Genomic DNA, 49,140 nt, shown 5'->3' with positions numbered 1-49,140 from the left:
CACCATGGGTTTCCCCCTTTACCGGTGGGTTGTGCGGTGGCCCCCCCCCCCCAGTTGTGGGGGCCCCCCGGGCGCCCCCCCCCTCGTCTCGGACCTGGGCGGAGCGTCACACATGTCCTGGGTGGTCACCGCGTATCTGCTCGCCGAGACGGTCTCGACGGTCCTGGTCGGCAAGTTCGGTGACCTCTTCGGGCGGAAGCGGGTCTTCCAGATTTCGGCGATCGTCTTCATCACCGGCTCGTTCCTCTGCGGCCTGGCGACGGACATGCTGCTGCTGATCGCCTGGCGCGCGGTCCAGGGCATCGGCGCGGGCGGGCTGATGGTCACCTCGATGGCGCTGATCGCGGACGTCATCCCTCTGCGCGACCGGGGCAAGTACCAGGGCGCGATCGGGGCGGTCTTCGGGGTCTCCACCGTGATCGGCCCGCTGCTCGGCGGGGTGTTCACGGATCATCTGACCTGGCGCTGGGCGTTCTACGTCAATGTCCCGATCGCCGTCCTTGTGGTGATCGCGGCCGCCCGCAACATCCCCTCCGTCAGATCCGCCGGCCGGCCGGTCATCGACTATCCGGGCATCACCCTCGTCACGGTCGGGGCGAGCGCGCTGATCCTGGCCACCAGCTGGGGCGGCAACCAGTACGCCTGGGGCTCCGGCACCATCATCGGCCTGTTCGCGCTGGGGCTCGTCGCCCTCGCGCTGTTCTGCGCGGCCGAGACCCGCGCGGCCGAACCGATGCTGCCCATGCGGCTGTTCTCCAACCCGGTGTTCGCGGTCTGCTCCATTCTCAGCTTCATCGTGGGCTTCGCGATGCTCGGCGCGATGACCTTCCTGCCGACCTATCTGCAGTACGTCGACGGGGACTCGGCCACGATCTCCGGTGTACGGACGCTGCCGATGGTCATCGGGCTGCTCATCGCCTCCGTGTTCAGCGGGAACGTCGTCAGCAAGACGGGCAACTACCGGATCTTCCCCATCGCGGGAGCGCTGGTGATGGCGGCGGGGCTGTTCCTGATGTCGCGGATGGGTCCGCACTCGGGCGTGTGGCGCGAGTCGCTGTACATGTTCGTGCTCGGCCTCGGTATCGGTCTCTGCATGCAGGTGCTGACCATCGCGGTGCAGAACACCGTCGACTACTCCGACCTGGGCACCGCGACCTCCGGTGTGACGTTCTTCCGTACGCTCGGCAGCGCCTTCGGCACCGCGGTGTTCGGCACCATCTACGCCAACACCCTGAAGCCCAGGCTCGGTTCGGCCATCGGGCAGGCCGCGGCGGTCTCCGGCACCGCCCCGGCGAAGGTCGCACGGGCGGCCCAGGACCCGAAGTCGCTGCACCGGCTCCCCGGCGCCACGGCGGAGCCGGTCATCCAGGCGTACGCGCACACCATCCACACCGTCTTCCTGTGGACCGTGCCGGTCGCGCTCATCGGGTTCGTCGTGGCGCTCTTCCTGAAGCAGGTGCGGCTCCGCGACTCGGCCCGTGCCGGTTCGACCGACATGGGTGAGGGCTTCGCCGCTCCCGCGTCCGGGGACCCGGCGAAGATGCTGGAGTTCTCCGTCGCGAAGATCCTGCACAGCCAGACCCAGGATGCCGCCCGCCGGATCGTCGCGGAGTCCGACACCCGGCTCGATGTGGCGGGCGCCTGGGCCGTGATGCAGGTCGAGCTGCTCACCCGGCTGGTCGGGCACGCCGGTATCGGTCTGACCGCCGCCCGGTACCGGATCCCGCCCGAGGTGCTGGTGCCGGTCTTCGACCGGATGGTCGACGAGGGCTATCTGACCCGGGACGGCAGCCTCTTCTCACACACCGATGCGGGCTTCCGGGAGGCGCAGATCATCACGGCGGCGTGGGCGCAGTGGCTGAACAGCCGGCTGGAGGCGGACACCGGCAGACGGAGCAGCGCCGAGCTGCGGGCGGCGGCGGACGCCATCGCCAAGCGGCTGCTCGCCGAGGACCTGGCCACCGGCCTGCCACCGGCCCGCGGGACAGCCACCGCCACGCACTGACCCGGCCCCCGGGCGCCGGGCCCCCGGATACCGGCCCCCGCAGGGGATCCGCCCGGTGAAAGGCGGCGGTGCCGGGGGCTCGGGATCCGGATGCCGGGCGTTCTTTCATAATGGTGTGCGGAGCCCGCACACCAGCGGCCCCGGAGAACCACGGCGCCCCGGCCCGCCCGCCGGATCAGCGGTGCCCACCCTGGAGGAAGGCCCATGAGCGAGGAGCGCCCGGAACGGCGCCCGGCCGGCGAGCTGGAAGCGAGTGTGCTCGCCGTGCTGTGGGCGGCCGGGACGCCGCTGACCCCCGCCGATGTGCAGCGCGCCCTGGGCGACGGGCTCGCCAGGACCACCGTGACGACGATCCTGAGCCGGCTGCACGACAAGGAGTGGGTCACCAGGACCCGCGAGGGCCGCGGCTTCGCCTACACCCCGACCGAGGACTCGCCCGGTCTGACCGCCCGCCGGATGCACTCCGAACTGGAGAAGGAGCAGGACCGCTCCACGGTGCTCGCCCGGTTCGTCTCGCGGCTGAGCTCCGATGACGAGCGTCTGCTGCGCGAACTGCTGGAGAGCGAGGGCAAGTGATCTACGCGGTGTGGGTGCCCCTCCTCGTGCCCCTGGCCGTGGCGCCCGCCGCCCGGTGGCTCGCCGAGCTGCTGGCGCCCCGGCAGGCCGTCCGGCTGCTGACGGCGGCGGCGCTCGCGCTCGGCGGCTGCTCGGCCGCGGCCCTGGGGCTGCTCGTCCTGGCGGGTCTGCTGCGGCTGCCGCCGGTCGCCGCACTCGGCCGGCTGATCCGCCCGGTGAGCGGCGACGGGCCGCTCACCGCCGTCGCGGCCGTGGCAGCAGCCGTCGCGCTCGCCGTCTGCGCCACCGCCCTCGTACGGACCGTGCTGCGGCAGCGCGCCGAGCTGCACGAGGCCCGGCGGGCGGTCGGGCCCGGCGCCGGACTGGCCGTGGTGCGCGACACCGCCCCTGACGCGTACGCGCTGCCCGGCCGACCCGGCCGGATCGTCGTCACCACCGGCATGCTGCGGGCCCTGACACCGGCCGAGCGCGAGGCGCTGTTCGCGCACGAGCGCGCCCACCTCGCGGGCCGCCACCACCTCTTCGTCGCGGCAGCCGAGCTGGCCGCGCTCTGCCACCCGGCGCTGCGCGGGCTGCGGGCGCCCCTCGGTTACGCCCTGGAGCGCTGCGCCGACGAGTCGGCCGCCCGCGCCGTCGGCGACCGCTCTCTCGCGGCCCGCGCCATCGGCCGCGCGGCGCTGGCCGCCCACCGGACTCCCGTGGCGCGCCCCCGCTCCGTACTCGCCGCCACGGCCGGGCCTGTCCCGCGCCGGGTCGCCGCGCTGCTGGGCCACCGTCCGGCCGGAGCGCGGCACCACAGGTGGCAGGGGCGGGCCGCCCGGGTGGTCGCCGGAGGGCTGCTGGTGTGTCTCTCGCTGTCGGCGGCCGGTGCGCTCGACGCCGCGACAGATCTGCACGGCGGCATCGAGGCGGCCCAGGCCGGGGCCGGACACCGCTGACCCGTGGGGGCGGCGCACCGGGCTCCCCGAGGCCGGTGCGTTGCTGAAAGACCTGCTCAACACCCCTGTCTGTGCGGGCCGACCGACGATTACCATCCGCACATGTTGACGAACTGGGCGGGGAACATCGCCTTCACGGCACAGCACATCGACCGGCCCGCCACCCTGGACGAGCTCCGCACGCTCGTCGCCTCCTCCGCCCGGGTGCGCGTCCTGGGCAGCGGTCACTCGTTCAACACCCTCGCGGACACCGACGGCACCCTGGTCTCGGTGGCCGGGCTGCCCCCGGAGATCGAGGTGGACCGGGCCGCCTCGACCGTCCGGGTCGCGGCGGGCGTACGGTACGCCGAGCTGGCCCGCGCCGTACACGCACACGGACTCGCCCTGCCCAACATGGCGTCCCTGCCGCACATCTCCGTCGCCGGCTCGGTGGCCACCGGCACCCATGGGTCCGGGGTCGCCATCGGCGGGCTGGCGTGCGCGGTCAGGGAGCTGGAGCTGGTCACCGCCGACGGTGAGCTGCTGACGATCGGCCGCGACCGGGACGGTGAGCGCTTCGCGGGTTCCGTGGTCTCGCTGGGCGCGCTCGGCGCCGTCACCTCGCTCACGCTGGACCTGGTACCGGGTTTCGAGCTGGCCCAGCAGGTCCGCACCGGGCTGCCGCTCCCGGTCCTCGACGAGCACTTCGACGCGGTGATGTCGGCGGCGTACAGCGTCAGTCTCTTCACCGACTGGCGCGGCCCGCGCTTCGGCCAGGTGTGGCTCAAGTACGCCCCGGACCGTGCGCCCGCGTTCCCTTGGGCACCCGAGGCACCGGGCCCGCTGCATCCCGTTGCGGGTATGCCGCCCGTCCACTGCACCCGGCAGCAGGGGGTGCCCGGGCCGTGGCACGAGCGGCTGCCGCACTTCCGGGCGGAGTTCACCCCGAGTTCGGGCGAGGAGATCCAGTCGGAGTATCTGGTGGACCGGCGTCACGGGCTCGCCGCGCTGCACGCCGTCGCCGCGGTGCGCGACACGATCGCCCCGCTGCTGCAGGTCTGCGAGGTGCGGACGGTGGCCGCCGACGACCTGTGGCTGAGTCCGGCCCACGGCCGCGACACGGTCGGGCTGCACTTCACCTGGGTCAGGGACACCGCGGCCGTACTGCCGGTGCTCGGGCTGCTCGAAGAGCGTCTTGAGCCGTTCGCCGCGCGTCCGCACTGGGGGAAGCTGTCCACCGTGCCGGCCGGGCGGCTGCCCGCGCTGTACCCGAGACTGGCGGACTTCCGCGCCCTGGTGCGGGAGACCGATCCGCGGGGCAAGTTCACCAATGCCTTCCTCGAACCGGTACTCGAAGCCGTATGAGGGGCGAACGCACGCCGGGAGCGGGGGCGTTGGCCCCCGCCCCGTCCGGGAAGCCCAAGAGCGAGGAGATCCCGCACCGATGAGCACCCCGCACGTGAACACCCCCTACGTGAAGACCCCGCACGCGAACACCCCGTACTACGAAGACGTGTCCCCCGGCAGCGGCGCCCTCCCGGCGCGCGCCAGGTACGCGGAGTCCGACGCCATGACCCTTTCGCTGAACGGAAGGTGGCGCTTCCGGCTCTCCCCGACCGCCGACGCCGCCGACGCCTCCTTCGCCTCGCCGGAGTACGACGCGAGCGGCTGGGACGAGGTGGCGGTCCCCGGCCACTGGGTCCTCCAGGGGCACGGCGCACCGGTCTACACCAACCACCTGTACCCCTTCCCGGTCGACCCGCCCCGGGTGCCGACCGGCAATCCGACCGGTGACCATCTGTACACCTTCGGCCTGCCCGCACGGTGGCCGTCGTCCGGTGACGCCGTGCTGCGGTTCGACGGGGTCGAGTCGTGCGCCCGGGTCTGGCTGAACGGCGAGGAGCTGGGCGAGTTCAAGGGCAGCAGGCTGCCCCACGAGTTCGCCGTCGGCGCGCTGCTGCGGCCCGGGGGCAATGTCCTCGCGGTCCGCGTCCACCAGTGGTCGTCCGGGTCGTATCTGGAGGACCAGGACCAGTGGTGGCTGCCGGGCATCTTCCGCGACGTCACCCTGCTGCACCGTCCGGAGGGCGCCGCCGGTGACTTCTTCGTGCACGCCGGTTACGACCATCTCACCGGCCGGGGCACCCTGCGGGTGGACAGCGCGGTGCCGGGCCGGGTGACCGTACCGGAGCTGGGGGTCGGCCTCGCGGCGGGTGACGAGGTGTCGGTACCGGTCGAGCCGTGGACCGCCGAAACCCCGAGGCTGTACGAAGGTGAACTGGCCACGGCGGGTGAGCGGGTGGCGCTGCGGATCGGCTTCCGTACGGTCCGGGTCCAGGACGGCGTCATCGAGGTCAACGGGCGGCGGATCCTCTTCCGCGGGGTGAACCGCCACGAGTTCCACCCGGACACCGGCCGGACCCTGGACCTGGAGACCATGCGGGCCGATGTGACGCTGATGAAACAGCACAACATCAACGCCGTACGCACCAGCCACTACCCGCCCCACCCGGACTTCCTCGGCCTCTGCGACGAGCTGGGCCTCTGGGTCGTCGACGAGTGCGATCTGGAGACCCATGGCTTCACCGAGCAGGAGTGGCGGGACAATCCGGTCGACGACGAGCGCTGGACCCCTGCGCTGCTCGACCGGGCGGCCCGCATGGTGGAGCGCGACAAGAACCACCCCTCGGTCGTCGTCTGGTCGCTCGGCAACGAGTGCGGGACCGGACGCGGTCTCACCGCCATGGCCCGCTGGATCCGGGACCGCGACCCGGACCGGCTCATCCACTACGAGGGCGATCCGTCGTGCGCGGACACCGACATGTACTCGCGGATGTACGCCTCGCACGCCGAGGTGGCGGCCATCGGCCGCGGCGAGGACGGCGGGCCGCAGGAGCGGCGCCAACTCCCCTTCGTTCTCTGCGAGTACGGGCATGCCATGGGCAACGGTCCCGGCGGCCTCACCGAGTACCAGCAGCTCTTCGACGCGTACGGCCGCAACCAGGGCGGTTTCGTCTGGGAGTGGATCGACCACGGTCTGACCCACCCGGTGCTCGGCTACGCCTACGGCGGTGACTACGGCGAGGAGCTGCACGATGCCAACTTCGTCTGCGACGGGCTGCTCTTCCCGGACCGCACCCCCTCCCCCGGCCTCATCGAGTACAAGAAGGTCATCGAGCCGGTGACCATCGACGGGGGCGGAGCCGCCGGGACGGTACGGATCGCCAACCGCTACGACTTCACCGATCTGTCGCATCTCGTCTTCGCCTGGTCGTACGAGGCGGCGGGCGAGGCCCTGAGCGGGGGCGTGCTCGACGTACCGCCGCTGGCGCCCGGGGAGCGGGCCGATGTGCCGCTCCCGGCCCCGCCGGACTCCGGGCGGGACGCCGAGAGCCACTGGACGGTGCGGGCCCTGCTCGCCGACGGCACCGGCCACGAGGTGGCCTGGGCGCAGCTGCCCGCCGCACCTGGCCGGCCGGCTCCGGCCGTACCGGAGACCAGCGCTCCGCGCCGCGCCGGGGAACTGGTCACCCTCGGCCCCGCCTCCTTCGACGCCCGCACCGGGGAGCTGCGGCGGATCGGGCACACCGCTCTGCGGGACCTGCGGCTGGACGTCTGGCGTGCCCCGACGGACAACGACAACGGCACCGACCCGGTGACCGGCGCCCGCTACGGGCAGCTCTGGCGCGAGCTGGGGCTGCACCGGATGCAGCACCGGCTGGACGCCGTGGAGCTGTCCGGCGCCGCGCTGACGGTACGGACCAGGGTGGCGCCCGCGGCGCGGGGCACCGGCCTGGTGACCGTGTACCGCTGGACCAGTGACGGGACCCGGCTGCGGCTCACGGTGTCCGTCACGCCCGAGGGCGAGTGGACGGTGCCGCTCCCCCGGCTCGGCCTCCGCTTCGCGCTCCCGGACGGGGCCGGACCGGTCACCTGGTTCGGCGGCGGTCCCGGCGAGGCGTATCCCGACACCCGCGCGGCCTCGCGGCTCGGCCGCTGGGAGTCCTCGGTGGACGACCTGTGGACGCCGTACGTCCGCCCGCAGGAGAACGGCGCCAGGCCCGGCGTCCGGTGGGCGGCGCTCGGCGGTCTGCGGGTGGCGGGCGACCCGGAGTTCTGGTTCACGGCGCGCCGCTGGACCAGCGAGCAGCTGGACGCGGCGGAACACCGCACGGAGCTGCCCCCGCCCGGCCGGGAGGTCTGGGTGAACCTCGACCACGCCCAGCACGGCATCGGTTCGCAGTCCTGCGGGCCGGGGGTGCTGCCGGAGCACCAGCTCCGCGCGCGGCCCGCTACGTTCGGGTTCGTCTTCACCACGGAGCCGACGGACCCGGCGGACTCGACGGACCCGGCTGGCCCGGCGGACCCGACTGGCCCGGCTGGAACCACTGATTCGGCGGACTGAGCGCGTGGCTGAGCCCGCGGCCGGTTGCGACGGCCGCGGTCAGCCCGTGCGCGGTCAGCCCGTGGTCAGCCCGGCCGCAGCGGCGACGAGCGCGTCGAGCAGCGGCCGGAACAGCGGGTGGTGCTCGGCGCCGCTGCGTACGGCGGCGAACACCCGGCGGGTCGCGGCGGGGCCCTCCACGGGGCGGACCACGGTGTCCTTCAGCTCCATCCCGCGCAGCGCGGAGCGGGGCACCAGGGCCACTCCGGCGCCCGCACCGGCCAGCGCGACTACGGCTCTGAAGTCGTCCGACGAGTGCATGAGGCGGGGCTGGAACCCGGCGCGTTCGCAGGCCAGAAGCACCACGTCATGGCAGGGGTTGCCCGGATAGGGGCCGATCCACTCGCTGTCGGCCAGCTCGGCCAGGGTCACATGGGGCCCCTGGCCGAGCGGGTCGCCCGCGGGCAGTACGGCGTCGAACGGCTCGGCGTACAGGGGAACCCTGGCCAGCCTGCGGTCGTCCTCGCGGGGCGCACCGCGGTACTCGACGGCCAGTGCGAGATCGGCCTCCCCGTCCAGGACCAGGGTGAGGCTCTCGTCGCCCTCGGAGTCGCGGACCCGGACCCGGATGCCGGGGCTGTGCCCGGCCAGGTCCCGGACGGCCGGGGCGAGCACTTCGGCGATCCCGGTCGCGAAGGCGGCGACCGTGACCTCGCCGGACGCGCCGCCCGCGTAGGCCGCCAGTTCGGCCTCGGCGCGTTCCAGCTGGGCGAGGACCGCGTGGGCGTGGGTGAGCAGGATCTCACCGGCGGCGGTCAGACGTACCCCGCGGCCGCTGCGGGTGAGCAGCGCGTGCCCGGTCTCCTGCTCCAGCGCGGCGAGCTGCTGGGAGACGGCGGACGGGGTCAGATAGAGCGCTGCGGCCGCGGCGGTCACCGTACGGTGGTCCGCCACGGCCCGCAGAATGCGCAGGCGGCGGGGGTCGATCACCCTGCCATTGTCGCCCGTGCGTCGATGAACGCCGCCACGGCCCGCTCGACGTCGGCGGTGGAGTGCGCGGCCGAGAGCTGCACCCGGATGCGGGCCTTGCCCATCGGGACCACCGGGTAGGAGAAGCCGATCACATAGACGCCGCGCTCCAGGAGCAGCTCGGCCATCCGGCCAGCCTCCGCCGCGTCACCGATCATCACGGGGGCGATGGCGTGGTCGCCGGGCAGGATCTCGAAGCCCGCCTCGGTCATCCTCGTACGGAACAGCCGGGTGTTGGCGTCCAGGCGCTCCCGCAGCTCACCGGCGGACTCGATCAGGTCGAGGACCTTCAGCGAGGCGGCGGCGATCACCGGGGCCAGCGAGTTCGAGAAGAGGTACGGGCGGGAGCGCTGGCGCAGCAGGGCGACGATCTCGGCGCGGGCGGCGACATAACCGCCGGAGGCCCCGCCGAGCGCCTTGCCGAGGGTGCCGGTGATGATGTCGATCCGGTCCATCACCCCGTGCAGCTCGGGGGTGCCGCGGCCGCCCGCGCCGACGAAGCCGACGGCGTGCGAGTCGTCGACCATGACCATCGCCTCGTAGCGGTCGGCCAGATCGCAGATCTCGGCGAGCGGGGCGACGTACCCGTCCATCGAGAACACGCCGTCGGTCACGATGAGCCGGCGGCGTGCCCCGGCATCGGCCGCCGCCTTGAGCTGCTGCTCCAGGTCGGCGAGGTCGCGGTTGGCGTAGCGGAAGCGGCGGGCCTTGGAGAGGCGGATGCCGTCGATGATGGAAGCGTGGTTGAGGGCGTCGGAGATCACCGCGTCCTCGGGACCGAGCAGCGTCTCGAAGACTCCGCCGTTGGCGTCGAAGCAGGACGAGTAGAGGATCGTGTCCTCCTGGCCGAGGAAGGCCGAGAGGCGCTGTTCCAGCTGCTTGTGAACGTCCTGGGTGCCGCAGATGAAGCGTACGGACGCCATGCCGTAACCCCAGCGGTCCAGTGCGTCCTTGGCGGCGGCGACCACATCGGGGTGGTCGGCGAGGCCCAGGTAGTTGTTGGCGCAGAAGTTCAGCACCTCGCCGGACGCGACGCCGACGGCCGCGCTCTGCGGGGTGGTGATGACGCGCTCGGGCTTGAAGAGACCGGCTTCGGTGATCTCGTCGAGGGTGGCGCGCAGACCGTCGCGGACGGACTCGTACATCAGGGTGCTCCTCGTGGTGTTCGGGTCAGGAGGTTCTGGTCAGGCCGTCCAGTCGAGAATGATCTTGCCGCAGTTGCCGCCGGCCGCTTCGTCGAATGCCGCGTCGAAGTCCTGGTAGGCGTACTTGCCGGTGATCACCGGGGAGAGGTCGAGCCCGCCTTCGAGCAGCACCGTCATGGCGTACCAGGTCTCGAACATCTCCCGGCCGTAGATGCCCTTGACCGTGATCATCGAGGTGACGATCTTCGCCCAGTCGACCGCGAACTCCTCGGCGGGCAGCCCCAGCATCGCGATACGGCCGCCGTGCGTCATGTTGTCCACCATGTCGCGCATGGCCTCGGGCCGCCCGGACATCTCCAGGCCGATGTCGAAGCCCTCCCGCAGGCCCAGGCTGTGCTGCGCGTCGGCGATGCCGCTCTCGGCGACATTGAGCGCGAGGGTCGCCCCGGCCTTGCGGGCCAGGTCCAGGCGGTAGGGGCTGACATCGGTGATCACGACGTTGCGCGCACCGGCGTGCTTCGCCACGGCCGCCGCCATGATGCCGATCGGGCCCGCGCCGGTGATCAGCACGTCCTCACCCACCAGCGGGAAGGAGAGCGCGGTGTGGACCGCGTTGCCGAACGGGTCGAAGATCGCGGCGACATCGAGGTCGACCTTGGTGCGGTGCACCCAGACGTTGGACGCGGGGAGCACCACGTACTCGGCGAACGCGCCGTCGCGCCCCACGCCGAGGCCCACCGTGGAGCGGCACAGGTGCCGGCGGCCCGCGAGACAGTTGCGGCACTTGCCGCAGACGAGGTGGCCCTCGCCACTGACCAGGTCGCCGACGGCGATGTCGGAGACATCGGCGCCGACTTCGGCGACCTCACCGACGAACTCGTGGCCCAGGACCAGCGGTGTCGTGACGGCCTGCTGCGCCCAGCCGTCCCAGGAGCGGATGTGGAGGTCCGTACCGCAGATACCGGTACGCGCCACCTTGATCAGCACATCGCCGGGGCCGGGCTCGGGCTCGGGTACGTCCAGGAGCCAGAGGCCGGGCTCGGCATGCTGCTTGACAAGGGCCTTCATCGCGGCGGCTCCAGGCGTGACGGTGATGTGCGGTGGTCTGGGCACCAATCTGCCGAGCCGCGGCCTGCCAAGTCCATCGAGGATTTCTTAAGCGGGCCCACAGCGGAGCTTCACACGGCGCCCGGCGGTTCGCGGCCCGTCCGCTCGCCGCTGCCCCTGTCCCACCCTCCGCGCCGCTTCGCAGGACACACGGACTGCGCCGGGAATCACACGGCGCCCGGCCGGTGCGCGCGTATCGGGTGAAAGTTCAGTGGAGGTCAATTGCCTCCGGGTAAAGCGGAAGTGACGGTTCATCATGCCTCTTCCGCTGAGCTCAAGGCGCCCTCATCCTGGACCCATGCGAATCACTCTACGCGCGTTGCGCACTCGTGCTGCTGCCGTCGGCGTCGCCACCGCGATCGTCGTCACGCCTACCGTGTTCCTCGCGACCGAAGCCCACGCGTCCGTGAGCGGAACCATCTGTTACGGCGCCCTCCCCTCCCAGGCGCACGACACACTGGACCTCATCAAGACCAACGGCCCGTTCCCGTACTCCCAGGACGGGGTCGTCTTCCAGAACCGGGAAGGCGTCCTGCCGTCGCAGTCCACCGGCTACTACCACGAGTACACGGTGAAGACACCGGGCAGCTCGACCCGTGGGGCCCGCCGCATCATCACCGGCGAGAAGAGCGCCGAGGACTACTACACGGCCGACCACTACGTCACGTTCAAGCAGGTCGACTTCGGCTGCTGACCCCCGCGGCGGACGTCCCGCGCACCCCGCCGGACCGCCGGATCACTCCTCCGTGTCCCCGTCCACGTACACCCAGGCACCCTCGTACCGCTCGAACCTGCTGTGCTCGCGCAGTTCGCCGGGCTCTCCCCGGACGGTGCAGTGGGCGCGGAAGGTGACCGTGCCGGTGGTGTGGAAGGCGGTGCCCCCGGTGGCCGCCAGGATCTCCAGGCGCTGCCACCGCTGCCCCGCGTCGAAGTCGACGCGGGGCGGCCTCGTCCCCGGGTGCCAGCTGCGCAGCAGATACGCGGCGTCCTCGACGGCGAACGCGCTGAACCGGGACCGCATCAGCGCCTCGGCCGTGGGGGCGGCGGACTGCCCGCTGTGGAAGCGGCCGCAGCACTCGCCGTACGGGGCGGGCAGACCGCAGGGGCAGGGTGCATCCGCGGCCGGCCGGCTCCGCGGCGACCGCTGGATGCGCTGGGGCGGCTGCGGCCTCTGCGAGCGGGGGGTACGTCGGGACATACCCTGCATTCTGCCCGCAGCCGGCACCCGGCGGCGCCGGGGCTCCGTGTACCCGGCTCGTCGGCGACTCCTCCGTGAGTCCCCTGGGCGCGGCGAGTCCCCGGGGCCTTCGACACGGCGCCCTGTTCACGCATCCCCCCCGGGGAGTCGTACCGCGGCCGTCCCCACATCCCCGTACCGGCACGCTCCCGTACCGGGTGGATAACCGCTTGCCGAGGAGCAGGGCGGTGACTAGGTTCACCGGGCCCGTCGAACCGCCCGCCCCGCCCTGGAGTTGCCGTGTCCGTCCGTATCACTCCGCTGTCCGATCCGGCGAGTGGCCCGTCGAACCGCCGCCTGGTCTGGCTGGCGTCCGACGCGGACGGCAACCCCGTCGGCTCGTTGTTCCTGCGGCTGTTCACCAGGCCCGGCCAGGACCATCTCGCCGAGCTGGAACTCCAGGTGCACCCGGCCGAGCGGCGCAGGGGCACCGGGTCGCGGCTGCTCGAAACGGCGGTGGACGCCGTACGCGATGACGGCCGCAGCACCGTCATCGCCCAGGCGGCAGCCGGTTCCGACGGCGCGGTCTTCCTCGCGGGCCGGGGCTTCCGCCGGGTCCTTGGCCTCACCTACGCACGGCTCCCGCTCGCCGGCGCGAACCTCCCCGCCCTGGCGGGCATCGTGGCGCAGGACCGGCCCGGCTACCATTTGCTGTCCTGGGCCGGGACGGTCCCGGGCGAGCTGGCCGACACGTTCGCGGCGGCGCACCGCGCGATGGACGACATGCCGATGGGCGAGACGGACTACGGCACCGTGGTCTGGGACGCGGACCGCGTCCGGGAGGCCGCCGCTGTCGTACGCGAGCGGGGCGATCTGCTGTACACGGTGGCGGTGCTGGACGAGTCGGACGGCACGATCGCCGGATTCAGCGAACTGGTCGTCCCGGGCAGCGGGACGGGCGACGCCCAGCACTACGGCACCGGCGTCCTGCCCGAGCACCGGGGGCGCGGACTGGCGTACTGGATGAAGGCCGAGGCGATCCGCCGCACCCGCGAACGCCACCCGGGGCTCGGCGCGCTGCTCACCGACACCGCCGACGACAATCCGGCCATGCGGGCCGTCAACGACGCCCTGGGCTATCTGCCGACGCACCGGACGGCCGAGTACCAGCTCGACCTGGGCCGGAGCGGGGGCGGCGACCGTACCGCCGACCCTTCGGGGGAGCGGCGTAGCCTGCTGATCATGTTCGTACTGGAATTGACCTACACCGGCCCCATCGAGCGCGTGGACGCACTCCTCGACCAGCATGTCGCCTGGCTGGACGCCGCGTACGCCTCGGGCGTCTTCATCGCGTCGGGGCGGAAGAACCCGCGGGACGGCGGGATCATCCTCGCCGTGGGAGCGGACCGTGCGTCGGTGGAGAAGCTCACCGCGGAGGACCCGTTCGTGACCGGGGGTGTCTGCACCTACCGGATCACCGAGTTCATCGCGACGAAGACCGCACCGGAACTCGCCGCTTTCCGGCAGCAGTTGTAGAGCCCGGACCGGTCAGGCGGGAGGGCGGCCTCCCTCGCCGCCCGGAGCCGGCCGCTGTGCGGTCCTGGCTCCGGGCGGAGGAGCGCGCCGCCCCCGTCCCCACGGTGCGGCGCAGGCGGTCCGCCGTCATCCGCTCGGCGACGGCCGCCAGTCTTCGGGACCCGGAGTCCTCAGCCCCCGGGCCTCCTTGTGTGCATCAGACCGGGCTCGCGGGGTCGGGCACCTTCGGGATCTCCCGGTCCGCGGAGCCCGCCGGCCCCAGCGCCGGGAGCACCGCACCCTCGATGAAGCGGACGAGGTACTCGGCATCACCGTAGTGGCCCGTCAGCATCGGCCGGATCCGCATCGCCCCCATGAGCTGGGGTGCGACGAACTCAAGGGCGGGGTTGTCCGCCGCGACCTCGCCCCTGGTCACCGCGCGGGCGACCATCGCGTCGATCGCCGCAGCGGCCGGCTCGACGAGCCCTTCGCGCAGCGCCTCCAGGAGCTCCGGGTTCTGCAGGGCCGCGTGGCTGAGCGCGTGCATCAGCGGGGTGTCACGACCCGAATGCGCCCCCAGCAACCGCGCGGCCTCCCGCAGGTCCCCGGCGAGCGTGCCGGTGTCGATGCTGGTGAGGTTTCCGCCACGGGTGCCGCGGAGCGCGCAGGCCACCAGCTGCGGCTTGCTCCCCCACTGCCGGTAGAGCGTGGACTTCCCGCAGCGCGACCGGGATGCGACGCCCTCCATCGTCAGCGCGTCGTAGCCACCCTCGCGGAGCAGTTCCAGCACCGCCTCGAAGAACTCCTGCTCACGCTCCGGTGTGATCTTGGAGCGCGAGGACGGTGTCGCGGAGTCCTGGGGCGGCATGAGCTCTCCCTCTCGGTGTGACGAGCAGCATCGGTCCTTCAGCGTACCGATACGCCAGTGTACCGATACGCTGGTGTACCGATACGTCTCCGTATCGGTACACTGTCGTTTCGGTACACTGTCGTTTCGATGAGTGTGATCCGGGTCCACCGGATCCCGCATCGGTTGCCGCTACGCGGTTCCGGTACGCGGTCCGGTGACGCAGTCCAGTTACGCAGTCCTGCTGCACAGTTCCGTTGCACAGTTCCGTTGCCCACTGGGAAGGGGTCGGGGTGATGAGTGCCCTCACGGCGTTCCACGACGTGGACCGCGTCCGCAGCTCCTCCTCAGGGCCCGCCCGTGCGCTCGCCACCCCTGGAGCGTGCCCGTGAACGCCACCCTGGCCGCTGTCGCCCTCTCCCTGCTGTCCGCCGTCGGCTATGCCACGGCGGCGGTCGCGCAGGAACGCCTCGCGTCCCGCACCCGGCCGGGCTCCGGTCTGCTGCGGCTGCTCGGCCACGGTGCCTGGTGGTGGGCGGTCGGCCTCAACGCGGCGGGGGCCTTGCTGCATGTGGCGGCGCTGAAGTACGGGTCGCTCACCCTCGTACAGCCGCTCGGCGCGCTGACCCTCGTCGCGGCCGTTCCGCTGGGCGCCCACCTCGCCGGGCGCCGGGTCGCCAGGACCGAGTGGCGTGGCACCGTACTCACCCTGCTCGGTCTGGCCGCACTGCTCCTTGCTGCCGGGGGCACACCTCCGCACGAGACGCTCTCGCTCCCCGAGGTGCTGGGGATCGCGGCAGTGGCGCTCGTCCTGGTCGCAGCTCTCGTGCGGCGCGCCGGCAGGCCCGGGGCCCGCTCCGGCCTGCGGTTCGCCACCGCGTCCGGGATCGTATCGGGCGTCGCCTCGGCGCTCACCCAGACCGTGACGGTCTCGGTCACCGAGCACGCGCACGGTCCGGCGGTCGGCTGGCGTACGGCCGTCGTGGCGCTGCTCGTCGCGGCCTTCGCCGTGGGCGGGCTGCTGCTCTCGCAGACCGCGTACCGGGGCGGACTCGGTGCCCCGCTCGCCATGGTCACGCTCGCCAACCCGGTCGCCGCATCGGTGATCGGCCTGGCCCTGCTGGGTGAGCGCCTCCAGGGCGGCGCGGTCGGGATCCTGCTGGCCGCGGTGGGGGCGGCGGCCGCCGCCCGGGGCGTGGTCCTCCTGACCCGGGAGGCCGCGGCGGTGCAGTCCGCGGACCGCCCACCGGCCGCACCGCCGTCACCGGAACCGGCCGCACTCGCGCCGGCCGCTCCGTCCGAGCCGTCCTCCACGCCGGGCGCATCCCGGTCGGCCGCATCCTCGTCGGCGCCGTCCCGGTCAGCCGCATCCCCGTCGGCCGTACCCCCTTCGGCTGCACCCCCGTCAGCCGCTCCGGCCGAGCCGCTGCGCCTGCTGCCGTCGCCCGCCCTGCCCGAACTGCCGATCACCGTCACCCGCCTGCCGCAGACCGCTACGGCGCCGTCCGCCGTACCTCGATCAGCAGCGCCTGCCCCGGATCGAGCACCGGCATCGGCACCCCTGCCGCACTGAGTACCGGGCCCGGCAGCGTCACCCAGCCGTCCAGGGCCGCCGCGACCCACGCGGGCGCCGCCACCTCACGGAACGAGGGCAGCCCGGCCTCCTTCCTGACGCGGACCCGATAGCTGCCCGTACGGTCCAGGCCGGGCAGCGCGACCCGGCCCGGCTGAGCCTCAGGCGATGTGGCCGACTGCGCCCAGCAGTAGACGGCCGCGTTTCCGTCCGGGGCCACCACCCCGTGCAGCAGCGCGGCGCCGCCGCCGAGATCGGCGCGGACCACCCGCCCGCCGTGCAGCAGCGGCCGCAGCTCCTTGTAGAGAGCGCCCCAGGCCCTCAGCTCCGCCAGCTCATCCGGTGAGCAGGCGCCGAGGTCGCGCTCGATCCCGGCGTGTGCGAACAGCGCGGTGAGCAGCCGGAAGGAGGAGTCCGTGAGGCGCCCGGTGGTGTGGCTGCGGGCCTCGCCCACATGGGAGCCGATCAGCTCGGGCGGCAGCAGCTGGCCGGTCCAGCGCTGGATGGCCTGGCGCTCGACGGGGTCGTTGCAGTCCGACGCCCACACCCGGTCCGTATGAGCCAGGACCCCCAGGTCGGCACGGGCCCCGCCGCTGGAGCAGCTCTCGATCTCCAGGCCGGGGTGGCGTTCCCTGAGCGCGTCGAGCAGCCGGTACAGCGCCTCGGTCTGGGCATGCACACCCGGCCGGTCGCGGCCGTCCGCCGCCCGGTGGACCGCCTCGTGCAGATCGCGGTTGTGGTCCCACTTCAGGTAGTCGACGCGGTAGCGCGTGATGAGGGTGTCGAGCGACTCCAGCAGATAGGCCCAGGCCCCGGGGTGCCCGACATTGAGCGCGTACTGGTGGCGGGAGGACGGGCCGAGTCCGGCGCCCGGCCCGAGGATCCAGCCGGGGTGGGCGCGGGCCAGCTCCGAGTCCAGGCTGACCATCTCGGGCTCCACCCAGAGGCCGAACTGCATACCGCGCGCATGCACCCGGTCGGCCAGCGGAGTCAGCCCGTCGGGCCACACCGAAGGGTCGACGGTCCAGTCCCCGAGCCCCGCGGTGTCGTCCCGCCGGCCGAGGAACCAGCCGTCGTCCAGCACGAACCGCTCCACTCCGATGTCGGCCGCCGTGTCGGCCAGGGCGATGAGGCGCTCGGGCCGGTGGTCGAAGTACACCGCCTCCCAGCTGTTCAGGGTCAGCGGCCGCGGAGTCCCCGGATGCGAGGGCCGGGCCCTGAGCAGCGTATGGAAGCGGTCGGCGAGCCCGTCGAGCCCGGACCCGGACCAGCCGAACCAGCAGACCGGCGAGGTGTACGTCTCCCCCGGCGCCAGCCGTATCTCACCGGGCGCGAGCAGTTCGCCGCCGCCGAGCACGGAGGCGTGGGCCCCGGCGCCCTCGGGCAGCCGCTCGGCCAGCCAGCGCTGGTTCCCGCTCCAGCCGATGTGGACGCCCCATACCTCGCCGGTGCGGAACCCGAAGCCGGGCACCCCGACCGTCAGGAGATGCGGGGCGTCGTGGCCGGTCCTTCCCCGGCGCTGTTCCCTGACATGGCTGCCGTGCCCGAGCGGCCTGCGCTGCGGGGACCTCTCGCGGCACCACCGGCCGGTGAAGTCGAGGATCTCGGCGGCCCTGCGCGGCAGCGGCAGCAGCGTGGTGACGGCACCGAGGTCGTACGGCGCGGGGTCCGTGTCCGGGCGCCGGGCGACCGTGGTCCGTACCGCCAGGACCCCGGAGGGATCGAGCCGGTAGACCAGGGTGAGATCGAGGCCGGCGCCGTCGTCGGCGAGCCGGACGACCAGTTCGCCGTCGCTCTCGTCGGCGGCGACGAGGCGGGGCTTGGGTGTGGTGGCGGTCCCGGCCAGATGGCCCTGGTGGGCGGGGGTGCCGGACCAGCCGTCGGCCTCGGTGGGCCAGACGGTGAACTGCCTTGGTCCGTCGAGCGAGTTGTGGAGTACCGCGCCGTCGGCGGTGAGCGCGAGGGCGGCACACTCCTCGTCGGTGAGCCCGCCCAGATCCTCACCCCAGTGCAGGATGCGGGGCAGCGGAGCGGACAGCTCGACAACGAGTCCGACGCCGGCTGCGCGCAGTTGGACGGTCCTGGGTGCGGTACGGGTCATACGGGAGCATCCTCTCCGCTCTTCCCGGGCCCGTCCCGGGAAGGTCATCGGTGCCCCGGACCCGGTCCCCGTACGCGTCCCCCGCCCCACCGACCCCTTGTCGCGCGTCGCGCGGTGTGCCATATATGTCTAGACCATTCCCGTCGGACGGAGACCGGACACCGTGCACCGTCACTCAGGCCCCGCCCCGTTCGCCGCCGCCGTCATCACCGGCTGCCTCCTGCTCGGCGGGTGCGGCGGGAGCGGTGGCACGGCGGCGCACACCCCAAGTCCGTCAGCGCCGGGCGGTGTGTCGGTGCAGGCGAGCAGTGCCGATTCCGCCCATGTGATGTGGCAGCCGGACCCGGCCGCCGAGAAGATCACGGCCTATGAGATCTTCAGCGCCGACAGCATGGCCAAGAGCGTCCCGGCCACCACGACCATGGTGGACATCAGCGGCCTGAAGCCCTCCACCGCCTATGAGTTCAGGGTCCGGGCCAGGAACTCGGCGGGCCGCCTCTCGCCCCTCAGCCGGGCGGTCCGCGTGACGCTTCCCGCCCGGGTCCCCGACGACCACCGCGCGCCGTCCCGGCCGGGACATCTGCGGGCCGTCGCGGAAGGCGCCCATGCCGCCACGCTCTCCTGGTCCCGCTCCCGCGACAACGTCCGTGTGACGTCGTACGACATCTACCAGGGCCAGTCGAAGATCCACACCGTGTCCGGCGGCCTCACCACGGCACGGATCACCGGACTACGGCCGGCCACGGTCTACACCTTCACCGTGCGAGCACGGGACGGCGCCGACAACTCGTCCGCGCCCAGCGGCGGCGCCGATCTGACGACGGCTTCGGCACCCGGCCGGCCCCCCGCCACCGCACCGACCGGCTTCCACGCAACACCCCGGGTACGGAAAGGCGTTCGCAGCGTCCGGCTCTCCTGGACCGTGCCGGACACGGGCGGCGAGGTCACGGAGTACCAGATGTATCTCGGATCCCGGCTCACCACCACGATCGCCTGGGGCGCGGACGCGCCGCGGCACACGGCCACGTACACCTTCGCGGCACCCGAGAAGCCGGGCACGGTCTACCGGGTGCGGATCCGTGCCAAGCTCCCCGACGGCGACTGGGGCACGTTCTCGGCCGAGCGAGTGGTCACTTTCTGACCGGGCCCGCACACACAGCGGGCCGCGGAGTGTCGACCGCGGAACACACCTGCGCTAGATTCGAATCAAGACAATTATTGATCAATTGAGGTCACTGGCCTGCTAGTTGTATGGTAAACAACGATCGGGCGTGGGCGCTTACGCTCCAGCGCACAGTCAGGCATTCCGCACTTGGAGGCTGATCATGACCATCGCCCCGCACCAACGGCTGGTTCAACAGCTCCCAGCAGCGCCTTTCTACTGCCCGGTGCCGCCCGACACCCACCCCGCGAAGGCGTCGCTCAATGAGGCGACCGTACGGTGGATGCTGCAGCAGAACCTGGACACCGACGAGCAGCAGCGCCGCCGGCTGACCCTCTGCGACTTCGGCGGTCTCACCGCGTCGACCATGCCGTACGGACGGATCGAGCCACTCACCCTGATGGCCCGGCTGCACGCCGTGCTGTTCTCGCTCGACGACGGACTGTGCGACGAGTCCTACGCCACCGCCGGCCTGCTCGCCCAGGAGACCGGCCGCATCATGCGCGCCGTCGAGGCCCCGTACGCGACGCCGTCACCCGGCGAGTCGGCGCGCACGGCCGCACTGCGGTCCATCAGGCTCGACCTCGCCCGGCACGCGACCCCCGTCCAGCTGCGCCGCTGGACCGACGCCATGCGCGTCTACACCTCCGGGCTCGTCTGGGAGGCGTCCTGGCGCAGCAGCCCCGGCCTGCCGCCCCTGGACGACTACGTCACCCTCTGGATGCGGGCCATAGGGATGGCACCCTCCACCGCGATGATCGAGATCGCCGGAGGGCTGACCCTCACCGACGAGGAGCTGGAGGACCCCCGGATACGTGCGCTGACCGAGATCACCTGGACCCTGGTCAGCTGGGACAACGACCTCTACTCCCGTAACAAGGAACTCCTGCGGGCCGACGACGATCTGAACCTGATCGACGTACTGGCCCAGGAGTACGGCATCGATGCCCTGCGCGCCCAGCAGGAGGCCGTGGTGATGCGCGACCGGGTGATGGTGCTCTTCATGCGGCTGCGGGAGCGGGCACTGCGGGACGCCGGTCCCCAACTGAGCCGCTATGTCGACGGGTTGGGCCAGTTCGTGCGCGGCCATCTGGACTGGGCCTCGGTCTGCCCCCGGTACACCGTGCCGGGCGCCCCCGCCACCGGGCCGGACTCCTGGTGGAAGCGGCTCCCGGCCGTGGTGGACCAGGACCCGCTTCCGCTGGCGTCCGTCTCCTGGTGGTGGGACCAGCTCGACGACGGTCAGTAGCCGCGCCACCAGCTCGTCAGCGCGCGCCAGAGCCGCTGTGGTGCCGGTCCGCGCTGGGCCGGTACCGCCGCACCGGGCGGCGGCTCCTGAACCGGCGTCGTACCAGCCGGATTTGCCCCGGCCGGCGTCGCCTGGACCGGCGGCGGCGCCTGCTGCGGCACGACCGGCGGTGTGGTCGGCGGCTGTGAGGTGACCTCCCAGTCGGTACGGGGCGGCGGCATCGCCGCTGGCGACGGCGCCACCATGATGTCCTGGGGCGGGCGCGGCGCGAACGTCACGGGCAGCTGGTCCAGGTGACGGGACATCAGCGAGCCGGTCCAGCTCAGCTCGTGCTCGTCCAGGGCCAGTTCCACATCGGGGAGCCGCATCAGCAGCGCGTCGACCCCGACATCCGCGATGGCCCGCCCGATGTCCTGCCCGGGGCACTCGTGCGCACCGCCGCTGAAGGCGAGATGGGCCCGGTTGCCCTGCATGGAGGCGGCCGGGTCGGGGCGTACGACCGGATCGATGTTGGCGGCGGCGATCCCCACGACCAGGGCGTCCCCCGCCCTGATCCGCTGGCCGCCCAGCTCCGTGTCACCGACCGCCCAGCGGCCGAAGATCGTGGTGAAGGGCGGCTCGTCCCAGAGCGTCTGCTCGACCGCCTCGGGCACCGTCATATGGCCGCCGCTCAACTGGGCCCTGAACCGGGGGTCGGTGAGGACCATGCGCAGCACATTGGCGATCAGGTTCGCGGTGGTCTCGTAGGCGGCGATGAGCACCAGCCGCATGTGCTGGCTCACCTCGTCGTCGGTGAGCCCCGCCGGGTGGGCGATGAGCCGGCTGGCGAAGTCCTCCTGCGGGGCGGAACGGCGTTGGGCCACCAGCCGGTTGAGCGCCGCCATCACATAGGCGTTGCTCACGATGGCGGTCTCGGTGCCCTTGATCATGTCGCGGGCGGCCTCCACCAGCCGTTCGCTGTACTCCTCGGGCATACCGAGGATCTGACACATCACCATCATCGGCAGGTGTTCGGCGAACCGGCTGACGAGATCGGCCTTGCCGTCCTGGCAGAAGTCGTTCACCAGCCGGTTGCTGTAGCGGTTGATGAAGCGGCGGGTGCTGCGGGTGTCGATGTGCGCCATCGCGTCGGTGACCGCGCCGCGCAGCCGCTCGTGTTCGGCGCCGTCCGCGAAGACACAGATCGGCTGCCAGGTGAAGATCGGCGCGAGCGGGTGGTCGGGGGCCGCCGTGCCGTCCTGGATGGCGCGCCAGCGGCGTGAGTCACGGGAGAAGAGCGAGGGCGTACGGGTCATGTACAGGTTCTCGCTGTGGCCGAGCACCAGCCAGGCGGGGACGTCGCCGTGCAGGAGTACGGGCGCCACCGGGCCGTGCTCGGCACGCAGCTTCTCGTACAGGCCCATCGGGTCCTGCTCTGCCTCGGTCCCGTACAGCCGGCGCAGCCCGCCGGGCCCGAGCCCGTGGGCCGGACACTGCGGCGGCGGGACTGCCGCGCCGGTGCCGGGCTGTTGGTCGAAGGGGGTTGTCACGGTCACTCCAATACGTACGGACGGGGGACGGTGGGGGCGTCCGGGGTCATCGGCCGGACGGCTGCTGGGCGCGTCGCATGGCGAGGGAGTGCAGATAGCGCATGAGGGCCATCAGGGTGTCGCGGCTGGATCCGCGCTGACGTGCGTCGCAGTCCACGATGGGGATCTCGTCGGGCAGGTCGAGTGCGGCCCGCAGCGCCTCCAGTCGGTGGCGCGGGGCGTCCGGGAAGGTGTTGATGGCGACGATGAACGGCACACCGCGCTCCTCAAGCCTGCCGATCACGTCGAAGCTGACCTCCAGCCTGCGGGTGTCGACCAGGACGACGGCGCCGAGCGCGCCCTCGAAGAGGCCGTTCCACAGGAACCAGAAGCGTTCCTGGCCGGGTGTGCCGAAGAGGTAGAGCACGAGTTGTTCGCTGATGCTGATCCGGCCGAAGTCCATCGCTACGGTGGTGGCGGTCTTGCTCTCCACACCGGAGTTGTCGTCGACGCCGACCCCGGCCTGGGTCATCGTCTCCTCGGTGGTCAGCGGGCGGATCTCGCTCACCGATCGCACCATCGTCGTCTTGCCGACCCCGAACCCGCCGACGATCACGATCTTGACCGCGGCCGTCGCCGTGTCGGGCAGTACGTCTTCCCTCCTGGGGCCTGCGATCGTGTCAGAGCTTCTGGAGTCCATGCATCACCGCTTCGAGAAGGGCCCGGTCCGGCAGCGCGGCCCGGACGATGGGCGCGCGCGACTCGACCAGTTCGGCCGCGAGGAGATCGGTCAGCAGCGCGGTCACCACGCTGAACGGCAGGCGCAGATAGGCGGAGATCTCGGCCACGGACAACGGCGACGTGCACAGCCGTACGATCGCGGCCTGTTCCGGCTGGACGGTCGGGGACGGCTCGGCACGGGACACCACGATGGTGACCAGGTCGAGCGCGGCCCGTTCGCCGCCGTCCGGCCCGCCGGTGATGACGTAGAGCCGTTCCGGGTCCCCCGTGTCCGGTTCTGCCTTCCGGCGTTCTCTGCGGGGCGGCGAATTCATCCGGCCTTCCCGTCGTGGCGCGGCGGGCTGGCCAGATGGGCGCCGATCCGTACCACCATGTCGCGCATCTGCGCGCCGACCAGGCCGGCCTCGACCCGTTCATCGGTGAGGACGGCGAGATAGGAGCCGGTGCCCGCGGCCATCAGATAGAAGAACCCGCCGGTGATCTCGATGACGACGAGCCGCATTCTGCCGTCGCTGTCCGGGATCTCGGTGGCGACAGCGGCGGCCAGGCTCTGCAATCCGGCGCAGGCCGCGGCGAGCCGGTCGGCGCCGTCCGGGTCACCGCCGTGGCGGGCGATCCGCAGGCCGTCCGCCGAGAGCACCACGATCTGCTGAATCCCGGGGACCCCGTCGGCCAGCTCCTTGAGCATCCAGTCCATGCTGCCCAGTTGCTGAATCACGCCAGGTCCCCCTTGTCCCACTGATCGCCGGTCTCTCCGACAGGCGACGGTTCCTGCGGCACTCCGTTGGCCGCCTTGGTGAAGGCCTCCAGCCAGATTCCCGGCTGGGGCTCCTCCTTCTCCGCTTGCTGCTCCTGCTCGGGCGCCCGGGGCGTGTACGGGTCGGGCTCGGGCGCCGGGGCGGGCACCGGCGCCTGCTCGGAGCCGAAGGACGTACGCAGCCGGCTACGGCGCTGCGGCAGCCCGTTCGGGGTCCACTCGGTCACCACCGGTACGTCGTCCTCCATCGACAGCGCCGCCGGGGCGGGGCGCTTCGGCGCGGTGGCCTTGCGCGGCGCCCTGGAGGGGACCCGGTCGGCGAACGCGCCGATGTCCGTGTCCGCTCCGGTGCGGGGCTGTCCGGCCGCACCGATTCCGTGTGCGATCCCGGGTGCCGGGCCTGTGGTGATCATCTCGCGGGGCACGATCAGTACCGCACGGACGCCGCCGTAGGCCGACTGCCGCAGTGCGACCTTGAGGTTGTACATCTGGCTGAGCCGGCCGACGACGGCCATGCCGAGCCGGGGCGACTCGCCCAGGTTGTTCAGGTCGGCTCCGGCCTGCGCCTTGATCAGCATGCCCTCGGCACGCTTGCGGGCCTCCTCGCTGAGGCTGACCCCGCCGTCCTCGATCTCGACGGCGATCCCGGTCTGCACCTCGACCGCGGTGACATGGACGCGGGTCTGCGGGGGCGAGTAGCGGGTCGCGTTGTCGAGGAGTTCGGCGACCGCGTGGATCAGCGGCTCGACGGCCGGGCCGACGATGGCGACCTTGGCGATGGAGTGCAGATCGACCCGCGGGTACTCCAGGATGCGGGACATCGCCCCGCGCAACACGCTGAACAGCGGTACGGGCTTGGGCCACTGGCGCCCCGGCCGGGCGCCGCCCAGTACCGAGATGCTGTCGGCGAGACGCCCGATGAGCGCGTTGCCGTGGTCGAGCCTGAGCAGGTCGTCGAAGACCTCGGGCTGGCGGCCGTGGTCCTCCTCCATCTCCCGCAGCTCGGCGGCCTGCTGGTGGACGATGGCCTGGACGCGGCGGGCGATGCCGACGAACGCGAACTGCGCACCCTCACGCTGCGACTCCTCGTCGTCGACGATCTTCAGCAGGGAGGCGAGGATCTCGCGCTGCGCGGCGGGGAGGTCGCGGTACATCTCGCTGTTGTCGACGAGGATGCGCATGACCTCCTGGGGCGACTCACCGTGCTTGAGCCGGTGGATCGCGGCGGGCATCAGCTCCTTGGCGAGCCGTACGGTCTCCGCGTCGTGCGCGGCGAGCCGCTGCTCCAGGAACGCCAGCCGTTCGCCGTAGGCCCGGTGGAGCGCGCGGGTCGCCGATGCGCGGCGGACGAGTGCGGTGACGAGTACGGCGATGACGACGGTGGCCAGTACGCCGGCCCAGACAAGGGGTATCCGGGCGGCCCGGTCGGCCGCGAGCGCGCCGACGGCCGTGGCTGCCGACGTCGTGACGACGGAGAGCAGCAGCGCACGGACCAGTGGCGCTGTCCGATCGGTTGGAGGCGCCTCAACGCGAACCATGTGATCCCTCTGGCAGTTGACGGTGGGGAGAATCGAACTATCAAGACATGTGGGAACAAGTGCATGAATACATGTCATCTCAACTCACAATGAGCGAGCGTAGCCCGATCAGAACACCGCGGCGGCATATTCTTCCAACCTTGTGCGGTGACGGTTCCAGAGGAATAGACTCGCCGGTTTTACACGGTCAGCTTCCGTTCACACACGCGGAGTGACCGAACATGCGTCCCAACTGCCCCCGAAAGAGGGCAGCTTGGTATCAGCGCAGGTGCAGGGCGGCCCTGGCCCGGTCGGCCAGACCGTCGGCGCCGCAGGACTCGGCGAGGGCGAGCCCGCGCACGAGGTCGGTCTCCGAGCGGGCCGCGATGCCGAACTCCACCCGCGCCTGGGCGTGTTCATACGCGCAGGGTGACGCTTCGAGATAGGCGACCGCGCCGCCGAGCAGCTCCACGGCGCGTCCGCCGCTCTCCAGGACGGCAGCGATCCGCAGCGACTCACCGATGGCGGTGTCCGTACCGAACCGCTCCGCCCGGTGGCGGACATACGTCACCAGCTCAGCCGCGCGGGCCGGATCCTCGGTGGCGAGCGCCCGCACCAGATCGCCCGCCCAGGGCGCCATGACACTGTTGTGCCTTCCGCGCCCACGCAACGCCTCGCCGGCGGCCTCCAGTTCGGCGACGGCCTCCTTGGTGCGGCCGCACGCGAGCAGCAGCCTGCCGCGCACCGAAGGCGCGTCGGGGATGACGACCGATGAGGGGTAAGGGGGCGCGAAGCCGTACCGTTCCGCGGCCTCGCGGGCGGCCGCGACATGGCCGCGGGCCAGCAGGGTGTCGATCAGCATGCAGGCGGCGTCCCAGTTCATCGGGAGGCCGTTGCCGACCCGCTCCGCCAGGCGCAGGCTCTCGCGCAGATAGGTCTCGGCCTCGGCCAGCCGGCCGCGCCTGCGCTGGAGATAGCCGACGAGCGCGTTGGCGAAGGAGAGATGCCCGCCGCTCCAGCCGGACACCTCGAACGAGCGGAGCGCCTCCGAGAAGAGACTCTCGGCCCGGTCGAGCCGGTCGGCGTAGGCGTACGAGAGGCCGAGCAGCGCGGCGGGCTCGAACCCCCAGGAGGTGCCGGTCCAGCCGATGCCCGGTGGCAGCCGTCCGTTGACCAGGGCCCGGTCGCAGATCTCGACGATCTCCTCGGCGCTCTCGCCGCGGGCGGTGCCGTCGAACGCGCGCAGTATGAGCAGGATCCGTTCGGAGTTGTCCTGGCCGCCCAGGCCGTCGGTCATCGCGGCGAGGCGGCGGGAGCGCGCGGGACCGTCGTCCTCGACCGCCTGGACGCCCTCCCAGAGGAAGTGCGCGGTCTGCAGCCGCCGCCTGGCGGGGCCCGGCTCGGTCACCTCCGCCTCGGCCGCCACCACTTCGGCGGCCTCACGGGTCTGGTTGTTGTGCGTCAGTGCCTGGGCCAGCCGGAAGACCGCGTCCACCCGCAGCTCGTCGTCGAGCCCGGGCTGGGCGAGCGCGGCCCGCAGATGACCGACCGTGGTGGCCGGTGAGGTCAGCAGCGTGGCGCAGCCCAGCTCGTACAGGACGCTGGCCCGCACCGCGGGCAGCGGTGGCTCCTCAAGCGCCCGCTCAAGACAGCGCCTGGCCGCGTCCGGAGCACCCACCGCGAGGTGTTCGGCGGCGGCCTCCCTGAGCTGTGCGACCAGCTCGGGGTCGTCGTCCGGGTGGACCTGGAGCAGATGCGGCGCGGCGGCTGCCGCGCCCCGGCCCGCCCTGGTCACGGCCCAGGCGGCCTGGCCGTGCATCGCGGTACGGGTGGCGGGCGGTACGGCGCGGTAGACGGCGCCCGCGATCAGCGGATGGACGAACTCCATCGGGTCGCCGCCGGTGAGGATGCGGGCGGCCCGCAGCCGCTCGGCGCACTCGGCCGCCTCGCTCTCGCTCATGCCCGCGAGCCGCCCGGCCAGGCCCAGCGAGATGCCGGTGCCGAGGATCCCGGCGGCCCAGGCGAACCGGGTGGCCCCGGTGCCCAGTTCCTCCAGGCGGGCGATCAGCCCCGAGCCGCGGGCCGACGCACCCATCGCGCGCAGGGCTCCCGCCGAGTCCTCCACCGGGTCGATGGCGTCGTCCCGCACCCGGGCGAGGAGTTCGACGGTCTCGTACGCGTTCCCACCGGTCACCGCCCAGACCTCGCGGCAGAACGGGTCGTCGGCATGCTCCCCGAGCGCGCTGCGGGAGAGCTGGGCGATGGCATCGGGGGTGAGCGCGCGCAGTTGGACGGACTTCTCGGCCGCCGCCTCCAGCACGCGCAGATACTCCGCGGCGTCGCCGTCCGCCTCGCCCGTGCGGTACGCGAGGACCACCAGCATCGGCGGTCCGCCCTCGCGCCCGGTGAAGGAGGCCAGCCACGCGAGCGTCTCCAGATCGCACCACTGGGCGTCGTCCACGATGAACACCAGCGGGCGGAACAGCCCGGCGAGCCGCACCGCCACGGCCTCCAGACCGTCACGGACACCCTGCGGGTCGGCCTGCTGCGCGCCGGGCGGCGCGACACCGAGTGCGGGCCCGACGATCTCGTACCGGTCACCGAGCAGATCGCGGGCGTCCCGGATCCCGGGCATCGTCAGTGCAGGCTGCAGGAGTTGGCGTACGACGTGGAAGGGTACGGAGGTGAGCGTCTCGCCGCCGCGGGCCGACCACACCGTGCAGCGTCCGGCCGCCTGGGCACTGACCGCCTTGAGCAGCGCGGTCTTCCCGAGGCCGGCCTCGCCGCTGTAGATGAGGAGGCCCCCGGCGGACTCCCCCGCGCACAGCGCCTCGACGGCGTGCGTCCCCGCGGCGATCTCGTTCTCCCGCTCCAGCAGCGGTACGGCGGCCGGGCGTTCCTTCCGGGACCCCATCGTTCCTCCCCTGCCTGCAAACGGATCTCGAGAGTATCCCGGCAGGCCGGGGCCGCGGGCCGGTCCGGATGGACCTCTTCACGAGTGGGCAGAAGTTCCCATGCCCTGCGGGCGTGGGCAGTAATCTTGGGAACCGCCCCTGCCCCGACCCCGGCGGCCGGTGCCCACGGCGGTGCCTCTCATCCGCACCGGTACCCCTCATCCCATCCGCATCCGCGGTCCTCGTCCGCGATGACCGCCGCCCTGTCTGTCGGGGCCCTGTCATCCGGCGCCCGCCGGCGTCCTGCTACGGTCCGCGCTGGGCCGGTCCGGCCGCCACGCGGCCGCCGCCGGCAACATCAGAAGCCGACCATCGGCCGACCGTCACGGGGAAGACAGCATGAAGATCGACTGGAACCGGCGCACCTGCGCACGGCGCGGACATGTGACGTACGCCCCGCGGGAACCGGAACTCGCGGCGCGGCTGCGCGCCGACACCGGATTCGGCGAGGCATGGCGCTGTCTGCGCTGCGGGGACTTCGCCCTGGGGGATCCGCACGGATCGGGCCCCGCGCGGGACGCCCCGCTGGTGCCGCGCGGCAAGGTACTGCGCGATCTGTTCATCCTGCGCTTCCTCGCCGTGGAGCGGGCGGTGCGCGGGGTGTTCATCGTGCTGGTGGCCGTGGCCGTGTGGAAGTTCAGCAACAGCAAGGACGCAGTGCGGCGGCTCTTCGACGAGAACCTGGACGTGCTGCGCCCGGTGTTCCGTCACTTCCACTACGACCTGGACCACTCGCCGGTGGTCGGCACCATCCAGAAGACCTTCGGTTACAAGCACTCCACACTGGTGCTGGTCGCCGCGCTGCTGGTCGTCTACGCGCTGATCGAGATCGTCGAGGGCGTCGGACTGTGGCGCGCCAAGCGCTGGGCCGAGTATCTGACGGTCGTCGCCACGGCGGTGTTCCTGCCGCTGGAGGTCTACGAGCTCACCGAGAAGGTCAGCTGGCTGAAGATCGCCACCCTGACGGTCAACATCCTGGCGGTGCTCTACATCCTGCTCGGCAAGCGCCTGTTCGGCCTGCGGGGCGGGCACACGGCCTTCGAAGCGGAGCGCCAGAGCGCCTCACTGCTGGAAGTCGAGACGACCGCGGGGGCGGCGCACGTCAACGGCTGAGGCCCGTCACCGCTGCGGCACCGGCCGGCCCCACCCCCAGCCACCCGTCACCCGTCACCCGTCACCCGTCACCCGTCACCCGCTGAGCGGCACCTGATTCCACACGGCGAGGGCGGGTCGGCCGTGTTCGGTGCCGATCCGGCTCACGGACGCGGTGTCCAGCCGGAACAGCGCCCCGGCCGACGCGGGCAGTCCGAGCCGGCGCGCGGTCAGCACCCGCAGGAAGTGGGCGTGCCCGACGAGGACGACGTCTCCGCCCTCGCCGTCCAGATCGGCGTCGCGCAGCGCCACGTCGACCCGCCGCAGGACGCGGTCGGCGCGCTCGCCAACCTGCTGCGGGGACTCGCCGGGGTGCTCGGGCGGGCCCTCGGCCACCCCGTCGGTCCACAGGTCCCAGTCGGGCCGGTCCTGGTGGATCTCCGCGCTGGTGATGCCCTCGTACGCCCCGTAGTCCCACTCGTGCAGGTCGGCGTCGGCGCGTGCGGGTTCGAGGCCCGCCAGCTCGGCCGTCCGCCTGGCCCTGGTCAGCGTGCTGGTGAGGGTCAGTGCGATGCGCCGCTGGGCCAGCAGCGGTGCGACCTTGCGGGCCTGCTCCTCGCCGGCCGCCGTCAGCGGCAGATCCGTCCAGCTGGTGTGTTTCCCGGTGCGGCTCCAGCTGGTCTCACCGTGCCGTACGAGAATCAGCTCTCCCATGACCGCCCTGCCTTTTCGCGTCTGTCACCGGGCCGCCGATGTGCTGTCGGAGCCACCCGTGACGTCTGTGTTGATGTTGTACAAGGGCTTCAGCCTGTCACGACCAGCGAAGATTCCCGCAGAGGCGGCTCACGGGGTGTGATTCCGGGCGCACTGCCACGCCCTCTCCAGCGGAGCGCACCCGCCGCCGGGGCGCACCCCTGGTCACGGCTCCGGCGACCGTCCGGTGCGCGGGTTCCACCGTCCGGCCCTGCCGCCCAGCCCGGTCGGCGTCAGCGGCGCGACGTCCAGCCGCCGGAACGCCTCGTCCGGCGGCCCCGCGTCGTCGATACGGACCTCGCACAGAGCCGGACCCCGCTCCGCGAGGTGAGACCGACATCATCCGTACTGCATCATCCGTACTGCATCACCCGTACCGTCATCGCCCTCACCGTCCCGCCGTCCACCCGTCCACCCGTCCGGCCGGGCAAGCAGAACACGTGCGTCCGGGGTACCGGGCGCGGGGTGTGACGGGCCGTTCTGCCGGACCGGCACCGTAGCGAAGCCGGTCGGGCAGACGGTACGGTCCACGTGAACATGACGAAGGCGTAATGGAAGTCCGGTGAGAATCCGGCACGGTCGCGCCACTGTGAACCCGTCCTACGGGAAGTCAGACCCAGCACCTTCGTCTCAGGCACCACGACCGGGACGCGTGTTCCCCAGGAGGTTCTGCCATGGCAAACTCCCTTGCCCCCACTCCGAGCGCCCCCGCCACTCCGGCGATCGCTCCGCTCTCGGCCAAGGCCATCGCCCCCTGGGCGGTCTTCTTCGGGATCCTCATGCTCGTCCTGCTGTACTTCGTCGGCGCCGAGCAGGGCGCCACCTCGGTCGTCTCGGGGACCGACGTGCACGAGTGGGTCCACGACGGACGTCATCTCCTCGGCTTCCCCTGCCACTGACCTACTGACGTCCAACTGACCTACTGACGTCCAGGGGACCTCTCTCATGAACTCCATATCGATACGCGTCCTGCTCGTCCGCGGCATGCTGGCCGGCCTCGCCGCCGGTGTACTGGCCCTGGTGGTCGCCTATCTGCTCGGTGAGCCGCGGGTCGACTCGGCCATCGCCTTCGAGGACGCGCACAGCCATGAGCACGAGATGGAGGTGGTCAGCCGCTCCCTCCAGTCGACGGCGGGACTCGCCACCGGTGTGCTCGTCTTCGGCGTCGCGGTCGGCGGTATCGCCGCTCTCGCGTTCTGCTTCGCACTCGGCCGTACCGGCGGCTTCGGCCCGCGGGCGACAGCCATGCTGGTCTCGGCCGGCGCCCTGATCACCGTGTACGTCGTGCCGTTCCTCAAGTACCCGGCCAACCCGCCGTCCGTCGGCGACCCCGGCACCATCGGCAAACGCACCGCCCTGTACTTCCTGATGATGGTCCTCAGCGTGCTGCTCTCGGTGGCCGCCGTGCTCCTCGGCAAACGGCTCGCGCCACGGCTGGGCAACTGGAACGCGACCGTAGCGGCCGGGGCCGCCTTCCTCGTACTGGTCGGACTCGCCTATGCGCTCCTGCCCGCCGTCAACGAGGTGCCCAAGGACTTCCCGGCCACCCTGCTCTGGCAGTTCCGGCTCTCGGCGCTCGCCATCCAGCTCACGCTGTGGACCGCGTTCGGCCTGCTCTTCGGCCACCTCGCCGAGCGTCATCTCCTCCCACGGACGGCTGCGTCACACCACACGGACGGCACCGTGGCGCCAACGGCCGCCCCCACCAACTGAGCTCTCCCACAAGGGGCTTCACGGCTACTCACGGATCCCGTCCGGACCTTTGTCCGGGCGGGATCCCGGCTGTGCGAACACCAGGTTCTGGCTTGGCCAAGCCCTTGCCGCTCATTGGCCACCTGTTCATCGTCCGACTCCTCCCCTCTTCACCGGGCTCCCGAGAGAGTTCCGGAGGGGCCTCAGAACGGGCCCGTCCGAGCGTGAGAAGGGGATGTTCATGGCCGAGTTGACGCGACGCAGACTCCTTGGCTCAGCGGCAGGCGCCGTGGGCGGCGCTGCGGCGCTCTCGCTGCTGCCGCCCAGCGTGCAGAAGGCGGTCGCGGCCGGGCCGCCGCGCCACGGTTCCCTGCGCGACATCGAACACGTCGTCATGCTGATGCAGGAGAACCGCTCGTTCGACCACTACTTCGGCACGCTGTCCGGCGTACGCGGCTTCAGCGACCCGCACGCGCAGAAGCTGCCGAACGGCAAGCCGGTCTTCTACCAGCCCGACACAGTGAACCCGAAGGGCTATCTGCTCCCGTTCCATCTGGACACCCACACATCGAGCGCCCAGGCCATCCCGTCCACCAGCCACGCCTGGTCCGTACAGCACGAGGCGTGGAACGGCGGCCGGATGGACCAGTGGCTGCCCGCGCACCGCAAGGCCGACGGGGTCAACGGCCCTTATGTCATGGGCTATTACACCCGGGAGGACATCCCGTTCCAGTTCGCGCTGGCGGAGACCTTCACCATCTGCGACAACTACTTCTGCTCGGTGTTCGGTCCCACCTGGCCGAACCGGCTGTACTGGATGACGGGCACCCTCGACCCGAACGGCACCCAGGGCGGGCCGATCCTGAGCAACACCGCCGCCACGCCGTACCGCTGGACGACCTACGCCGAACGGCTCCAAGCGGCGGGCGTCAGCTGGAAGGTCTATCAGCAGGACGACGACTACGGCTGCAACATGCTGAAGAACTTCCGGACGTTCAAGGACGCCAAGCCCGGTGACGAGCTGTACGAGCGCGGTGTACGCCCCCAGCCGGAGGGCACGTTCGAGGACGACGCACGCAACGACCGGTTGCCCGCCGTCTCCTGGATCATGCCGACCAGCTACCAGTCCGAGCACCCGGACTACCTTCCGGCGGCAGGCGCGGACTTCGTGGCCCAGAAGATCGAGGCCATCGCCTCCAACCCGAAGGTGTGGGCGAAGACCGCCTTCATCCTCAACTACGACGAGAACGACGGCCTGTTCGACCATGTGGCACCCCCCACCCCGAAGCCCGGCACGACGGACGAGTTCGTCGACGGCCTACCGATCGGCGGCGGCTTCCGGGTCCCCGCGATCATCGTGTCACCGTGGACCGTGGGCGGCTGGGTCGCGGGCGAGCGGTTCGACCACACCTCGGCGCTCCAGTTCCTGGAGCGGTTCACGGGCGTACGGGAGCCCAACATCACCCAGTGGCGCCGCCGCACCTTCGGCGACCTGACCTCGGCCTTCCGCTTCTCCGACACCCACCGCCGGCCGCCGCACCTGCCGGAGGACACGGCCGAGCAGCTGGAACAGGCGAAGAAGGAGGTCGCCACCCTCCCGAAGCCGCACCTGCCGGGGGCCGACCAGAGCTTCCCACGGCAGGAACGGGGGCGCCGGCCGCGCACCTAGGATCCTGCCCACGCGACTATGTTTTCGGCTGGACGGCGAGAAGAGAGCCATACGCCGGTGGGGTGAAGCCGGCGTCCGAGAGAGCCTTCCTTCCCTTGCGGAGCCGACCGGCAAGGGATAGGGAGGCTGTTTCCTGCTCCGGGTGGGCAGGACACCTCCACGGCGGAGCGGGACTCGCCTGGTCAGGTCTGTCGGCCCGGAACGATTCCCAGCCCTGCCTGCGGCTGACCGCCGTCGACAGGGATATGCGCGCCGTTAACAGCGCCGGCCGCAGGCGAGAGAAGGAAGCCGATGACCCTGGCCACTTCGTCGGCCTCCAACAGGCGGCCACTGGGGTTGCGTTCCGCATATGCCGCGTAGGTTTCCGGGTCACGTCGGCTCAGGCGGTCCCAGCTCTTTCCCGGCAGGAGAATGGAGCCCGGGCTGACGGTGTTGACGCGCACACCGTACGGGGCCAGCTCTTGGCACAGGGCGCCCGCCAGGTAGATCTCCGATGCCTTGGCGGCCCCGTACTGGGCGGGAAAGCGAGGCTTCCAGCCGGAGATGGAGGCAACCATCACCACGGAGCTGCCGGGCCGCAGGCAGCCCAGTGCTGCCCGGACAGTACGCACCGCATGCCCCCCGTTCAGTTCCCAGGTGTCCTGCCAGTCCTCCCGGGTCGAGTCGAGGACGCCGCCGCCGCGTTTGCCTCCGATGTTGGCGACCAGGCCGTCGAGTCCGCCGAGTTCGCTGCCGGCCCGCCGGGTGAAGTCCTCCAGTTCACCGTGTGCCAGGACATCCACGCATCCCGTCACCACCGGGGCCCCGAAATCCCGGTCCAGCTCGGATGACACCTGGTCCAAGGTGCCGGGGTCCCGGCCGCAGATCGCGAGGGAAGCCCCTTCTGCCGCAAGGAGGCGCGCGATCGCATATCCCAGTCCTCTGCTGCCACCGGTCACCAGAATCGACCTACCACTCAGTCCGTACGTGACAGCGGGCACAGCTGCCGCGTTCCCTGCCGGCTCTTCTCGCTCTTCCATGGACGGCACTCTGCCACCCGTCCATCCAGGGGCGGTCAACGCACCAGTTTGCGGATGACTATGCCCACAATGAGGGTGGTGAACAGCATGCCCGCAACGGTGAACGCGACGGCGAGCGCTGTCCATCCGGCAGTATTCAGCCCCGACGGCGTGCCGGTGCCGACGTTCAGCCAGAGAGCGAGAGCGAGTACGAAGCTCCTGCCCGCGGCTGCCGTGTCTGTCAGGCCGCGGCCGGATTCGCGGACAGCGCCCGCCAGATGAAGCACCGCACCTGTCAGCAGGACGCCGGCCATCAGCACACGGGCCGGGTTGCGTGCCCGGACTCCCCAGCCGAGGATGCCACCGAGGAAGCCCTGCGCGATGGCGCGCCGCAGCGGCGGGAGGGCTGTCGCCTCGCGCTGACGCGCGAGGTAGTAAAGCTCGTCGACCTCACGGTTCCGGTTCCTCTTGGCCAGCGCCGAGCGTACGGATTCCAGGGCCACGGCCGTCACCTCGGTGAAGGACCGGTCCAGAAAAGAGAGCACCTGTGCGCCGTTGCGGAAGACCTGCCCGGCCAGCTCCATGTCGCCGACGCTGGAGGAGTTGTCGAGGCTGTAGCGGGAGCTGCCGGAGGGGAGCCCCAGGGTGCCTGTGACGGAGGAGCCGTGCAGGCTGATCACCGAGGACACCACAGAGGCCGAGGTGAGCGACACGACCGTCGTGTTGTGAAGAGCCAGCCGGGCGGTCGCACCCTCCCTGCTGCCGCCCGGGTTGTCGCAGAGCCCGAGGTTGCGAACTTCCACAGAGCCTCTGACCGTGCTGTTCGTGATCGTACTGATCTCGGCGGGAACGACCAGCCCGTTCACGCGTATGGTCTCACTGCAACGAAGTTCGCTCGCCCGCAGCGGCTCGTCCAACCGCACCCGCCTCAGCGTAAGTTCACACGTCTCGACGTCGGCGAGTTCCATGGTGGAGAGCCAGAGGTCGTCGAACGTGACGTCCTCCCGGGTTTTGAGTCCTCTCACGATCACACTCGGCCGGCCGAGACGGCCGCCCGCGGCCTGGCTGCGGACCGTCAGCGAGGACACCCGCGTGTCTCTGATGTGGAGCGTCCCGCGCAGAGCGTTGACCTGGACGAGCTCCTCGACCCGGAGGCGCTCCAGCCGGACGGTCCCGCACGAGTGCAGAGCGAGGAAGTCCAGGGCTGAGTCGATGACCGTGACCTCGCATCCGATCGACGCATTGCGGACCGTCAGGCGGCCGATGCGGGAGTTCACGACCATCAGTGCGTCCATCTCCACATGGTCGATGACCAGTTCATCGATACGGCAGGACCGTACGGTCAGCGCGCCGTCGATACTCATATGGTCGAGAGAGACCCGGTCGGCCGACACCGTGTCCAGCAGAAGGTCCGCCGTGACCTCGTCCTGGTGCAGATGCACGCTCCGGTCCTGCACGGTGCGCTGCCGACCGATTCGTGCCAAGTCCTCTAACGTCCGGACGACTCCCATCGGCGCTCCCCCGTTGTGTGTGACCGTAGATGTCGTGACGGGCCCGCCCCGACGTACTCATGTATGGCGCGGTGTCGTGCCCCGTGGAGCCGGTTCCGTGTCCGGGCTGAGCCTGAGCGTGGTGAACAGTTCATCCGTGCACACGGTGTCCGGCGCCGTCGAGCGCGTAGGTGATCTGCTTGGCAGCGACCGTCGGCTCGATCCGGTCCGTACGGATCACGAGGTCGAACAGGTCTCGCACATCGGATGTGCCCACATCCCGAGCCGTCTCGTCCCAGGCGGTGAGCCGCTTCGCGGTGTCAGTGTCTCCGCGCGCGCGGGACCGCCGCTCGCACTCGCTCCTCGGCACCCACAGAAGGACCCGTAACCAGGAGACCGACGCGGTCCGGTCCAACAACGTGCGGAGGTCCGCGACGTTGCCGATGTGGGTGACCGGGACCCGGCCGCGCCGCTGGGGTTCCATGAGGGAGAGCTCGTCGACCGCGTACACGTTGCCGTAACGCCGGGTCTCCACGACGATCCTGCCCTGATCGCGCAAGTCCCCGAGCTCCGCGGCGGTGACGAACCGGTAGCCGGCCGACCGGCCCGTCCCCTGCTTGAGCTTGGCGACCAGTTCGAAGCGCTGGTCCGCCGAGCGCAGGGCTGCCGTCACGGTGTCCTTGCCCGCAGCCGGAGGTCCGTACAGGACGACGGCACTCATGCTCCCTCCAGCAGCCGCTGAGCGATCGACTCGACCTGCTCGGCCAGGGGGCGTGACCCGCTGATGCGGTTGTCAATGACGTGGTGAGGCGCCACCGGCCGGAGGCCGACGTCGAGACCGTTGGTGTATGAGGGCCAGTGCGTCAGCTTCCAGGTGTCCCGTGAGGCGTTGCGCGAGATCAGCCGGTCCCGCATCGACTCAAGGTCGCTGTCCACCCAGAGTGTCTCGAAGCGGGCTCCGGTCCTACGGCACCGCCGGGTCACCCGGGATGTCCACTGCGCATCGGCGCTCTCGGCGAGAAACGGTGCCACCGCTACTACCGAAGTGCCGCACTCCAGGTTTTCCCAGACGGCCTTCATCAGGCACTCGTACTCCAGGGGCCTGGCCTGCTCCAGATACGTGGCACTGTGGCGATCGTCCGGATCGCCGCCCAGGGCAGCCAGCAGTCGCTCGGTCATCGGACGACTGAGAGTGTCCTTGTCGAGCATGGCCCAACCCGTTGCCGCTGCCAGGAGCTTGCCGGCCTCGGACTTGCCCGAACCGGCGTACCCGGCAACAAGCGCGAGTGTGATGGTGCTGGTGCCTGACGCAGTGGTCACACTGTCCGCCCCCCGAGACGTCTCGATACAACTCGGCCCAGTTTAGGGGCGGATGGGAGCAAAGGCCGTCACACTTCGGGGATGGCCTGGATCTTTCCGAGGAGGCCCTCCAGCTTCGGTACGGCACCCGGACCGACGCCAGGCCGTCCCTTTCGGAGCCCCTACGTATATGTGGGGTCTCCGCCCCCCGGAAGCCCCAACAGCTGCCGCATCCGCGCGTACTTGGCCGTGAGCCGGTCCCTGGTCGGCCTGTCCAGGACGGCCAGCCGCCGTGGGTCGGCGTTGTGGGCGATATCGGATTCCTTGATCAGCAGCGCGCCCGGAACCGCGAGGATCCGGGCCGCGTACTTTTCCGGGCTCTCCCCCGTACGTCTGGTCATGGCGAGCACCATGTCCTTGACCCCGCGCGAAAGCGGCGCCCCCTCCAGCCAGGACTCGCTCAGCGCACCGTCCTCGACCGCGTCGTGCAGCCAGGCGGCGGCGATCTGTTCTTCGGTGCCGCCGCGTGCGGCGACTCCTTCGGCGACCGCCGCCAGGTGGATGGTGTACGGCTGCCCCGCCTTGTCGGTCTGGGTGGCGTGCACGCGGCGGGCGAGCGCCTCGACCTCGCGCAGGGCCAGACGGCCGTCCGGCCTTCCAGGAGCGCCGGGGAGGCCGGGAGAGCCAGGGAGGCCCGGAGCGCCGGAAGTGCCGGGAGCGCCGGGAGCGCCGGGAGCGCCGGAAAAGAACGTGGCGGCCAGGCCGTCCAGCAGATAGCCGAGGCGGCGGTCGAAGGTCCGGGGCGAGTCCGCCGGATCTGCCGTCTCGCGCAGGGCCCGGGAGGTGAGCGGGTAGGCGCCCGGCTCCGCGGCCCCTTCGACGGCGGAGAGCCCCGAGGGCCCGGCCTGACCTGTGTCACCGGTCCGCCCGGCCCGCTCGACCGGCTGGGTCTGCCCGGCCGGACCAACCTGCTCGGCCTGCCCGGTGGGCCGCGCGGCGCCGCGCTTCCGCGCCTCCAGCCGTCGCGCCTCCGCATATGTGTGGCCCTGCACAAAGGCCAGCACGGTCCGCAGGATGTCGAGCATCTGGCCGGTGTCGAAGCCGTAGCCGTCCAGCAGAGACAGATGGGACTCCGTCATGGCCAGCATCCGCGGTCCGAACGATTCGGCGGGGATGGAGTGTCCGGCCAGCCAGGGGTGGCGCAGGCCCAGTTCCCGGGTGAGGTGCGCCACCGCGGTCAGGTCGGCACGCCAGTCGCCGGTTCTCGGCGGGGCGAACGCTTCCGCGCTGACCCGGTCGACCATGAGGCTGATCAGATCGTCCCGGCTGTCGACATAGCGGTACAGCGACATTGCCCCCGCACCGACGCGCTCGGCGACCTTGCGCATCGTCACCGCGTCCAGGCCGTCGGCATCCGCCAGCTCGATCCCCCCAGCGGCGATGACGTCACCGGACAGGGCGGCCCGTGCTGCTCTGGCCGGCTGCCCGGCCTTCTCCCAGTTCACCATGTGCGCTCATGGTAGACGCTGCGTACGTTGTACGCTGGCGTACAACGTACGCATCCATCCCACCCCTGCCACCCGCTCCCTGTGAGGTCCGCCGATGAACGAATCACCCACCCCGCCCACCGATACCGATGTCCTGATCGTGGGCGCGGGTCCGACCGGCCTGACGGCCGCCTGCGAGCTGGCCAGGCGAGGGGTCGGGGTGCGCGTGCTCGACCGGGCCGGCGGACCGGGCACCGGCTCCAGGGGCAAGGGACTCCAGCCCCGGACCCTGGAGGTGCTGGACAACCTGGGCGTAGCCGGCCGGCTGGTCTCCTGTGGCCGCTTCCGGCTCCCGGTGCGCTTCCACGAGTCCGACGGCAGCCACCAGGACCTGGATATGAGCGCCGGTTCGGAGCCGACTCCCGACAGCCCGTACGCCCGCACCCTCCTCGTCCCGCAGTGGCGGGTGGAGGAGGTGCTCCGCGACCGCCTGGCGGGCTTCGGGGCCGAGCCCGAGTGGGGCAGGACAGTGACCGGGCTGGTCCAGCACCCCGGGCACGCGGAGGCCGAGCTGGCCGACGGCTCGACCGTCACGGCCCGCTGTGTGATCGGCGCGGACGGCGGCTCCAGCACCGTCCGCCGGGTCCTGGGCTTCTCCTTCCTCGGTACCACCGACGAGGACGAGCGGATGCTCCTGGGCGATGTCCGCCTGGACGGTCTGGACCGCGACCACTGGCACATCTTCAAGGGCCGCGACGGAGCGTCCGTCGCACTGTGCCCGCTGCCCGCACAGGACTCCTTCCAGATCCAGGCGCCGGTCCCGCCCGGGGACACCGGTGGCTCCGCCGACCCCACGGTGGAGTCCCTCCAGGACATCGTGGACGCCGTCGTCGGACCCGGCCAGGTCCGGCTGCACGAGGCCGGCTGGCTCTCGCGCTGGCGGCTGAACGTCCGGATGGTCGACCGCTACCGCGAGGGCCGGGTCCTCCTCGCGGGCGACGCGGCGCATGTGCACTCCCCCGCGGGCGGCCAGGGCATGAACACCGGCATCCAGGACGCCGTCAACCTGGGCTGGAAGCGCCGCGGTCCTGCACGGCGCCCCCGACGCCCTGCTCGACACCTACCAGGCCGAAAGGCTGCCGGTCGCCGCCGCCGTCCTCGGGCTCTCCAGCCGCCTGATGCAGCAGGGCGCCGGGCGGCAACAGGACGCGGACAGCGAGGAGTTGCTGCAACTGGGCCACACCTACCGCGGCGGTCCCCTGGCCCCCGCCACCGGCCGGGACACCCCGGGGCCCAAGCCCGGCGACCGCGCCCCCGACGCACCCTGCCACCTCCCGGACGGGCGGCCCGTCCGCCTCTTCGACCTCCAGCGAGGCGGCCACTGGACCCTGTACGGATTCGGTTCCGGCGCCCTTCCCCGTACCCACGCGGGCGTGCGCACCGTGGAGTTCGGCACCGATGTGACCGACACCCACGGCCACGCCGGGAGGGCCTACGCCGCCGAGAGCGGCGAGTTGGTCCTCGTCCGCCCCGACGGGCATGTGGCCGCACGCGGTTGCGACCCCGGCGCCGTCACCGCCTATCTCGACAAGCACACCGGCGGCCGTACCGGAGGCCCCGCGCCTGTCCCTGCCTGAGACGAACCGGCCTGTACCGCATGTGCGTCGGGGAGGGCTCTGCGGTAACCCGTTTGCACCGGGGCCAGTCGGCGGCGCAGGCTTACGCGGTGATGACGGACCTGGCACCCGCTTTTCTGACCTGGGACGATGTGGACCCCGCCCGCCATCCCTTCGACCCCGCGACAGCGGGACAGGTGGTGCAGTCCCTCGGGCCCGCCCATGGGATTACCGGCCTCCCCGGCCTTCCGGACGGGGCCCCGGCGACGAGTGACCGAAGCTGGAGCAAGGGCGAGCCCTGGGCAGATGCCATGGCGTACGCACTCGCCGAGGGCTACGGCCGCTGGACCCTGGGCTGGCGCTGGGCGCACGACGAAGGCGACTTCGACGGGGGGCCGGTCGGGAACTGGTGCTGCCCGAGGCACTCGATCACCACCCCGGAGGAGACGCTCGCCCGCGTCGCGGCGGCGCTGTGCGAGTGGCGCGGCTGGCTGGAGAGCCTCGCCGGCTGGTTCGACACGTACCCGTTGGTCCTGGCCGACGTGGCCGACCAGCGGATCCTGTGGGAGCGCGCCGCTCGGAACCTGATCCTCCAGGTGACCGACCGTACGGGCTGTGGCAGCAGCTGGTACGGCCACTGCCGGCAGGTGCTCACCTGGTTCCTCAGCCGGTGGGGCGTCGCGCCGGACCTCGCGGAGGGCCTGGTCGACGAGGCGATCGGCGGGCGGTTCAAGAGCTGGACCGGGCCCGGCACAGCGCTGGTCGACGATGTCGCGGAACGGCTGGCGCGCTCGCTCCGGCCGGCCGCCGGCACACGGCCCACCGGACCCGGACCCGATCACCTGGAGCGCTGGCTCGCGGTGCGCGAGACCGTGCCGTGGCAGGAAGCACCGGACGGCGGAGGTGAGGGGCCGGTGGTCCCTGCCCGCGACGGCGCTGCGGAGGACATCCGCGCCTTCGACGGCGCCCTGGACCCGGGCCGGGCCCAGGGCCTGCTCGCCGCCCTGGAACTCCTGCGCACCGAAGCGGCACAGGGAGCCTCCCTGCAGTTCGGACTACTCCAGCGCTGGCAGCAGCACGTCCTGGGCGCACCGCGGCTGCCGCCGTTCCGCGACGTGCCTGCCTTCGCCAAGGCAGGGCGGGAACGCTACGGCATCGGTCCGGACACCCGGGCCCGCCTCGATGCCTGCCTGGCCGAGAGCGCGAAGGACGGCGGGAAGGCTGTTCCGCTCACCGCTCGCGCCGCCCGTGCCTATCTCGACGTCTGCTTCTTCCACCCCTTCGCCGACGGGAACGCCAGGTGCGCCTTCCTCACCCTCGTCTTCGTACTCGCCCGTGAGGGTGTCGCGCTCGACGGAGTCGGCCTGCTCCGCCGTGTCACGTTCCAGGCCGGCGAACCCGCGGACGCGCTGATCCTCGCCCGACACATCGGCATGCACCTGGCGGAGACCCGGCGCCGAGCGGCGGTTCCGGGCCCCCGGCCAGTGGGCTGAGCAGACCTCTGCGGGGCCTGCGGCCCGGCGGGCGGATCAGCGCAGCCCGGCGAAGAGATCGTTCTCGGGTACGGCCGCGCCGGTGGTGTCCTTGACCCGTACGAAGGTCTCCATGCCCATCAGCTCACCGAACTTCTCCTTGCCCATCTTGAGGAAGAAGATGTTCTCGCCCTGGCTGGCGTGCGCGGCCAGGGCATCGAACTTCTGACCGCTGAACGGGGTGGTCTCCACCCACGTGGTGATCTCGTCGTCGGGGAGACCGATCTCGGCCAGCGCGGCGGCCTCGGCGGGGTCCGGCTCCGGCATGTCCTCCTGGAACTCGCGCATGGTCTCTCCGAACCGCTGCATCGCCGAGCGGGGCATCGTCGTCCAGTACACCTTCGGTGTCAGCGCGGTCATCTCCAGCGCGGCCATCGTGATGCGGTTGGCCTGGATGTGGTCGGGGTGGCCGTAGAAACCGTTCTCGTCATAGGTGACGACCACATCGGGCCGGTAGTGCTCCATGAGTTCCGCGAGCCGGGCGGCGCCTTCCGCCACAGGGGTCTGCCAGAAGGATCCGGGGGCATCGTTGCTGGGCCAGCCCGTCATCCCGGAGTCGGCGTAGTCCAGCATCTCCAGATCGCTGATCTTCAGGACGTCACAGCTCGCCTCAAGTTCCTGACGGCGCATCGAGGCGACAGCCGCCGGGTCGTGCCCGGAACCGCCCGGCTTGACACCCCCCGGTCCGTCACCGCAACCGCCGTCGGTACAGGTCACGAGAACCGTGCGGATGCCTTCCGCCGCGTATCGCGCGAGCACCCCTCCGGTACTGGTGGCCTCGTCGTCGGGGTGGGCGTGTACTGCCATCAGTGTCAAAGGCCGGTCAACCATGGAAAGTCCTCCTGCGGAAAAACGTCTTGATACGATATTTGGTGCGGCATACGGCATACGTCCTGGTAAGGGCGCACGGCAGATGTGCCGCGCCCCTGGACCCGGATCCCGGTGGGCGGACGACCTCATGGTCCCCGTGTTCCCCGCCCGTCGGCGCCGGTCCGTCGGTGTAACGGCGTCGGCCGTGCCGGCTGTTCCCGGCGGGGTTTCCGTACTCATCTACGATCAGCGGCGTGTGCGCACATGTCATCGTCGCTGAAGACGACGAGAAACAGGCCGAACTGGTACGCCGATACCTGGAACGCGAAGGACACGCGGTCACCGTGGTGGGTGACGGCCTCGCGGCCCTGGAGGAGGTGCGGCAGAGAACGCCGGACCTGCTGGTCCTCGATGTGATGATGCCGCGCGCCGACGGCCTGGACGTCGTACGGGTGCTGCGCGCGGAGGCACGGGAGCTGCCGGTGCTGATGCTGACCGCCCGGTCCACCGAGGACGACCTGCTGCTCGGGCTCGATCTGGGCGCCGACGACTACATGACCAAGCCGTACAGCCCACGGGAGTTGATGGCGCGGGTCCGCACGCTGCTCCGCCGCGCCCAGCGGCCGGTGAGTGCTGCGCCCGCCCCCGATCCCCTCCTGTCGGTGGGCACGCTTGTCATCGATCCGGCCCGGCACTCGGTGTCGGTGGCCGGCCGGCCGGTCGACTGCACACCTGGCGAGTTCCGGGTGCTGGCCGCGATGGCCGCCGAACCCGACCGGGTCTTCACCCGGCAGCAGCTCCTGGCGGAACTGCACGGTTTCGACCGGTACATCAGCAATCGCACGGTCGACGTACACGTCATGAATCTGCGCAAGAAGATCGAATCGGCGCCCCGCAGACCGGTCCGGCTGCTCACCGTGTTCGGCGTCGGCTACAAACTGACCGATCCCGCGAAGGACGCCCACCTTGCCGCGCAGTGAGACCCGCGCCCGGATACCCGGCAGGCCCCGGCGCGGAGCCCGGCTCCGGCGGCCGGAGCAGAAGCAGGAGCAGAAGCAGGAGCAGGAGCAGGAGCGGCGTACGCGGCTGCCGCTGCGCAAGAGTCTGCTCGGCCGGCTGCTGGCGGTTTCGGCGCTGGTGGCAGCCTGTTCGGTGGTCGCGACCGCCTGGCTCGCCGTACAGACCACATCCGGTGCGATCAAACAGGAGCAGGGCCAGAACCTCACCGCCGACACCCGTATCTACAACACCTTGCTCGGTTACGCGGCCGGGCACCCCCGGTGGGACGGTGTCGGCGCGACGGTACGGAAACTGGCCCGGCAGTCCGGCCGGCGGATCGCCCTGACCACCGAGAACCACCAGCCCGTCGCCGACTCGGCGGACCGGAAGCCGGCGCCCGCGCTGCCGCCCCAGGTGTCGGCGGTCGTCGACCCGCTCTCCCTGGACACCACGCTGGCGGCGCGAAGTTCCACCGGGAACGGGGACGGGACCGGGACCGGGACATCGGCCGACCGGATCGACCCACGGGCCGTGGGACCGTTCCGGCTGCCGGCGTCGGAGCGCGGAAGGCTGAAGGGCATCGCGGCCCATACGGTGGCCTGCCTCAGCGGCCTCGGGATCGCGTCGGACGCCGTGGAGGAGCCGAGCGGCCGTCCCCGTATACAGGCGGTGGGGAACGACCCGGACCGCACCCTGGGCACCAGATGCGATACGGAGGCCCTGGACGCGCCCACCCCGACCGAGAAGAAGGCGCTCACCGCCCTCAACCACCTGGCGGACGCCTGTCTGCGCCGGCAGAACCGCGAGCCGGTCCAGCTGAGCCTCAACCTCTCGTGGAACAGCGCCAGGGCGGCCGCGGAGCCCCAGAGGTCCGGGGGCGTCCCCCCGACCACACCGCCCACTCCCGTGGCGGAGCCGAGCGTCCGCAACAGCGACGACGATCGCGCCATCGCGTCTTGCGTCGGCACCGCGCGCCGCGAACAGCTCAGCTCGTACGTCGCGTCGCCCGCCCTGCTGTTCATCGGCGACCAGGGCGGCTCCACCGTCCCCGGCTTCAACCTCTCACCGGCCAACACCGCCCGTATCGCGGGGGTCGCGGCACTGGTGCTCGCCCTCACGGTCGGGGCCTCGGTGCTCGCCGGAGCCAGGCTGGTACGCCCGCTGCACGCGCTCACCAACGCGGCGCAGCGGATGCGGGACAGCGGGAGTTCGGAGCCGGTCGACGTCACGACGGACAACGAGATCGGGCGGTTGGCGGCGACGTTCAACGACATGTCGGCGCACCGCGCGCGCCTTGAGGAACAGCGCAAGGCGATGGTGAGCGATGTCGCGCACGAGCTGCGCACACCGCTCAGCAACATCCGCGGCTGGCTGGAGGCCGCCCAGGACGGCCTGGCCGATCCCGATCCAGCGTTCGTCTCCTCGCTCCTGGAGGAGGCGGTGCAGCTGCAGCACATCATCGACGACCTCCAGGACCTGTCGGCCGCCGACGCGGGGGCGCTGCGGCTGCATGTGGAGCCGGTACGGATCCAGGAACTCCTGGGCCAGGTCGCCTCGGCCCACCAGGCCCGCGCCGAGACCGCGGGGGTGACGCTGACGGTGACCGGCCCACCGCCGGAGGCTCCGGTACCGGTCCTGGCCGCCGACCCGGTCCGGCTCCGGCAGGCGGTGGGCAACCTGGTCTCCAACGCGGTACGCCACACCCCGGCGGGCGGCCAGGTCACGCTGCGGGTGCGGTGCGGCCCGCCGGATCCGGCGGCCTGCGCGGAGAAGCCCTCTGCGGAGAAGCCCTCTGCGGGGACGGCCTGCACGGAGGTGCTGGTGGAAGTCGCCGACACCGGCACCGGTATCCCGGCCGCGTCCCTGCCGTACGTCTTCGACCGCTTCTGGCGCGCCGAGAAATCACGTAACCGCCGGACGGGCGGCAGCGGCCTGGGGCTGGCCATCGTCCGCAAACTGGCCGAGGCGCACGGCGGCACCGTGAGTGCGGCGAGCACGGAGGGGAGGGGCTCGGTCTTCACGCTCCGGCTGCCCGTGCACGGGCCGACGGCGGCAGCCGACCGGGACGAACCGGCCGGGAGGACACCGGGCCCGGCGGCTGACACCTCCTCGTCGCCGGCGCCCTGATCCGATGAGCACAGTGTCCTGACAGCTTCCTCATAACTGCTTGCCAGTCTGTCGCTGTGCCCGGCGCCTGCTGCCAACCGCAGCCAGGCATCACCAAGGCCGGGCTGGAACTGGAGCTGTTCATGTCCCCACGTCTGTCCCTGCGCACCGCCGTACTCACCGCCGTGGCGGTCGGCACGGTGCTCGTCCCGTCGACCGCGGCCTTCGCGTCCGACAGCCCCAAGCCCGTTGCCTCCAAGGCCCAGCCGTCCGCGGGGCGCGCATCCGGAAGTGCGGCGAAGGCCGAGCCGTCCGCTCAGCCTCCCCTCTCCGCAAGGGCCAGGGCCGCGCGGGCCGCTCAGGGCAAGCAGCCCGCGGCAGCACCGCGGGGCGGCGTCGCCGCGGGCGACAAGCCCACCCCGGCGGCGCGGGCCGCCAGTCCCGTCCCGAGCGTCCGGGCCGCGGAGCGGGCCGCCGCACCGCGCGGTGCCGTCGCGGCGGGTGAGCGCCCGGCCGGAGGCAGCAGCGACACCACGGCCCTCGTCGGCTCGGCAGCCGGCGCCGTCCTTCTGGCGGGCGCGGGCACGGTCGTCCTGCGCCGCCGCTCCGCCGCACAGCGCAACGGCTGACCCACCCCGACAGCAGTGGCGCCGTCCGTCACCGGGCGGCGCCACTGTCTGCGTACCGCCCGGACCCGTACCCCCGCCCCGGCGCGCGCCCGTACCTCCGACCGAACCGGTACGACGCACCGCACCCCCGCGCATTCCCGGCGCGCTCCCCCGTCTCCCCGAACCCCTCCTCGACCGTCCTGGAGCCCTCATGTCCCGTACCCATCAGCCGATTTGGCGATCCGTGGCCCTGCCCGCAGCAGCCGTCTGCCTCACCCTGGCAGCGCTCGCGGGCTGTTCGTCCGGGTCATCGGAGTCAGCAGGGCACAAATCCGCCGCCGAGGCCAGCACGGCGTCGGGTTCCGGCACCGGCAAGGACACCGGGGCCGGGACCGGCACGAAGACCGGCAGCAAGGCGGGTACGGAGACCGGTACGAAGCAGCCCGCGCCCCCGACTGAGGTGTCGATCCCGTCGATCGGAGTGAGGAGTTCCCTGCTGCGTCTGGGACTCAACGCCGACCGCACGGTCGAGGTCCCGCCCGCGGACAAGGGCATGACGGCGGGCTGGTACACGGGGAGCGCCACCCCCGGTGAGCCGGGAGCCGCCGTGCTGATCGGCCACAACGACACCCGCTTCGGCAGGGCCGTCTTCCACGACCTGCGGAAGATCCACAAGGGCGCGGACATCGCCGTCCGCAACAAGCTGGGAAAGACGGCCCACTTCACGGTCACGGGTACGGAGAGCGTCAGCAAGAAGGCGTTCCCGACCGACAAGGTCTACGGCAGGACCACGGACCGCGCCCTGCGGCTGATCACCTGCGACGGGTCGTTCGACGCGCAGGGGCATCCGGTGAACAACCTGATCGTCTACGCCACGTTGCGCTGACGAAACCCGCCGGCCGGGCATCTCGTCGGGGCCCATCGGGGCCGGTTGTGCCAGGGCTCCGGGGCCGGATGGCAGGGCGTTTTATCTTCTCTATACAAAGCGTGCAAACAGGCGCAAACTGGTATTTGTGCGGTTCAGCCGTGCACATTCGGTCGGACTTGCAGCAGAGAAGGAGGCGAGTCGTATGGCCGACGTCTCACACACAAGAGGCGATCTAGCAACCCATCCCGATGTACCCGAAATGCGGGCTCGGTATGACCGGATGCTCGGCGGGCGCGACGTGGCGCTCGTGGACGGGCCGGTGTTTCTGGTCGGCGTGTACTGTGCGGTGTCCGCGTGGGTGATCCACTTTTCGAGCACCCAGCACGCACTGACGACACACAACCTGATCATGGGCATCGCGATCGCCCTGCTGGGCCTCGGGTTCACCATCGTGCCGGAGCGGATGTACGGCCTCAGCTGGGCCATGGTCGTGATGGGCGCCTGGCTGGTCGTCGCCCCATGGGTCGTGGGCAGTCACCCGGACAAGGGGATCATCTGGAGCAACGCGGTCATCGGCGGCGTCACTGCCCTACTGGGGTTGGTGTGCACCGTGGTAGCGGCGAAACGCAGCCGTAAGGCCCATTCCATGAGCTCGCGCCCCAGCGGAGCGAGCCGCCTCAGCCGAGCGGGACGACCCGACCGCACCGACTGATGTGACGGGCAGAAGACAAGAGAAGAGAGAGGGGTGGTGCGGGCCGGACATCCGGCCCACACCGCCCCTCTCCTGCGCTCGTGGGTGACGCCCGTAAGGGAACCGGGGAGGAGCGGAGAAACAGAAAGACCCCAGATCAACTGGGGTCTCTGCTGGTGTCCGAGGGGGGACTTGAACCCCCACGCCCGATAAAGGGCACTAGCACCTCAAGCTAGCGCGTCTGCCATTCCGCCACCCGGACAAGGTGCCTGTCGCCACGTCTCTGTTCCCCGCGGCGACAAGGACAACAATACCAGGGGTTTGCGGTCCCCCTCACCCGTATTTGCCGTGGTCAGCGGCTGGCCCCGGTCGGCCGCCGGGGCGCTTCGCCGATCCGGCCGACGGTTGGCACCCTGCGTCACCGGGCACGTACAACCCGTCGTATCTCCGTGTATGGGAATGCGCCGGTACTCGGCCCGTTCACGGGATGAGCCGGCACTCCGCTCCCTTCACGGCATGAGCTGGTACTCCGGGAAGTTGCCCGGCGCCCGCTCCCCCGCCGGGCCCTGCGTCACCGCGTGGACCAGCAGCTCGCCGCCGACGAAGGCGCCGCGCCACGACGCCCCGTGGCCGCCGAAGAGTTCCTCGCGATCGCCGCGTGAGCGGGGCTTGGAGTTGCCGACCTTGAAGGCCCGGATCTGCGGGGCCAGCCGGTCGAAGGTTTCCGGGTCGTCGGTCGACAGGGTCGCGACCAGCGCGCCGTTGGAGGCGTTCATCGCGGCCAGCAGCTCCGCCTCCGTATCGACCAGGACGATCGTGTCGACCGGGCCGAAGGGCTCCGCGTGGAAGAGCGGGGACGACGGCGGCGGGCTGAGCAGTGTGACCGGCGGGAGATAGGCGCCGGTGTCCTGGCCGGCCAGGAAGCGGCCGTCCGCGAGGCTGCCCCGGTGCAGCGGGATCGCGCCGCGGTCGATGGCCTCGGCCACCTGGCCGGCCAGCTCCGTGGCCTTCGCCGCGTTGATCAGCGGCCCGAAGTCCAGCTCCGGGAAAGGATCGGACGGGTCCTCCACGGCCAGCGGGTGGCCCGTACGGATGGAGCGCACGGCAGGCAGATACGCCGCCAGGAACGCGTCGAACGCGCTGCGCTGCACCACGAACCTGGGGTA

At 71.5% G+C, this 49,140-nt stretch carries 39 protein-coding genes, 1 tRNA gene, 5 pseudogenes and 1 riboswitch (1 of these 46 only partly in view); of the genes and pseudogenes, 23 read left to right on the top strand and 22 right to left on the bottom strand.

Annotation, left to right across the window (positions count from 1 at the left end):
• Window positions 1-76: 76 nt before the first annotated feature.
• From ACFXBC_RS05820 to ACFXBC_RS05800, 5 genes and pseudogenes are all read left to right on the top strand, one after another.
• A pseudogene (locus ACFXBC_RS05820) lies at window positions 77-2,005 on the top strand (MDR family MFS transporter); the annotation flags it as partial.
• Window positions 2,006-2,209: 204 nt separating this feature from the next.
• Entirely contained in the window at window positions 2,210-2,581 is a 372-nt protein-coding gene (locus tag ACFXBC_RS05815; protein WP_385019082.1) for a BlaI/MecI/CopY family transcriptional regulator, read from the top strand.
• On the top strand, window positions 2,578-3,519 hold the full coding sequence (locus ACFXBC_RS05810; protein WP_385019080.1) for a M56 family metallopeptidase: 942 nt from the start codon (window positions 2,578-2,580) through the stop codon (window positions 3,517-3,519). The genes ACFXBC_RS05815 and ACFXBC_RS05810 overlap by 4 nt, the downstream gene beginning before the upstream one ends.
• Window positions 3,520-3,621: 102 nt before the next feature.
• Complete coding sequence (locus tag ACFXBC_RS05805) at window positions 3,622-4,863, top strand: FAD-binding protein (protein ID WP_385019078.1); 1,242 nt, start codon at window positions 3,622-3,624, stop codon at window positions 4,861-4,863.
• A 79-nt stretch (window positions 4,864-4,942) separates the two neighbouring features.
• Window positions 4,943-7,903 carry a glycoside hydrolase family 2 TIM barrel-domain containing protein gene (locus tag ACFXBC_RS05800; RefSeq protein ID WP_385019076.1) on the top strand — a complete coding sequence of 987 codons (2,961 nt, stop codon included), beginning with the start codon at window positions 4,943-4,945 and terminating at the stop codon, window positions 7,901-7,903.
• Window positions 7,904-7,957: 54 nt separating this feature from the next.
• On the opposite strand, the gene ACFXBC_RS05795 is transcribed toward ACFXBC_RS05800, so the two are convergent.
• Genes ACFXBC_RS05795 through tdh form a run of 3 tightly spaced genes read right to left on the bottom strand, consistent with a single transcriptional unit; the run spans window position 7,958 to window position 11,124 of the window.
• A complete protein-coding gene (locus tag ACFXBC_RS05795) occupies window positions 7,958-8,872 on the bottom strand; it encodes a LysR family transcriptional regulator (RefSeq protein WP_385019074.1) in 915 nt (304 codons plus the stop codon).
• Window positions 8,869-10,056: a glycine C-acetyltransferase gene (locus ACFXBC_RS05790; RefSeq protein WP_385019072.1), complete on the bottom strand. Its 1,188-nt coding sequence runs from the start codon at window positions 10,054-10,056 to the stop codon at window positions 8,869-8,871. The genes ACFXBC_RS05795 and ACFXBC_RS05790 overlap by 4 nt, the downstream gene beginning before the upstream one ends.
• Before the next feature lie 39 nt (window positions 10,057-10,095).
• Window positions 10,096-11,124 (bottom strand): L-threonine 3-dehydrogenase, encoded by a 1,029-nt coding sequence (gene tdh / locus ACFXBC_RS05785; RefSeq protein ID WP_385019070.1) that lies wholly within the window; start codon window positions 11,122-11,124, stop codon window positions 10,096-10,098.
• A gap of 337 nt (window positions 11,125-11,461) precedes the next feature.
• On the opposite strand from tdh, the gene ACFXBC_RS05780 reads away from it, so the two are divergent.
• Window positions 11,462-11,857, top strand: coding sequence for a ribonuclease domain-containing protein (locus ACFXBC_RS05780; protein ID WP_385019068.1), 396 nt, complete (start codon window positions 11,462-11,464; stop codon window positions 11,855-11,857).
• Window positions 11,858-11,899: 42 nt separating this feature from the next.
• On the opposite strand, the gene ACFXBC_RS05775 is transcribed toward ACFXBC_RS05780, so the two are convergent.
• Window positions 11,900-12,361 (bottom strand): YchJ family protein, encoded by a 462-nt coding sequence (locus ACFXBC_RS05775; RefSeq protein WP_385019066.1) that lies wholly within the window; start codon window positions 12,359-12,361, stop codon window positions 11,900-11,902.
• Between the two features lie 279 nt (window positions 12,362-12,640).
• Here ACFXBC_RS05775 and ACFXBC_RS05770 point away from each other — a divergent pair.
• Together ACFXBC_RS05770 and ACFXBC_RS05765 are read left to right on the top strand one after the other, a co-directional pair.
• Window positions 12,641-13,465 (top strand): annotated as a pseudogene (locus ACFXBC_RS05770) (GNAT family N-acetyltransferase); the annotation flags it as partial.
• A gap of 117 nt (window positions 13,466-13,582) precedes the next feature.
• Complete coding sequence (locus ACFXBC_RS05765) at window positions 13,583-13,876, top strand: YciI family protein (protein WP_385019100.1); 294 nt, start codon at window positions 13,583-13,585, stop codon at window positions 13,874-13,876.
• A 196-nt stretch (window positions 13,877-14,072) separates the two neighbouring features.
• Here ACFXBC_RS05765 and ACFXBC_RS05760 read toward each other — a convergent pair whose 3' ends face one another.
• Window positions 14,073-14,723 carry a TetR/AcrR family transcriptional regulator gene (locus ACFXBC_RS05760; protein WP_385019064.1) on the bottom strand — a complete coding sequence of 217 codons (651 nt, stop codon included), beginning with the start codon at window positions 14,721-14,723 and terminating at the stop codon, window positions 14,073-14,075.
• Window positions 14,724-15,090: 367 nt separating this feature from the next.
• On the opposite strand from ACFXBC_RS05760, the gene ACFXBC_RS05755 reads away from it, so the two are divergent.
• A complete protein-coding gene (locus tag ACFXBC_RS05755) occupies window positions 15,091-16,275 on the top strand; it encodes a DMT family transporter (RefSeq protein WP_385019062.1) in 1,185 nt (394 codons plus the stop codon).
• Here ACFXBC_RS05755 and ACFXBC_RS05750 read toward each other — a convergent pair.
• The gene (locus ACFXBC_RS05750) at window positions 16,196-18,376 is read right to left on the bottom strand and encodes an alpha-galactosidase (RefSeq protein ID WP_385019060.1); all 2,181 of its coding nucleotides are present in this window, start codon (window positions 18,374-18,376) and stop codon (window positions 16,196-16,198) included. The two genes, ACFXBC_RS05755 and ACFXBC_RS05750, sit on opposite strands and share 80 nt — an antisense overlap.
• Window positions 18,377-18,539: 163 nt before the next feature.
• On the opposite strand from ACFXBC_RS05750, the gene ACFXBC_RS05745 reads away from it, so the two are divergent.
• A complete protein-coding gene (locus tag ACFXBC_RS05745) occupies window positions 18,540-19,517 on the top strand; it encodes a fibronectin type III domain-containing protein (protein WP_385019058.1) in 978 nt (325 codons plus the stop codon).
• 184 nt (window positions 19,518-19,701) lie between these two features.
• On the top strand, window positions 19,702-20,787 hold the full coding sequence (locus ACFXBC_RS05740; RefSeq protein WP_385019056.1) for a terpene synthase family protein: 1,086 nt from the start codon (window positions 19,702-19,704) through the stop codon (window positions 20,785-20,787).
• On the opposite strand, the gene ACFXBC_RS05735 is transcribed toward ACFXBC_RS05740, so the two are convergent.
• The 6 genes from ACFXBC_RS05735 to ACFXBC_RS05710 all read right to left on the bottom strand — a co-directional run bounded on the left by ACFXBC_RS05735 (window position 20,781) and on the right by ACFXBC_RS05710 (window position 28,224).
• Window positions 20,781-22,316, bottom strand: coding sequence for a cytochrome P450 (locus ACFXBC_RS05735; protein WP_385019054.1), 1,536 nt, complete (start codon window positions 22,314-22,316; stop codon window positions 20,781-20,783). The genes ACFXBC_RS05740 and ACFXBC_RS05735 overlap by 7 nt on opposite strands.
• A gap of 46 nt (window positions 22,317-22,362) precedes the next feature.
• Window positions 22,363-22,995, bottom strand: coding sequence for an ATP/GTP-binding protein (locus ACFXBC_RS05730; RefSeq protein WP_385019052.1), 633 nt, complete (start codon window positions 22,993-22,995; stop codon window positions 22,363-22,365).
• Window positions 22,976-23,350 carry a DUF742 domain-containing protein gene (locus tag ACFXBC_RS05725; RefSeq protein ID WP_385019050.1) on the bottom strand — a complete coding sequence of 125 codons (375 nt, stop codon included), beginning with the start codon at window positions 23,348-23,350 and terminating at the stop codon, window positions 22,976-22,978. Before ACFXBC_RS05725 ends, ACFXBC_RS05730 begins: the two co-directional genes overlap by 20 nt.
• Window positions 23,347-23,754, bottom strand: a complete 408-nt coding sequence (locus ACFXBC_RS05720) for a roadblock/LC7 domain-containing protein (protein ID WP_266851262.1) — start codon at window positions 23,752-23,754, stop codon at window positions 23,347-23,349. The genes ACFXBC_RS05725 and ACFXBC_RS05720 overlap by 4 nt, the downstream gene beginning before the upstream one ends.
• On the bottom strand, window positions 23,751-25,331 hold the full coding sequence (locus ACFXBC_RS05715; RefSeq protein ID WP_385019047.1) for an ATP-binding protein: 1,581 nt from the start codon (window positions 25,329-25,331) through the stop codon (window positions 23,751-23,753). Before ACFXBC_RS05715 ends, ACFXBC_RS05720 begins: the two co-directional genes overlap by 4 nt.
• Window positions 25,332-25,590: 259 nt before the next feature.
• Entirely contained in the window at window positions 25,591-28,224 is a 2,634-nt protein-coding gene (locus ACFXBC_RS05710) for an ATP-binding protein (protein ID WP_385019045.1), read from the bottom strand.
• A gap of 379 nt (window positions 28,225-28,603) precedes the next feature.
• Between ACFXBC_RS05710 and ACFXBC_RS05705 the strand changes: the two genes are divergently transcribed.
• Window positions 28,604-29,377, top strand: coding sequence for a DUF2127 domain-containing protein (locus ACFXBC_RS05705; RefSeq protein ID WP_385019043.1), 774 nt, complete (start codon window positions 28,604-28,606; stop codon window positions 29,375-29,377).
• Window positions 29,378-29,452: 75 nt separating this feature from the next.
• On the opposite strand, the gene ACFXBC_RS05700 is transcribed toward ACFXBC_RS05705, so the two are convergent.
• Window positions 29,453-30,070 (bottom strand): histidine phosphatase family protein, encoded by a 618-nt coding sequence (locus tag ACFXBC_RS05700; RefSeq protein WP_385019041.1) that lies wholly within the window; start codon window positions 30,068-30,070, stop codon window positions 29,453-29,455.
• 578 nt (window positions 30,071-30,648) lie between these two features.
• A riboswitch (adenosylcobalamin (AdoCbl) riboswitch) is annotated at window positions 30,649-30,739 on the top strand.
• A 44-nt stretch (window positions 30,740-30,783) separates the two neighbouring features.
• On the opposite strand from ACFXBC_RS05700, the gene ACFXBC_RS05695 reads away from it, so the two are divergent.
• The 3 genes from ACFXBC_RS05695 to ACFXBC_RS05685 all read left to right on the top strand — a co-directional run bounded on the left by ACFXBC_RS05695 (window position 30,784) and on the right by ACFXBC_RS05685 (window position 33,470).
• Window positions 30,784-31,008 (top strand): CbtB-domain containing protein, encoded by a 225-nt coding sequence (locus tag ACFXBC_RS05695; RefSeq protein WP_385019039.1) that lies wholly within the window; start codon window positions 30,784-30,786, stop codon window positions 31,006-31,008.
• A 46-nt stretch (window positions 31,009-31,054) separates the two neighbouring features.
• Window positions 31,055-31,822: a CbtA family protein gene (locus ACFXBC_RS05690; RefSeq protein ID WP_385019037.1), complete on the top strand. Its 768-nt coding sequence runs from the start codon at window positions 31,055-31,057 to the stop codon at window positions 31,820-31,822.
• Window positions 31,823-32,042: 220 nt separating this feature from the next.
• Complete coding sequence (locus ACFXBC_RS05685) at window positions 32,043-33,470, top strand: alkaline phosphatase family protein (RefSeq protein WP_385019035.1); 1,428 nt, start codon at window positions 32,043-32,045, stop codon at window positions 33,468-33,470.
• Between the two features lie 182 nt (window positions 33,471-33,652).
• Here the strand turns inward: ACFXBC_RS05685 and ACFXBC_RS05680 are convergent, their stop codons facing one another.
• The 6 genes and pseudogenes from ACFXBC_RS05680 to ACFXBC_RS05655 form a co-directional block, all read right to left on the bottom strand.
• A complete protein-coding gene (locus ACFXBC_RS05680) occupies window positions 33,653-34,489 on the bottom strand; it encodes an SDR family NAD(P)-dependent oxidoreductase (RefSeq protein WP_385019033.1) in 837 nt (278 codons plus the stop codon).
• A gap of 35 nt (window positions 34,490-34,524) precedes the next feature.
• The gene (locus ACFXBC_RS05675; RefSeq protein ID WP_385019031.1) at window positions 34,525-35,952 is read right to left on the bottom strand and encodes a hypothetical protein; all 1,428 of its coding nucleotides are present in this window, start codon (window positions 35,950-35,952) and stop codon (window positions 34,525-34,527) included.
• A gap of 157 nt (window positions 35,953-36,109) precedes the next feature.
• Window positions 36,110-36,679, bottom strand: a complete 570-nt coding sequence (locus ACFXBC_RS05670) for a guanylate kinase (protein WP_385019029.1) — start codon at window positions 36,677-36,679, stop codon at window positions 36,110-36,112.
• Window positions 36,676-37,278, bottom strand: coding sequence for an AAA family ATPase (locus ACFXBC_RS05665; RefSeq protein WP_385019027.1), 603 nt, complete (start codon window positions 37,276-37,278; stop codon window positions 36,676-36,678). The genes ACFXBC_RS05670 and ACFXBC_RS05665 overlap by 4 nt, the downstream gene beginning before the upstream one ends.
• A 161-nt stretch (window positions 37,279-37,439) precedes the next feature.
• Complete coding sequence (locus tag ACFXBC_RS05660) at window positions 37,440-37,898, bottom strand: HD domain-containing protein (RefSeq protein ID WP_385019098.1); 459 nt, start codon at window positions 37,896-37,898, stop codon at window positions 37,440-37,442.
• Window positions 37,899-38,018: 120 nt separating this feature from the next.
• A pseudogene (locus ACFXBC_RS05655) lies at window positions 38,019-38,765 on the bottom strand (TetR/AcrR family transcriptional regulator); the annotation flags it as partial.
• A 94-nt stretch (window positions 38,766-38,859) separates the two neighbouring features.
• Between ACFXBC_RS05655 and ACFXBC_RS05650 the strand changes: the two are divergent.
• From ACFXBC_RS05650 to ACFXBC_RS05640, 3 genes and pseudogenes are all read left to right on the top strand, one after another.
• Window positions 38,860-39,762 (top strand): annotated as a pseudogene (locus tag ACFXBC_RS05650) (FAD-dependent oxidoreductase); the annotation flags it as partial.
• A 160-nt stretch (window positions 39,763-39,922) separates the two neighbouring features.
• A complete protein-coding gene (locus ACFXBC_RS05645) occupies window positions 39,923-40,381 on the top strand; it encodes a hypothetical protein (RefSeq protein WP_385019096.1) in 459 nt (152 codons plus the stop codon).
• A 92-nt stretch (window positions 40,382-40,473) separates the two neighbouring features.
• On the top strand, window positions 40,474-41,853 hold the full coding sequence (locus ACFXBC_RS05640; RefSeq protein WP_385019094.1) for a Fic family protein: 1,380 nt from the start codon (window positions 40,474-40,476) through the stop codon (window positions 41,851-41,853).
• A gap of 36 nt (window positions 41,854-41,889) precedes the next feature.
• Here ACFXBC_RS05640 and ACFXBC_RS05635 read toward each other — a convergent pair whose 3' ends face one another.
• Window positions 41,890-42,723 carry a PIG-L family deacetylase gene (locus tag ACFXBC_RS05635; RefSeq protein WP_385019025.1) on the bottom strand — a complete coding sequence of 278 codons (834 nt, stop codon included), beginning with the start codon at window positions 42,721-42,723 and terminating at the stop codon, window positions 41,890-41,892.
• A gap of 233 nt (window positions 42,724-42,956) precedes the next feature.
• On the opposite strand from ACFXBC_RS05635, the gene ACFXBC_RS05630 reads away from it, so the two are divergent.
• The 5 genes and pseudogenes from ACFXBC_RS05630 to ACFXBC_RS05610 form a co-directional block, all read left to right on the top strand.
• A complete protein-coding gene (locus ACFXBC_RS05630; protein WP_385019023.1) occupies window positions 42,957-43,682 on the top strand; it encodes a response regulator transcription factor in 726 nt (241 codons plus the stop codon).
• 112 nt (window positions 43,683-43,794) lie between these two features.
• Window positions 43,795-45,828 carry a sensor histidine kinase gene (locus ACFXBC_RS05625; protein ID WP_385019092.1) on the top strand — a complete coding sequence of 678 codons (2,034 nt, stop codon included), beginning with the start codon at window positions 43,795-43,797 and terminating at the stop codon, window positions 45,826-45,828.
• Between the two features lie 122 nt (window positions 45,829-45,950).
• Window positions 45,951-46,436 carry a hypothetical protein gene (locus tag ACFXBC_RS05620; RefSeq protein WP_385019020.1) on the top strand — a complete coding sequence of 162 codons (486 nt, stop codon included), beginning with the start codon at window positions 45,951-45,953 and terminating at the stop codon, window positions 46,434-46,436.
• A gap of 190 nt (window positions 46,437-46,626) precedes the next feature.
• Window positions 46,627-47,301 carry a class F sortase gene (locus tag ACFXBC_RS05615; protein ID WP_385019018.1) on the top strand — a complete coding sequence of 225 codons (675 nt, stop codon included), beginning with the start codon at window positions 46,627-46,629 and terminating at the stop codon, window positions 47,299-47,301.
• A 184-nt stretch (window positions 47,302-47,485) separates the two neighbouring features.
• Window positions 47,486-47,923 (top strand): annotated as a pseudogene (locus tag ACFXBC_RS05610) (SPW repeat protein); the annotation flags it as partial.
• 225 nt (window positions 47,924-48,148) lie between these two features.
• Here the strand turns inward: ACFXBC_RS05610 and ACFXBC_RS05605 are convergent.
• Both ACFXBC_RS05605 and ACFXBC_RS05600 read right to left on the bottom strand, forming a co-directional pair.
• A tRNA-Leu gene (locus tag ACFXBC_RS05605) sits at window positions 48,149-48,236 on the bottom strand.
• Between the two features lie 247 nt (window positions 48,237-48,483).
• On the bottom strand, window positions 48,484-49,140 hold the end of the coding sequence (locus ACFXBC_RS05600; RefSeq protein WP_385019016.1) for an aldehyde dehydrogenase family protein. 885 nt of this gene lie beyond the right edge of the window; 657 of the gene's 1,542 nt are visible here — the last part of the coding sequence; the start codon falls outside the window, past its right edge; the stop codon is at window positions 48,484-48,486.

Origin of the sequence: Streptomyces sp. NPDC059398 (assembly GCF_042751845.1) — a bacterium.
In the GTDB taxonomy this organism is placed as follows: domain Bacteria; phylum Actinomycetota; class Actinomycetes; order Streptomycetales; family Streptomycetaceae; genus Streptomyces.
Note: the sequence above shows the minus strand (reverse complement) of the source record. Positions and strands in the feature narration are given on the sequence as shown.

Bases quoted from the DNA above. Each gene is read 5' to 3' on its own strand.
- ACFXBC_RS05615 (WP_385019018.1), top strand. From the start codon at position 46,627: ATGTCCCGTACCCATCAGCCGATTTGGCGATCCGTGGCCCTGCCCGCA.
- ACFXBC_RS05640 (WP_385019094.1), top strand. From the start codon at position 40,474: ATGACGGACCTGGCACCCGCTTTTCTGACCTGGGACGATGTGGACCCC.
- ACFXBC_RS05705 (WP_385019043.1), top strand. From the start codon at position 28,604: ATGAAGATCGACTGGAACCGGCGCACCTGCGCACGGCGCGGACATGTG.
- ACFXBC_RS05725 (WP_385019050.1), bottom strand. From the start codon at position 23,350: ATGAATTCGCCGCCCCGCAGAGAACGCCGGAAGGCAGAACCGGACACG.
- ACFXBC_RS05765 (WP_385019100.1), top strand. From the start codon at position 13,583: ATGTTCGTACTGGAATTGACCTACACCGGCCCCATCGAGCGCGTGGAC.
- ACFXBC_RS05730 (WP_385019052.1), bottom strand. From the start codon at position 22,995: ATGGACTCCAGAAGCTCTGACACGATCGCAGGCCCCAGGAGGGAAGAC.
- ACFXBC_RS05800 (WP_385019076.1), top strand. From the start codon at position 4,943: ATGAGCACCCCGCACGTGAACACCCCCTACGTGAAGACCCCGCACGCG.
- ACFXBC_RS05740 (WP_385019056.1), top strand. From the start codon at position 19,702: ATGACCATCGCCCCGCACCAACGGCTGGTTCAACAGCTCCCAGCAGCG.
- ACFXBC_RS05635 (WP_385019025.1), bottom strand. From the start codon at position 42,723: ATGGTTGACCGGCCTTTGACACTGATGGCAGTACACGCCCACCCCGAC.
- ACFXBC_RS05700 (WP_385019041.1), bottom strand. From the start codon at position 30,070: ATGGGAGAGCTGATTCTCGTACGGCACGGTGAGACCAGCTGGAGCCGC.
- ACFXBC_RS05780 (WP_385019068.1), top strand. From the start codon at position 11,462: ATGCGAATCACTCTACGCGCGTTGCGCACTCGTGCTGCTGCCGTCGGC.
- ACFXBC_RS05680 (WP_385019033.1), bottom strand. From the start codon at position 34,489: ATGGAAGAGCGAGAAGAGCCGGCAGGGAACGCGGCAGCTGTGCCCGCT.
- ACFXBC_RS05815 (WP_385019082.1), top strand. From the start codon at position 2,210: ATGAGCGAGGAGCGCCCGGAACGGCGCCCGGCCGGCGAGCTGGAAGCG.
- ACFXBC_RS05760 (WP_385019064.1), bottom strand. From the start codon at position 14,723: ATGCCGCCCCAGGACTCCGCGACACCGTCCTCGCGCTCCAAGATCACA.
- ACFXBC_RS05645 (WP_385019096.1), top strand. From the start codon at position 39,923: ATGCAGCAGGGCGCCGGGCGGCAACAGGACGCGGACAGCGAGGAGTTG.
- ACFXBC_RS05685 (WP_385019035.1), top strand. From the start codon at position 32,043: ATGGCCGAGTTGACGCGACGCAGACTCCTTGGCTCAGCGGCAGGCGCC.
- ACFXBC_RS05695 (WP_385019039.1), top strand. From the start codon at position 30,784: ATGGCAAACTCCCTTGCCCCCACTCCGAGCGCCCCCGCCACTCCGGCG.
- ACFXBC_RS05790 (WP_385019072.1), bottom strand. From the start codon at position 10,056: ATGTACGAGTCCGTCCGCGACGGTCTGCGCGCCACCCTCGACGAGATC.
- ACFXBC_RS05775 (WP_385019066.1), bottom strand. From the start codon at position 12,361: ATGTCCCGACGTACCCCCCGCTCGCAGAGGCCGCAGCCGCCCCAGCGC.
- ACFXBC_RS05690 (WP_385019037.1), top strand. From the start codon at position 31,055: ATGAACTCCATATCGATACGCGTCCTGCTCGTCCGCGGCATGCTGGCC.
- tdh (WP_385019070.1), bottom strand. From the start codon at position 11,124: ATGAAGGCCCTTGTCAAGCAGCATGCCGAGCCCGGCCTCTGGCTCCTG.
- ACFXBC_RS05750 (WP_385019060.1), bottom strand. From the start codon at position 18,376: ATGACCCGTACCGCACCCAGGACCGTCCAACTGCGCGCAGCCGGCGTC.
- ACFXBC_RS05710 (WP_385019045.1), bottom strand. From the start codon at position 28,224: ATGGGGTCCCGGAAGGAACGCCCGGCCGCCGTACCGCTGCTGGAGCGG.
- ACFXBC_RS05715 (WP_385019047.1), bottom strand. From the start codon at position 25,331: ATGGTTCGCGTTGAGGCGCCTCCAACCGATCGGACAGCGCCACTGGTC.
- ACFXBC_RS05805 (WP_385019078.1), top strand. From the start codon at position 3,622: ATGTTGACGAACTGGGCGGGGAACATCGCCTTCACGGCACAGCACATC.
- ACFXBC_RS05670 (WP_385019029.1), bottom strand. From the start codon at position 36,679: ATGAGTGCCGTCGTCCTGTACGGACCTCCGGCTGCGGGCAAGGACACC.
- ACFXBC_RS05620 (WP_385019020.1), top strand. From the start codon at position 45,951: ATGTCCCCACGTCTGTCCCTGCGCACCGCCGTACTCACCGCCGTGGCG.